We start from the raw sequence: 40,601 nt of genomic DNA, 5'->3' as shown, positions 1-40,601 counted from the left end.
TTTGCCTGGCGGCTTTAGCGCGGTGGTCCCACCTGACCCCATGCCGAACTCAGAAGTGAAACGCCGTAGCGCCGATGGTAGTGTGGGGTCTCCCCATGTGAGAGTAGGGAACTGCCAGGCATCAAATAAGTGAAGAGGCCATCCGAAAGGATGGCCTTTTTGCGTTTCTGCGCTGCACAAACCGTAGGCCGGGTAAGGCGAAGCCGCCACCCGGCAAGTCAGACCGCACACCACTTCACAATAAACTCAGCAATCCCATCCTCATCATTTAAATCCAGCACCGGAACCTCAATATCGAGAGCAACATCGCTGGCCACCGCAATCACATGCTCATCCAGCGTTAACTCGCTGATATCGTGCCCGGCATCACTTCTGAACAGTAGGATCTTAGGCACGGCCTCATGCTTAAATCCCTCAACCAGCACCAGATCCAGCGTGGAATGATCCATCCGGCTCACCAGATACGCGAGATCCAGCGGTGCCTCATCCGGCGTTTCTGTCATCAATGCCCAACGCTGGTTGCTTGCTACCATTGTCTGCGCGGCACCCACTTTGCGCAGCTCATAGCTATCTTTGCCCGGCTTATCGACATCCATATTATGGTGAGTATGCTTAATCAAGCCTGGACGAATACCGCGGGCGCACAGTGCGGGTATCAGTTTTTTCAGCAACGTGGTTTTTCCTGTCCCACTCCAGGCTGAAATGGCTAAAACAGAATTCATCTCTTCTCCTGCATGGCCTGTAAATCTTCTATTGTGTTCACATTCACGAACGATGTTTTCATGTCGCTAAAATCAACAGTATGTCCGCCGACCTTACGCATAAACACCATCACTCTTCGCTCTCCGGAAGCCAGATAGTCGCTCATAGCAGGAATCAAGGATCGGTTAATGAGCGCGATAGTTGGGTGGTCGCGCTCGCCGTCATGCACCCAGACCACGGGTGAATCACCTCGCTGTTGCACCATCCGTTCCACCAGGCAGGTGGGTATAAAAGGCGTATCACACGAACAAAAGAGAAACCACTCTCCCTGCGACTGCTGCATCACCGAAAGCATGCCTGCCAGCGGCCCCGGAAAATCTGCGAGATTATCCTGATAAACGGGAAACCCGCTGCGCTGGTAAATATCGATATGGCGATTTGCGCTCAGCGCCATTGCCGATACCTGATCGACAAGCGTATCAGCGACATGCTGCCATAAGGGCTTGCCTTTCAGGAGCTGTAGTCCTTTATCTTCCCCGCCCATCCGCGTAGCTCTGCCGCCTGCCAGAACGACCCCAGTGATTTCCAGGCTAAGATTCACGAATATCGCCTCTTTTATTGTGGGATTGACCCTGCTAACGTGTCACTCTAAATGAAAGGAGCACCACCATGAAATGTAAACGTCTGAATGAAGTCATTGAACTCCTCCAGCCAGCCTGGCAAAAAGAGCCAGAGCTGAATCTGATGCAATTCTTACAGAAACTGGCAAAAGAGTCAGGTTTTGACGGCGATCTGGCAGACCTTTCTGACGACATCCTGATCTACCACCTCAAAATGCGCGACTCAGCCAAAGATGCTGTTATTCCTGGTATTCAGAAGGATTATGAGGAAGATTTTAAAACTGCATTGCTGCGCGCCCGAGGCGTAATTAAAGAGTAAAAGCTTGTAAGCGGAGCCACCGAAATCGCTACAAGATGATATCCTGAATCATTCGTATAATTTCCGGATGATCGGATGAACGACCAGGCTTTTACTTTCCAGACACTACACCCGGATACCATTATGGATGCCCTGTTTGAACAGGGTATTCGTGTGGATTCCGGGCTAACTCCGTTAAACAGCTACGAAAACCGCGTCTATCAATTTCAGGACGAGGATCGTCAGCGCTTCGTCGTAAAGTTCTATCGCCCTGAACGTTGGTCTGCACAGCAAATTCAGGAGGAGCACCAGTTTGCTCACGATCTGCTGGTTGATGACGTCCCCGTTGCCGCACCGATAAAGTTCAATAACCAAACGCTGCTCACGCATGAAGGGTTTTACTACGCCGTATTCCCCAGTCTGGGTGGCCGCCAGTTTGAAGCGGATAATATCGATCAGATGGAGTGGGTTGCTCGCTATCTGGGACGCATTCATCAGACGGGACGTAAAACAGCGTTCACTGCCCGACCAACGATCGGGATTCATGAATATCTCACCGAACCACGTCAGATATTCGAAACGTCTGCGCTGATCCCCGCTGCGTTAAAGGATGATTTCCTCAACGCCACCGATAAGCTTATTGCTGCGGTGAAAACCTGCTGGCGTGATGATATTTCCGTTCTGCGCCTGCATGGCGATTGTCATGCCGGAAATATTCTCTGGCGCGATGGGCCGTTGTTTGTCGATCTCGACGATGCGCGCTTGGGACCAGCGGTTCAGGATCTGTGGATGCTGCTCAATGGCGACAAAACCGAGCAGCGCATGCAGCTTGAAACGATTATTGAAGCCTATGAAGAATTTAGCCCGTTTAATTCAGACGAAATTGCCCTGATTGAGCCTTTACGTGCGATGCGTTTTGTTTATTATCTCGCATGGTTAATCAGGCGTTGGGACGATCCCGCATTTCCTCGTAATTTCCCGTGGCTTACCGGAGAAGATTACTGGCGCAGCCAGATATCTACATTCACTCAGCAGGTTAAGGTTCTTCAGGAACCCCCTCTGCAATTAACGCCGATGTATTAATTGGACACACCCAGGAGAGAGTTAATCATGAAAAAAATTTGGCTGGCGCTGGCAGGTATGATTCTGGCATTTAGCGCTTCTGCTGCGCAGTTTACCGACGGTAAACAGTTTATCACGCTGGAAAAGCCGGTTGCTGGCGAGCCACAGGTTCTGGAGTTCTTCTCATTCTATTGCCCGCACTGCTATCAATTCGAAGAGGTGCTGCATGTTTCTGACAACGTGAAGAAAAAGCTGCCGGAAGGCACCAAAATGACCAAGTACCACGTTGAATTCCTGGGCCCGTTGGGTAAAGACCTGACTCAGGCGTGGGCGGTTGCGATGGCGCTGGGCGTGGAAGATAAAATCACTGCTCCAATGTTCGAGGCCGTACAGAAAACCCAGACCGTTCAGACCACTGCGGATATCCGCAAAGTGTTCGTTGATGCCGGTGTGAAAGGTGAAGAGTACGACGCCGCGTGGAACAGCTTTGTAGTGAAATCTCTGGTTGCTCAGCAGGAAAAAGCGGCTGCTGATCTGCAGCTTCAGGGCGTTCCGGCGATGTTTGTTAACGGCAAATATCAGCTGAACATGCAGGGCATGGACACCAGCAGCATGGATATTTTCGTACAGCAGTATGCTGATACCGTGAAATATCTGGTTGAGAAGAAGTAATTTCGTTGATATGAAAACGCCGGTCACTGACCGGCGTTTTTGTATGAAGATTTAATGCTGTCTATCTGTTCGTCTTTCTCTTTCCAGAGCGTATTAAGCCACTGCTGGAAACCACGTTTGAAATTCTTATCGTTAACGTAGTCACCGTGCAGCCCGGCATCGATCGGCACTAAATTCACCCGAACAACAATGCGAGTCAGCTTGCCGCTGAGCATATCGAAGAATGGCGTCCTGTCATTTTCCGGATAGCAGAGCGTAACGTTCAGAAGTTTATCGAACTGTGCACCCAGCACGTTAAGCGCCATCGCAATACCCGCCGCCTTTGGCGGAAGCAGGTTCTGATAAGGGGAGCGTGTTTGTTGACGTTTATCTTCCGTAAACCGTGAGCCTTCCACAAAGTTCACGATGGTCGTTGGATGTGCGCGAAACTTTTCACAGGAGCGGCGCGTGGTCTCCACATCCTTACCGCGACGCTCCGGATGACGAATCAGATAGCTGCGCGAATAGCGTTTCATAAACGGCATATCGAGCGCCCAGCAGGCCAGCCCGATAAAGGGCACCCAGGCGAGCTGCTGCTTCAGGAAGTACTTGTTCATCGGGATATGTTTGCGAAAAAGCACGCATAACACCACGATGTCCGCCCAGCTGTGATGATTGCAGATCAGCAGGTACCAGTTCTTTTTGTTGAGGCTCTCCAGCCCTTCGACATCCCACTTCAGATGCGGATTCAGGCACAGCAGGATCGCTAGCCCTTCACACCAGCAATACATCATGAAATTACAAAACGCAGAGACGGATCGCCACACCGCAGGCACAGGCAGCAGCAGTTTAACGATCCCGGCGATAATGATTGGCACAGAACACGCAATCGTCACCAGAATTGTTAAAATGATGCTTAGCGGTAATGTTATTGCAGCGAGCAATCTCGACATGATGAGCTTTTTCAGGTGGTTAGCTTTAATGGACCCGCCGATGATACGGCGCTGGGGGCTGATTTTATCAGAAAAGTGACAAAATTATGGCGCTTTCATATCGTCAATAGACGGCTTTTCCCCTGAAGCAGAAGATTTCTCTATTATTGTGCGCTAATCAGGACTTATATCCACATAGACTAAATTGCCATCAGCAGGCTATTTTCATGCAGTGTTAGTTGTTAACATTATGATATTTAATAATTTATTATCAACGCGTGCCTGCTTTTAGTATCTGTTTTTCATTTGAAGTGAAAATATTCACAAACTTATCCACAGTTTGAATTTTGCGAGCGATCCTCACGATCGCAAAATCTTTTCCTGTATCGAACCTGAATAACTGATGTTTTCATCCTTCTGTGGCATCCTTTACGCATAAATTGATTAAAGGCACGGACATTATGGTTCAGATCCCAGAAAACCCACTTATTCTCGTCGACGGCTCTTCTTACCTGTATCGGGCGTACCATGCGTTTCCTCCTCTGACCAATAGCGCAGGGGAACCTACCGGCGCGATGTACGGCGTGCTGAATATGCTGCGCAGCCTGATTCTTCAATATCAGCCCACCCATGCGGCTGTCGTTTTTGATGCGAAAGGCAAAACCTTCCGCGATGAACTGTTTGAACATTACAAATCCCATCGTCCGCCAATGCCTGACGATCTGCGTGCGCAGATTGAGCCGCTGCACGCCATGGTGAAAGCAATGGGCCTGCCGCTGCTGGCCGTCTCTGGCGTGGAGGCCGACGACGTCATCGGTACGCTGGCGCGCGAAGCTGAAAAAATGGGCCGTCCGGTGCTGATCAGCACCGGTGATAAAGATATGGCGCAGCTGGTGACGCCAGGTATTACCCTGATCAACACCATGACCAACACCATTCTGGGGCCAGAAGAAGTAGTCACTAAGTATGGCGTGCCGCCAGAGCTGATTATCGACTTCCTCGCGTTGATGGGCGACTCCTCGGATAACATTCCTGGCGTTCCTGGCGTCGGTGAAAAAACCGCGCAGGCGCTGCTTCAGGGGCTGGGTGGTCTTGACACGCTCTACGCGGAACCAGAAAAAATCGCCGGACTTTCCTTCCGTGGCGCAAAAACCATGGCCGGGAAGCTGGAAGAGAACAAAGAGGTGGCTTATCTCTCCTATAAGCTGGCAACAATCAAAACCGATGTGGAACTGGAGCTGGGCTGTGAGCAGCTGGAAGTGCAACAGCCTTCCGCTGACGACCTGCTGAGCCTGTTTAAGAAATACGAATTCAAGCGCTGGACCACTGACGTGGAAGCCGGTAAATGGCTGCAGGCTAAAGGGGCCAAACCTGCTGCTAAGCCGAAAGAGACGATTGTCGTTGATGCCGAAGATCAGGCGGAAGAAGAAGCCGCAGCGCTCTCCTTCGACAACTACGAAACCATTCTGGAAGAGTCACAGCTGATCGCCTGGATCGAGAAACTGAAAAAAGCGCCGGTCTTTGCCTTTGACACCGAAACAGACAGCCTCGACAACATCTCAGCCAATATGGTGGGATTGTCCTTTGCGACAGAGCCGGGTATTGCCGCCTACGTTCCCGTGGGGCACGACTACCTGGATGCGCCGGAGCAGATCTCCCGCGAGCGCGCGCTCGAGCTACTGAAGCCGATTCTGGAAGACGAAAAGGCGCTGAAGGTTGGTCAAAACCTCAAGTACGACCGCGGCATTCTGCAGAACTACGGCATTGAGCTGCGCGGGATTGCCTTTGACACTATGCTCGAATCCTACATTCTGGACAGCGTGGCGGGCCGCCATGATATGGATTCCTTATCTGACCGCTGGCTCAAGCACAAAACCATTACCTTTGAAGAGATTGCCGGTAAAGGGAAAAATCAGCTCACCTTTAACCAGATTGCTCTTGAAGAAGCAGGGCGCTACGCGGCGGAAGATGCCGACGTCACGCTGCAACTGCATCTGAAGATGTGGCCGAAACTGCAGAAGCACGAAGGTCCGCTGAACGTATTCCAGCATATTGAAATGCCGCTGGTGCCCGTTCTGTCCCGTATCGAACGCAATGGCGTTAAGATCGATCCAACGGTGCTGCATAACCACTCTGGCGAGCTCGCGCAGCGTTTGACCGAGCTCGAGCAGAAAGCGCATGAGCTTGCAGGCGAGCCGTTTAACCTCTCTTCACCGAAGCAGCTGCAAACCATTCTGTTTGAAAAGCAGGGCATCAAGCCGCTGAAGAAAACCCCTGGCGGCGCGCCGTCAACCTCTGAAGAGGTGCTGGAAGAGCTGGCGCTGGACTACCCGCTGCCAAAAGTGATTCTGCAGTACCGCGGTCTCGCGAAGCTGAAGTCTACCTACACGGACAAACTTCCACTGATGATCAACCCGAAAACGGGCCGTGTGCACACGTCGTATCATCAGGCGGTAGCGGCAACCGGGCGTCTCTCGTCAACCGATCCTAACCTGCAGAACATTCCGGTGCGTAATGAGGAAGGGCGCCGCATTCGTCAGGCCTTTATAGCCCCTGATGACTACCTGATTGTCTCGGCTGACTACTCGCAAATTGAACTGCGCATTATGGCGCACCTGTCCTGCGATAAAGGTCTGCTGACGGCATTTGCGGAAGGAAAAGACATCCACCGGGCGACCGCGGCGGAGGTCTTTGGTTTACCGCTGGACAACGTGACCAACGAACAGCGCCGCAGTGCAAAAGCGATCAACTTCGGTCTAATCTACGGCATGAGCGCGTTTGGCCTTTCACGCCAGCTAAACATTCCGCGCAAAGAGTCGCAGAAGTATATGGATCTTTACTTCGAGCGTTATCCGGGCGTTCTGGAATATATGGAACGCACCCGCGCGCAGGCGAAAGAGAAAGGTTACGTTGAAACCCTGGATGGCCGTCGTCTCTATCTCCCGGACATCAAATCCAGCAACGCGGCGCGCCGCGCTGGCGCAGAGCGTGCGGCGATCAACGCCCCGATGCAGGGTACTGCGGCGGACATTATTAAGCGCGCAATGATCGCTGTTGATGCCTGGCTGGAGAAAGAGAAGCCGCGCGTGAAAATGATCATGCAGGTACACGATGAACTGGTATTTGAAGTGCACAAGGACGACCTCGACGCCGTGTCGAAGAAGATCCACGAACTGATGGAAAGCAGCATGACGCTAGACGTGCCGTTGCTGGTGGAAGTGGGAAGTGGTGAAAACTGGGATCAGGCTCACTAAAGGTTCTGTGAATAACGCGCTTTTTATGTAAGTTAGCAACATAACAACGCGCGTTTTGTGACGATCATTAGAATTCCCTATGTAAAGAATGAAAAAAAACTACAAAAAGTGCTTTTTCTACAGCAAAAAAAGGGGTAGAGTTATCGACGTAGGGTACAGAGGTAAGATGTTCTATCTTTCAGACCTTTTACTTCACGTAATCGGATTTGGCTGAATATTTTAGCCGCCCCAGTCAGTAATGACTGGGGCGTTTTTTATTGCGGCAAAGAAAAGTTCGGACAAAAAAAAGCGCGGACATCGCCGCGCTCGGTATTACTCTTCTTCCGCTTCCGTCGCGGGTTCCAGCTCGTTAAACCAGCTGTCGAGCTTCTGACGCAGCTTGTCCACGCCCTGTCTTTTCAGCGAAGAGAAAGGCTCAACCTGTACATCGCCATTGAAGGCCAGTACCGCTTCGCGAACCATATTCACCTGCGCTTTACGCGCGCCGCTTGCCAGCTTGTCGGCTTTCGTCAGCAGCACCAGCACGGCGATATCGCTTGCTACGGCCCAGTCGATCATCTGCTGATCGAGATCTTTTAGCGGGTGACGAATATCCATCAGCACCACCAGACCTTTCAGGCACATGCGTTTTTCCAGGTATTCGCCCAGCGCACGCTGCCACTTGATCTTCATCTCTTCTGGCACCTGCGCGTAGCCGTATCCCGGCAAGTCTACGAGGCGTTTACCTTCAGCCACTTCAAAGAGGTTAATCAGCTGGGTACGGCCAGGTGTTTTTGAGGTACGTGCCAGGTTCTTCTGATTGGTCAGCGTATTCAGGGCGCTGGATTTCCCCGCATTTGAGCGGCCAGCAAATGCCACTTCAATACCGGTATCAGAAGGCAGGTGGCGAATATCGGGCGCACTGGTGACAAAATGCGTCTGTTGGTAGTTCCAGGTAGTCACGTGGTCGTCTCCAAAAATCGTAATCTGGAGGGATTATACCCGAATGCGGGCAAAAGGCTTTTCTCATTGCACGAGGCTTGCGGGCGAATGCCCAAACGGCTGTAAGAGATCGGCTAATGTTGCTATGGGAGATTTCAGAGAATTCGCAGACGTCAAAAAATGCAAACTGTTTTAAATCATAAGCTTATTTCCAGGTAATTATCTGAAAATCTGTATTTGTACCGTTTCGTTGCTTGTTAGTTTAACGGAACAAGGTAAAGTATGCGGCAAGGCGAGGAAGCCAACAGGAAATCGACTTAAGGATTAGGGTCAGGAGCGCCAGGAGGCGAAGACGCAGGATAGTCAGGACGACCAGCGCCTGGAGGCGTTTTAACAGGAAATGGAACCATACACGGACGGTATCAGCCAAAGGATAAACAGGGTGTGTTGTTGGTAAACATGGAATGTCTGACCCGTTAAGGGTTGTGAGTCAGGAAAAAAGGCGACAGATTGCTCTGTCGCCTTTTTTCTTTGCTTGCTTTCTGCTAGATTTCGCCGCAATTCTATACTGAAGAAAACGACTTAAAGATAAAACATCATGAAAAAACCGACCTCCGCTGCGGGCGCGAAACGCCCTGCAAAAGCACGCCGCAAAACGCGCGAAGAACTGAATCAGGAAGCGCGCGATCGCAAACGCGATAAAAAACATCGTGGCCATGCTGCGGGTAGCCGTGCCAACGGCGGTGGTGCAGCGGGCGCCTCTGCAAAAGGCAAACAGCAGAAAGACCCTCGTATCGGCAGTAAAACTCCCATTCCACTGGGCGTGACAGACACCCCGGTCACTAAGCAGCACAAACCAAAGAGCGAGAAACCTATGCTTTCACCGCAGGCTGAGCTGGATATGCTGGAGAACGATGAGCGCCTGGACGCGCTGCTGGAACGTCTTGAAGAGGGTGAAACCCTGACCGCCGAAGAGCAGTCATGGGTAGATGCCAAACTGGACCGCATTGATGAGCTGATGCAGAAGCTGGGTCTGTCTTACGATGACGAAGACGACGAAGAGGAAGAAGAAAAGCAGGAAGATATGATGCGTCTTCTGAAAGGTGGAAACTAACATTTGCATCCGGCAGGCACGATAGTCCTGCTTATAACCCTTCCGGTTATATGTTATCTGGTGTGGTTATTCGTTAAACTACGGCGGTTGTCGCGGCGACAGAAGTGGCTGCGCACCCGAATGATGGCCCGCGATGGGGCCAGAACGGGCCGCCGTATACGAACGCGACACCAACGGAAGGAGTGAGCATGTCAGCACCAACTATCGACTGGGATTTGGCCCTAATCCAGAAGTATAACTATTCCGGGCCGCGTTATACCTCATACCCCACCGCGCTGGAGTTCTCCGATGCCTTCGGCGAGGAGGATTTTCAGCAGGCCGTCGCGCGCTATCCAGAGCGTCCGCTGTCGCTCTACGTCCATATTCCGTTCTGTCATAAGCTCTGCTACTTCTGCGGCTGCAATAAAATCGTGACCCGTCAGCAGCATAAAGCCGACCAATACCTCGATGCGCTCGAACAGGAAATTGTGCACCGCGCGCCGCTATTTAAAGGTCGTCACGTCAGCCAGCTTCACTGGGGGGGCGGCACGCCAACGTATCTCAATAAGGCGCAAATAAGCCGCCTGATGACGCTGCTGCGCGGAAATTTCAATTTTAACGACGACGCTGAAATCTCGATCGAAGTCGATCCGCGTGAAATTGAGCTGGATGTACTGGATCACTTACGCGCCGAAGGCTTTAATCGTCTGAGCATGGGCGTGCAGGATTTCAATAAAGAGGTGCAGCGTCTGGTCAACCGCGAGCAGGACGAAGAGTTTATCTTCGCCTTACTCAACCACGCGCGTGACATCGGCTTTACCTCGACCAACATCGACCTGATTTACGGCCTGCCAAAGCAGACGCCGGAGAGCTTCGCCTTCACGCTGAAGCGCGTGGCTGAACTTAGCCCGGACCGCCTGAGCGTCTTTAACTACGCGCACCTGCCGACGCTATTCGCAGCCCAGCGCAAAATCAAAGATGCCGATCTGCCTTCTGCCCAGCAGAAGCTGGATATCCTGCAGGAAACCATCACCTCTCTGACCGAGAGCGGCTATCAATTTATCGGCATGGATCACTTTGCCCGTCCGGATGACGAGTTGGCGATTGCCCAGCGTGACGGCGTTCTGCACCGCAACTTCCAGGGTTACACCACTCAGGGCGATACCGATCTGCTCGGCATGGGTGTCTCCGCCATCAGCATGATCGGTGACTGCTACGCGCAGAACCAGAAAGAGCTGAAGCTCTACTACCAGCAGGTTGATGCAACCGGCAACGCGCTATGGCGCGGCATCGCGCTGACCCGTGACGACTGCATTCGTCGTGATGTGATTAAGGCGCTTATCTGCAACTTCCGTCTCGACTTTAGCGACGTGGAAGCACAGTGGGATCTGACATTCAGCGAATATTTTGCGGAAGACCTGAAGCTGATTGCGCCGCTGGCGAAAGACGGGCTGGTGGATGTGTCGGAGAACGCGATTGAGGTCACGCCGAAAGGGCGTCTGTTGATCCGTAATATCTGCATGTGCTTTGACGCGTATCTGCGCCAGAAGGCGCGTATGCAGCAGTTTTCACGGGTGATTTAAGGCGCAAAGCCGGGTAAGGCGAAGCCGCTACCCGGCTTTTACATTTCACCCTGCTAGCTAAACAGCCCAACCAGCGCCGCACATAATACCGCCGCAACGGCAGTTTGTGGCGTGTGGCTTTCAGCTGCTCCGCTCGACAGTAAAGTCACTAATGATTCCAGCATGATGGTTCCCCCAATTTCCGGGCACGATCATACAAAACTCATCGGAACAGTAAAGCGCAAAATAACGGCAATTTGCGCTCAATTAATAACCTTTACACAGCGGGGTACGATCACTCCATTCCCAGCTCTTTCAGCTTGCGCGTCAGGGTATTACGCCCCCATCCCAGCAGGCGCGCGGCTTCCTGCTTATGGCCCTGCGTATGACGAAGCGCGGTGGTCAACAGCGTACGCTCCATCTCTGGCTGAGCCTCAGACAGCAGGTTTTGATGACCGGAACGCAGCGCGCGGTCGGCCCACTGCGCCAGCAGCGTTGCCCAGCTGTCCGGCAGCGCGTGCCCGGTGCTGCTTTCGGGCGCGGTGGCCTCAAACAGTTCGGCAGGGAGATCCTGAATCAACACTTCCTGTCCGGCGGCCATCACGGTCAGCCAGCGGCAGGTGTTTTCCAGCTGGCGCACGTTGCCCGGCCACGCCAGACGGGTGAGGGCGGCATCGGTTTCCGGGTGAAGCTGCTTGGCTTCCACGCCCAGCTCGCGGGCCGCCACCTGCAGGAAATGACGCGCCAGGCGCGGGATATCTTCCCGACGCTCGCGCAACGGCGGCAGGTGGACGCGGATCACGTTCAGGCGATGGAATAAATCCTCACGGAATTTGCCCTCCTGCACGCGCAGCTCCAGGTTCTGGTGCGTCGCGGCGATAATACGCACGTCCACCTTCACCGGCGCATAGCCGCCCACGCGGTAAAACTGCCCGTCGGCCAGCACGCGCAGCAGGCGAGTTTGAACGTCCAGCGGCATATCGCCGATCTCGTCCAGGAATAGCGTGCCGCCGTCAGCCTGCTCAAAGCGCCCCTGGCGAATGGTATTCGCGCCGGTAAACGCCCCTTTTTCGTGGCCGAACAGCTCGGACTCAATCAAATCCTTCGGGATCGCCGCCATATTGAGGGCGATAAACGGCGCTTTTGCCCGCGGGCTGTGGCGATGTAACGCATGCGCCACCAGCTCTTTACCTGTACCCGATTCTCCGTTAATCAACACGCTGATGGACGAGCGGGACAGACGGCCAATAATGCGAAACACGTCCTGCATCGCCGGCGCTTCGCCGATGATGTCAGTGGTTGGCCCAAAATCGGGCGCGTGGCGCGGCTGTTGTTGCTCCTGGTAGTGGCTAATCGCGCGCTCAACCAGCGCCACCGCTTCGTCGATATCGAACGGTTTGGGCAGATAATCGAATGCCCCTTGCTGATAGGCGCTCACCGCGGCATCCAGGTCGGAATGAGCCGTCATTATGATGACCGGAAGCATAGGATGGCGCTGTTTGATCTGCTTTAACAGTGCCAGTCCGTCCATGCCCGGCATGCGAATATCCGACAGCAGAACGTCCGGCGTTTTGGTGGTGAGTGCGTCGAGCACCTCGCTGCCGCTCTCAAACGTCGTGCAGCTTAAACCTGCCCCTGTGAGCGCGCGTTCAAGCACCCAACGGATGGAGCTATCGTCATCGACTACCCAGACTATCCCTCGTTGCATAAACGTCACCTTTATTTTTTAATCGGCAGGAAAACCGAAAACTCGGTATGTCCCGGCCAACTGGTAAATTCAATTTTTCCGGAGTGCTGATCGATCAAGCTGCGGGCGATAGATAAGCCCAGTCCCGTACCGCCTTCGCGCCCGCTTACCATTGGGTAGAACAGGGTGTCCTGCAGATGAGAAGGAATGCCAGGCCCGTTATCCTCAACGTCGATGCGTGCCGCCAGACGATAGCGCACGCCGTGCAGCGTAAGCTGGAAGGCGGTGCGGGTGCGTAAAATAATCTCGCCGCCTTCCGGCCCCAGCGCCTGCAGGGCATTGCGCACAATATTCAGCAGAACCTGCTCAATCTGGTCCGGGTCATGCGCCAGTTCCGGCAGGCTTGGGTCGTAATCACGCACCAGCGTGACGTTCTCCGGCAGCTCCATGGAGACGAGCTTCACCACCCGTTCAGCGACTTTATGAATACTTTCTGAAACGTGCATACCCGGCTGCTGCGGCCCGAGCAGGCGATCGACCAGGTTACGCAGGCGGTCCGCCTGCTCAATGATGACGTTGGTGTACTCCGCCAGCGCGGGATCGGGCAGCGCCTTGGTCAGAAGCTGCGCCGCGCCGCGTAACCCACCCAGCGGGTTTTTGATTTCATGCGCCAGACCGCGCACCAGGTCACGGGCGGCAATTTGCTGCGCATGCTGAAGCTGCTCCTGGCTCAGGCGACGCTGATTATCCATCGGCGCCATTTCCAGCAGGATCAGTCCTTCCGGCAAACGTTGCGCGGTAAGGGAAAGAATATGTGAGCGCCCGTCGATCACCAGCGTGACTTCGTTATCGGTGAACCCCTGACCGGCCTGCAAACTTTCCTGCATCAGGCCAATATTCAGCGAGAAATAGCTCAACAACTCAGGAAGCGGGGTGCCAAACAGTTTGCGTGAACTCTGGGCGAGCAGCTGTTGCGCCGCCGGGTTGGCGTAATGGACGGCCAGCTCGTCGTCGACCAGCAGGATGCTGTTAATCAAAGAATTGAGGATCTGCCCAGCATCGGGCAGCGTGCCAGTTGCCATTCAGCAGTCTCCTGGAGTCGTTGCACTGTTTTAGTGCAGTATAGCGGTTTCGGCGTAAAAAGCGCGTGAGATCAGGTTGTTGGTGGAGAAAAAAGCCCATCCGGAGATGGGCTAAAAGTTTCCACGGCAACTACCCCCGGCGCTTTTGACGCCGGGTAAAACAACTAAATTAAACGCTGTAGTACAGTTCGAACTCAACCGGATGCGGAGTCATACGCACGCGGTCGTTCTCTTCAGTACGCAGGGCGATGTAAGCATCGATAGCGTCGTCAGTGAATACGCCACCCGCAGTCAGGAACTCGCGGTCTGCATCCAGCGCCTGCAGGGCTTCTTCCAGAGAGCCAGCAACCTGTGGGATCTCTTTCGCTTCTTCTGGCGGCAGGTCGTACAGGTTTTTGTCCATCGCTTCGCCTGGGTGGATCTTGTTCTTGATACCGTCCAGACCGGCCATCAGCAGCGCTGCGAAGCACAGGTATGGGTTAGCCGCTGGATCCGGGAAGCGAACTTCGATACGACGCGCTTTAGGAGACGCCACCACCGGGATACGGATAGAAGCAGAACGGTTACGCGCAGAGTAGGCCAGCATAACTGGCGCTTCGTAGCCCGGGACCAGACGCTTGTAGGAGTTAGTGGTTGGGTTCGCCAGGGCATTGATCGCTTTAGCGTGTTTGATTACGCCGCCGATGTAGTACAGCGCCTGCTCGGACAGACCGGCATATTTGTCGCCAGAGAACAGGTTGGTACCGTTCTTGGACAGAGACATGTGGCAGTGCATACCGGAACCGTTGTCGCCAAACATTGGTTTTGGCATGAAGGTCGCGGTTTTACCGAAACGGTGCGCAACGTTGTGCACAACGTATTTGTAGATCTGAATTTCGTCCGCTTTTTTGGTCATGGTGTTGAAGCGGGTTGCCACTTCGTTCTGACCCGCAGTCGCCACTTCGTGGTGGTGCGCTTCAACAACCAGGCCCATCTCTTCCATCACCAGACACATGGTGGAACGGATATCCTGTGCAGAGTCGACCGGAGGAACCGGGAAGTAACCGCCTTTCACACCAGGACGGTGACCTTTGTTACCACCTTCGTATTTGGTGGAAGAGTTCCATGCGCCTTCGATGTCGTCGATAGCCACGTGGGAGCCAGAAATAGAGGCACCGAAGCGGATGTCGTCGAACAGGAAGAACTCTGGCTCTGGCCCGAACAGAACGGTGTCCGCGATGCCGGTGGAACGCAGGTACTCTTCAGCGCGTTTAGCGATAGAACGTGGGTCGCGGTCGTAGCCCTGCAGCGTGCCTGGCTCGAGGATGTCGCAGCGGATGATCAGGGTTGGTTCTTCGAAGAACGGATCAATGACCGCAGTGGTTGCGTCTGGCATCAGAACCATGTCGGATTCGTTAATGCCTTTCCAGCCACCAATGGAGGAGCCGTCAAACATTTTGCCTTCTTCAAAGAATTCGGCGTTCACCTGATGAGCAGGGATTGTGACGTGCTGTTCTTTACCTTTGGTATCGGTGAAGCGCAGATCAACAAACTTCACTTCATGTTCGTTCAGCATCGTCAAAACGTGTTCAGCGGACATACTTAACTCTCCAGATTGGTCATTGTCGTCGTGGTAACGAGGTCTTCAATTTCTGTTGGTACTGGCTGTTGCCATGTATTTTTTATAAAGCGAAATCTGTGCCAACTTTTAAAACACCCCAAAAAGGCGTTATCATGCGCACCATAGTGCAAAAGGGCTGCACCATGATGGATTTGTTGCACCAGTATAGTGCTTCAATGTGAACATTAAGCACCATATTGGTGCAATTTACGTTAAAGTGCCCTTTTACCGCTCCGTGAAAGCGATCACAAAGCATCTCTGCAATACTTGTTTGCGGGGGATGTTTGTGATCCTGTTTTGTAGTGCGATTAATCCGTGTACAATAACGCGCTATTTCTAAATGCCTGAGGCAAAGTTGTGATCGAAAATTTGCGTAACATCGCCATCATCGCGCACGTTGACCATGGTAAAACTACCCTGGTTGATAAGCTGCTGCAGCAATCCGGTACGTTTGATGCGCGTGCCGAAACCCAAGAACGCGTGATGGACTCCAACGATTTGGAGAAAGAGCGTGGGATTACCATCCTCGCGAAAAACACCGCGATTAAATGGAATGACTACCGTATCAACATCGTTGATACCCCAGGGCACGCCGACTTCGGTGGTGAAGTTGAACGTGTAATGTCCATGGTAGACTCCGTTCTGCTGGTCGTTGACGCAATGGATGGCCCAATGCCACAGACGCGCTTCGTGACCAAAAAAGCTTTTGCCCATGGTCTGAAGCCAATCGTTGTTATCAACAAAGTTGACCGCCCTGGCGCGCGTCCTGACTGGGTTGTTGACCAGGTCTTCGACCTGTTCGTTAACCTCGACGCGACCGACGAGCAGCTGGACTTCCCTATCGTTTACGCCTCTGCGCTGAACGGTATCGCAGGTCTGGACCACGAAGACATGGCTGAAGACATGACCCCGCTGTATCAGGCGATTGTTGACCGTGTTCCTGCGCCAAACGTTGACCTGGAAGGCACCCTGCAGATGCAGATCTCCCAGCTCGACTACAACAACTACGTTGGCGTAATCGGCATTGGCCGTATCAAGCGCGGTAAAGTGAAGCCTAACCAGCAGGTCACTATCATCGATAGCGAAGGCAAAACCCGTAACGGTAAAGTCGGTAAAGTCCTGACTCACCTGGGTCTTGAGCGTATCGAGAGCGACATCGCTGAAGCGGGCGACATCATCGCGATCACCGGTCTGGGTGAACTGAACATCTCCGACACCATCTGCGATCCGCAGAACGTCGAAGCGCTGCCAGCCCTGTCCGTTGATGAACCAACCGTATCCATGTTCTTCAACGTCAACACCTCTCCGTTCTGTGGTAAAGAAGGTAAGTTCGTTACCTCTCGTCAGATCCTTGACCGTCTGAACAAAGAGCTGGTGCACAACGTTGCGCTGCGCGTTGAAGAAACCGAAGACGCTGATGCATTCCGCGTTTCCGGTCGTGGTGAGCTGCACCTGTCTGTTCTGATCGAAAACATGCGTCGTGAAGGTTTCGAGATGGCGGTTTCCCGTCCGAAAGTAATCTTCCGCGAAATCGATGGCCGTAAACAAGAGCCGTTCGAAAACGTAACGCTGGACGTAGAAGAGCAGCACCAGGGTTCTGTGATGCAGGCACTGGGCGAGCGTAAAGGCGACCTGAAAAACATGAATCCAGACGGCAAAGGCCGCGTACGTCTCGACTACGTGATCCCAAGCCGTGGCCTGATCGGCTTCCGTTCTGAGTTCATGACCATGACCTCCGGTACCGGCCTACTGTACTCCACCTTCAGCCACTACGACGACGTTCGTCCGGGCGAAGTGGGCCAGCGTAACAACGGCGTACTGATCTCCAACGGTCAGGGTAAAGCGGTTGCGTTTGCGCTGTTCGGTCTGCAGGATCGCGGTAAGCTGTTCCTGGGTCACGGTGCTGAAGTTTACGAAGGCCAGATCATCGGTATTCACAGCCGTTCTAACGACCTGACGGTAAACTGCCTGACCGGTAAGAAGCTGACCAACATGCGTGCGTCCGGTACTGACGAAGCAACGGTTCTGGTTCCACCGATCAAGATGACCCTGGAGCAGGCTCTGGAGTTCATCGATGATGACGAACTGGTAGAAGTGACTCCACAGTCAATTCGTATCCGTAAACGTCACCTGACCGAGAACGATCGTAAACGTGCTATGCGCGGTGCGAAAGAAGACTAATACGGTCAATCCGTAGTAAAAAAAGCCGCTGAGAAATCAGCGGCTTTTTTATTAGAACGAATAACGTAACCCCAGGCGGATCCTGTACTGCTCGCGGTTGTAATCATTCCATCTGTCCAGCCACTGGAGTTCGAGGTACGGCAGCCAGTTTCTGTCGATCTTATAACTGAACTTGTTGGTAATTTCCCAGTGATGGTCTTTGCCATTTTTGCTGTGGTAATCATTTATCCGCTGGAAAAAGTGCGGCTCAAAGGTGTAGAAAAACGCATCCGTCACCTTGAAATTCCAGTAGTTGGCGAATTCGTGCGTGTCGTTCTTATCCATCTGCCCGTTATAGTCCGGCGTATCGTAATTGTTATGGTTATAGCGATAGCGGAACGTCAGATTAAACCCGTCCGTGAATTTATAGTTGGTATCTAAATAAACCGCGCCACCGGACCCGGCGCTGCTGTCGTTAATTAACCCGCCCGGCTGGAAGGTGAGTTTGTCGGTCGGCTTAAAAAGGGGATACCACCCCTCTATTTCGTTATAGCTGTGCTTTAGCTCATCCCATTTGCCCACGTTGTAGGCGTTGGTGAACATCAGCCCCGCGCCCATATCGAAGTTATAGCCCGCACGCAGGATCACCTCGTGCAGCTCAGAAGCCGTATTGTAGGCTTCGCGGGTTTCGACATAGGCCCCGGCAAATACCGGGCAGGACACAGACGACACGATCAGTACGGTAATGACTCTTTTCATAATTTGTCCATGTATCAGGTACAGAAAGGCCTCCCTCCTGCTAAACAGGAAGGACATATTGGCCGGATTTATTGTTATAAAGTGACTGCTGACGCTTTATTGTTGGGTGTTATCTCAGGGGTATTCGCTGATTGTTTTTTTCGTTTTCCAATCTCCTCGATAATAAAGGCGAAGCGCGCTTCGTTGAGTTTATAAAACAGCCCCATGTTCACGGCGGCGACGATTGCCAGGCCGCACGGCCAGAGGAAAATAAGCTGACGCAAACCCAGCAGCGTGCCCGCGCTCTGCACCGCATGAGGAACGTAGCCGATCTGGGTCAGCATGATGCCGGGCAGGAAGCCGGCGAGAGCGGCGGAGATTTTGCGCGAGAAGGTATAGCCGGTATAAACCGATCCCTCGGCGCGAATGCCGGTTTTCCACTCGCCGTAATCGACGGTGTCCGGCACCAGCGCCCAGTTCAGGCTGTTCACAAACGCGGTGCCGAAAAAGGCCATGCAGGAAAACAGCACGAACAGCAGGGAGCTGGTTCCCCAGAAGAAGTTCAGCACGTCGCCCACCGCCCACAGCGCCAGTCCGCCCAGATAGACCGGCTTCTTGCCAAAGCGCTTCACCGCGCCGGGCACCAGAAACACGCCAATCAGAATGCAGCCCATGCTGAAAAAGCCCATCCACGACAGCAGATGCAGGTCGTTTAGCACGTACTGGGTGTAATAGACCTGAATCGCCAGCTTGATGTTGAACGCGGCGAGAGTACACAGGTTGGCAATGCACAGCACCAGCAGCGGCGGATTGCGGAAAATCGCGCAGAACGATTTCAGAATGCCGGGCTTATGGTGATCGGGCGTTATCTCGACGTAGCGTTCTTTCACCCCGCTGTAGCACCACCACATGCAGAACAGGCCGCCGGTGACGAACACCAGCGCAGCCACCAGATAGCCGAGGGAGGGCTGGTGGACGAACAGCGCCTGAATGGGCATAAAGCCGACGGTGCAGAGTAACAGCCCCACCGTTGCGCCGCCCTGACGCCACGCGGCAAGCTGCGCGCGCTCGTTCGGGTTTTTGGTGATGGCAGGGACCATCGCACCGTAGGCGCAGTTCATCAGGCTGTAGCAGAGCCCAAACATCATGAAGAGCACGGTGGCGAGGGCCGTTTTGACCGTCAGGCTAAAGTCGTTGGCCATAAACTGCGCCGTGGCAACCAGCGCCACCGGGACGGAGGCATACAAAATGAATGGCCGGAACTTCCCCCTCGGTCCGATGTTTCGCCGGGAATCCAACAGCACCCCGGTAAGCATGTCGGTAAACGCGGTGAAAAACTTCGCGACGAGGAAAATAATGCCGCCGTAGAACGCGGGCATCCCCAGTTCATCGGTGTAAAACTTCAGCAAATACAGCGTGCCAATACAGAGCATCAGGTTCGAGCCAAAATCGCCCATCCCGTAGGCGCACTTCTCTCGCAGGCTCAATTTCAGGGTTAACGGATCAGTATTGTATGTCATGGTCGATCCTCAGAGCGCCCCGCAGGGCGCTCTATCACGTCATTTAGGCCGTACGTTTGCGCAGTTCGATCTCTTCCACGATGCGCACATACATCTTCTCGTTGAGGTTGTAGAAGCAGCCCATCGCCACGATGGTGATGACCGCCAGCAGGCTCGGGTAGATAAATATCAGCTGCCGCAGCCCTTCAACCGTCCCGGCGGACTGCACCACGTTGGGCACATAGCCGATCTGGGTGAGCATGATCCCCGGGAAGAAGCCGGCCAGCGCCTGGGATACCTTCCTGAAGAAGGTAAAGCCGGTGTAGACCGTTCCCTCGGAGCGCACGCCGGTGCGCCACTCGCCGTATTCCACGGTATCGGACACCAGCGCCCAGTTTAGACTGTTCACGAACGCGGAGCCGAAGAACGCCAGGCAGGAAAACGCCACAAAGCTCACCGAGCCGCCGCCGAAGAAGTAGTTGAGCAGATCGCCCGCCACCCAAATTGCCAACCCGCTGATGTAGACCTTTTTCTTGCCGAAGCGCCGCACCGCGCCGGGCATCATAAAGACGCCGATAAAAATACAGCCCATGCTGAAGAAACCCATGTACGACAGCAGGATCGGGTCGTTCAGCACGTACTGCGTGTAGTAGACCTGAATAGCGAGTTTGACGTTAAAGGCGCCCAGCGTGCACAGGTTCGCGATGCACAGGATAAACAGCGGGCGGTTCCCGGCAATGGCGCGAAACGACTGCAGCAGCCCCGGCTTTTGCGCCGGGTTAGCGGGCTGCGTCTCGACGTAACGCTCGGTGACGCCCTTATAGCACCACCACATAAAGAACAGCCCGAACAGCGAGAAGAGGGTGGCGGCAAAGATGTAGCCAAGCTGGTCGTTACCCTCAATCAGGTTCATCACCGGGACAAAGCCCACCGTACAGAGCAGCAGGCCGAGCGTGGCGCCGCCCTGACGCCAGGCCGCCAGCGAGGCGCGCTCGTCCGGGTTTTTGGTGATGGCGGGCACCATCGCGCCGTAAGAGCAGTTCATCATGCTGAAGAACAGGCCGTACAGCATGAACAGCACCGTCGCCATCACCGTTTTGCCGGTCATCTCAAATGGCGTACCGACGAAGTTGGCAATCGCCAGTAAGGTCACCGGGAAGGCGGCATACAGCACGAACGGGCGGAATTTCCCTTTCGGGCCGATCTTGCGCCTGGAGTCGAGCATGATCCCGGTGCCCATATCGGTGAAGGCGGTAAAAAACTTCGCAATCAGGAAGATAATCCCGCCGTATGTGCCCGGCAGCCCCAGCACGTCGGTGTAAAACTTCAGCAAATAGAGCGTGCCGATATCCAGCAGGATGTTAGAGCCGAGATCGCCCATCCCGTAGGCGAGTTTTTCTTTAAACGGCAGGCGTAGGGTTGCCGGATCGGAAGTATGTTGACTCATTATTGTTCTCCGTCTGCCCGCAGGTTTCCCTGCGGGCGAGCCTTATCAGATATCACGTAAGGTGCTAAACAGATCTGCCCATTCGCTGTGCTGGCGATAGAAGACCGGCGGCTTGCCGATCGGGGCATCTACGGTCACGTCACCGCCCTGGCAGGTTTCTCCGGTCCACGCATTGACCCAGCTGTCCTGCGGCAGATAGAGCGACCAGTCCCGGCGGCCCTCTTCATGAACCGGTGCCACCAGCAGATCGCGGCCAAACAGGTACTGGTATTTCAGCGTGTAGGCGCGCGCGTCGTCCTCATAGTGCAGGAACAGCGGACGCATCACCGGCAGGCCGCTTTTCGCGTTCTGCGCAACCGCAGCTTTGATGTACGGCTTAAGGGTGGTGAACACGGTGGTCATGCGCGCGAAGTGCGCGATGGTTTCCGCATCGCCGTCGAACTGCCAGTTGTCGCCAGGGCGGTTGCCCTCGTGGGTACGCATCATCGGCGTAAAGGCGCTGAAGTCGCACCAGCGCAGCAGCAGTTCCTTGCTGCGCTTCATCTCGAACAGGGTGGTATAGCCGCCGATGTCGCTGTGGTGCAGGCCGTGCCCGGTCATCGCCAGCGACAGCGCTGCGGGCACGACGGACGCCAGACCGTCGTCCAGGCTCCAGTCAACGTTCTGATCCCCCGCCCACATCATCACTGAGTGCTTCTGGCTGCCGGTGTAGCCCGCGCGCATGAAGAACAGGATCTCCCCGAGCTTGCCGGTCTCCTCCAGCGCGTCGTAGTTACATTTCGCCCACAGGGCAGGCCAGGCGTTATGCATGATCTCCGCGCTCACGCCGTTGTGCAGGAAAGTGTCGGTTGGCAGATACTCCCCGAAATCGGCCATCCAGCCGCCGCAGCCCAGTTCGATCAGGTTCTTTTTGATGACCTCTTTGTACCAGCCGTAGGCTTCCGGGTTGGTCAGGTCGATAACGCCCGCGTAGAACTCGCCGAACTCAACGTGGTAGTCCTCGCCGTTGGCGTTTTTGGTCAGATAGCCGCGTTTCGCCGCCTCTTCGCAGAGATCTTTATCGCTGGCGACGTACGGGTTGATATAGGAGAGGAATTGTACGCCCTCCTGCTTCCACTGCCCGATCCGCTCGTCAAGCTGCGGATAGAGCTCGCTGTTCCACTTCCAGTTCCACATCACGCGTTTGCCGAAGGAGGTCATGCGGATGCCGGACCAGTCCTGCGCCCAGATGCCGTTCACCTTCACGCCGCCCTCGCGCATGGCGTCGAGCTTCTGCTGGCACACCTCGGTGCCGCCCTGGATGCCCAGCGTCACGCCGTCGTAAACCCAGTCCGGCAGCTCAGGCTGGCGCCCCAGCAGGCCGGTGAGTTTTTCCAGCAGATCGACGTAGGTTTGTGCACATTCGAAGCGCAGCGTGGCGTTATCTTCCCAGAACGCCAGCTCGTGGAAATCCGGGGCGCTGAAGTCAAAGTTCATGTAGCAGCTGTTATCCACGTGGCAGTAGTACTTCTGGGTGCTCACGAAGGTAGGCTGCGGGAAGAAGGTCCAGTAGTAATCGCCGCCCGCGTTCTCTTTGCAGTCGGCCTGCCAGGTGACGTAGGTCTGCTTGTTGCGGCCCACGCCCTGCTCGCTGGTCCACAGCGGGAACGGCTTGCCGCGCAGGTCGAAGTACGAGAATTGCTCGCCGCAGCCGTAGATATGATCTTCCGGCTGCGCCGCCAGCCGCAGCCAGATGCGGTTGTGGCCGGGAGCATCATTTTTCAGCTTCAGCTCCAGACGGCCTTCCGCATCCACGCCCACCAGCAGCGTCGCGCTTACCGCATCGCCGCGGGTAAAGCGGATCGCCCAGCCCGCGCTTTGCTGCGTGACGGTCGCGTCCGTCAGGGCAATCTTTTCGTTGAGCTTGTCTTTAATGCTGAAATTGCCGCGAAACATCTCGATATCGGCCTCGCCTGCTCCGATCCACAGGCAAGGCGCTTCTTCAGAGTGGGACAAAATCAGGCGATCCTGCCAGCGCAGGGTAAAGCCACGTTCGTTATTTTTCAGGTCAATAAAGCCACGTTCGTTATTTTTCAGGTCAATATTGTGTAGGGTACGCATAAAAACTCCGTCTTTATTATTTGGCCTGGCTGTCCAGCAATCCGGCGGCGACGGCAGGCGCTAAGCCCGGCGCCAGCGGCAGGCGGGGGATCACCAGGCAGTGCAGCAGATGGTAAATATCCTGCTTACCGTCCCAGACTTTGGTGGTCACTTCGTTATTTGTGTCCAGCTCCTGCCACCATGAACCGTTTTCGTAATCCATCAGGTATTTGATGCAGTAATCCCACCACTTCTGATACCAGGCCTCGTACTGCGCCTCACCGGTCACGGTATAGAGGGCATAGGCCGTGCCCATCGCCTCGACGATCGGCCAGCGCACGCGTTCGCGGACGATTGGCTTGCCGTCCCAGCCCACGGAGTAGACAAATCCATCGGCCCCGTCGGGTGCCCAGGCGTCGCGGATGGTGGCGTGGAACAGGCCTTTCGCATCTTCCAGCAGCCATTCCGGCGGGGTTTCAAAGCGCGCTTCCAGCGCGGCGCGCAGGTGCAGCATCAGGCGGCCCCACTCAATCCAGTGTCCCGGCGTGCCGCCGTAGGCGCGGAAGCGGTGGGCAGGGTTATCGATGTTGTAATCGCGGATCGGGTTCCAGTCGGTGTCGAAATGCTCGTTAACGCGATACTCACCTTTGCGCGCTACGTCGTGAATAATCACCGAGGCGATGCGCAGGGCGCGGTCGAGCCATTTGCGGTCGTGGGTCACGTCATAGACAATCAGGAAGGCTTCCACGGCGTGCATGTTGGCGTTACCGCCGCGGTAATCTTCCGTTTTGCTGAAGGCTTCATCCCAGGACTCGAGGCACATCTGCTCCTCTTCGCTCCAGAAATAGCGTTCGATCACCGCAATCGCTTCGTCGAGAAGAGGGCGAGCCTGCGGGTGGCCGGTGGTCACGGCGCTCGCCGCACCCAGCAGCACGAAGAAGTGCTGATAACCCTGCTTGGAGGCGTCGACCACGCCCTCATCGTTGACGCAGGCATACCAGCCGCCGTGCTGGCTGTCGCGCAGCGGGCCGTTGAGGGCGTTAATACCGTGCTCAACCAGGGCATACGCGCCGGGACGCCCCATGTTTGCGGCAACGGCGTATACGTGCAGCATGCGGGCGGTGATCCACAGATGGGTGCCCATATCGCTGCGCACCTGGCCGTTATTACCCAGCCAGCCGAACCCGGTCGGCACGGCGGCGTTTTTACCGAAATCGAGAATGCGGTCGGTCTCTTGTTCGAGCCAGCGGTTATGGCTCAGGGTGTTAAACCATTTCATGTTCGGGTCCTTTCTTAGCGGCGAGCCATCATTTCGTCGACGATCTCACCCAAACGCTGCAGTTTCGGCACAGAGACGTCACGCAGCATCATTTCAGTATCCGGCAGGCCAATCACCGAGGACCAGACGGCGCGACCGGCTAAAAAGCCCGATGCCCCAGCCTGCATCGCCACGCTCACGGCGCGCGGGAACAGCTTATCGTCCACGCCGGACGAGAGGATCACCCACGGCATGGCGATGTTCTCGTTCAGCTTCTGCGAGGCCGCCAGCAGTTCCTGCTGGGTGCCCTTGCCGAACAGCGGCATCTCCACCTTGTAAAGGTCGGCACCGCTGTCGCCCAGCTCTTTAGCCGCATCGATAATCGCCTGTTCGCGGTTAAATTCGGCTCCGCGACGCGGCGGACGCACCACAGGCTCGATAATGCTCAGCAGCCCGTTGTCGTGGCACAGCGTATTGAACGCTTTCACCATCTCCAGGCGCTGCTGCGGATCTTCATCGCTACGCCACAGCACCAGCAGCTTGAGCGCCTTGCCGCCGTCGCGTTTGACCGCCTGGGCGTCGATGCTTTTGTCGATCACCACGCTGTCGACCGGAATACCGTTCCCCGGAATAAACTCGTCGGCCGCCACAATCATCGCGCAGCTGTTGGCTACGGCCTGCTGCTCCACAATCTGGCGATAGCAGAACTGCTGGTCGACGAGAATGGCAGAGGCGTACGGCGACAGAATCTTCGCCGCGTTGACCTTAAAATCCGTCAGGTGCTGGTCGGTTACCGGCACCGGCGCGCCTGCGGCGGCAAACATCAGGCGCATCGCTTCGCGCTGATCCACGGCCAGCATTGCAAAACCGCCGGAAGGTCGGGTGATATCTTTCAGGGTGTACATCGTCATTCCTCAGTCCTTTCGTATCAGTGTGATTTTTTCAGCCCGGCAGATGCGCGAACCTGTTCAAGAATGGCCGTCCAGTCTTCGCGCCCGCGCCCGGCGGCGCGAGCCTGGTTATAAACTTCGCGGGACGCCGCGCCCAGCGGCATCGGAACGTGGAGCTGGTTAGCCACGTCCAGGGCGATCCCCAGATCTTTATGCGCAAGGTCGATCATGAAGGCCGGGGAAAGATCGCCTTTCAACACCTTGTTCGGCCATGAGGTGGTGAAGTGGCCTTTACCCGCAGGCGTGCCGCTCATCACCTTGAGCGCCACGTCAAAGGAGAGGCCAAGCGCTTCACACAGCACGGCCGCCTCGGCGGAAAGCGCGTTCAGGGCGATGCTCATGTAGTTATTGATGAGCTTAACGCGGATGCCCATGCTCGGCCCGCCGGCGTTAATCAGCTCATTGCCCATCGCCATTAAGACGGGGGTGGCGCGTTCCACCTGCTGCGCGGTGCCGCCTGCCAGCAGGAGCAGCGTGCCGGCGATGGCATGGTCTGAGGTGCGTCCGACAGGCACGTCCATCAGGCTGAAGCCGCGTTCAGCCATGTCGCGGATCAGCGCGTCGGTTTGCAGCGGGTGAATAGTAGACATATCAATGACCAGCGCGTCGCGGGATAACCCTTCGCATACGCCGTGCTCACCGAACAGTACGCTGCGCACCAGGTCGCCGTTTGGCAGCATGGTGATGATAAACTCGGCGTCCGTGGCGGCCTGCGCGGGCGTTACCGCCGCCCGTGCGCCGCTCTCCACCATCGCCTGCACCGCCTGCGGGTTCACGTCAAAGACGTGAAGCTGGTGGCCTTGCTTCAGCAGATTTTTCGCCATTGGCGCGCCCATCTGCCCTAAACCGATAAATGCGATTGCTGCCATGCCTCTCTCCTGTCACATCGTGTCAATTTCTGCGCGTTTTCGTTGTCTGTTTTTGATCGTATTTGTAATTTATAGTCAAAAAATTGACACGGGTCACTTTTTAAACATTTGATGAAATTAAAATGAAGGCATCAGAAATCGCAGAAGGAATCACCATGACTCGCATCGCTTGTGTCGGCATTACCGTGCTGGATCGCATCTGGTATCTCGATGATTTACCGAAGGAAGGTGGGAAATATGTCGCAAAAGACTATACCGAAGTGGGCGGCGGTCCGGCGGCGACTGCGGCGGTGGCTGCGGCAAAACTGGGGGCGAAAGTGGATTTTATTGGCCGTGTGGGTGACGACGATACCGGAAAACGCCTGCTCGCGGAGCTGGAATCCCTGGGGGTGAATACCCGCTTTACGCGCGTGTTTAGGGGAGCCCGTTCGTCACAGTCGGCGGTGCTGGTGGATGGCTGCGGGGAGCGCGTTATAGCGAATTATCCCAGCCCCGATCTCCCTGCCACGGCAGACTGGCTGTGTGACATTGACTTCTCGCAATGGGATATCGTGTTAGCAGACGTGCGCTGGCATGACGGGGCAAAACAGGCGTTTACCCTGGCCCGTCAGCAGGGCGTTCCTACTTTGCTTGATGCCGACGTTACCCCGCAGGACATCGCGGAGCTGATAGCCTTAAGTGACCACGCGGCCTTCTCCGCGCCGGGCCTGCGGCGACTAACTCAGTTGGATAAAGCAGAAGATGCCCTTAAAAAAGCACAAACGCTCACAAATGGACATGTGTATGTCACTCAGGGGCGAGACGGCTGCTACTGGCTGGAAAACGGCGCCTTGTGTCATCAATCCGGCTTTGAGGTGAACGTGGTGGATACCACCGGCGCGGGCGACGTTTTCCACGGCGCGCTGGCGTTCAGCCTGGGGCAGCAATCCACCGCCGCAGACGCCGTGCGTTTTGCCAGCGCCGTCGCAGCCCTGAAATGCACAAAGCCCGGCGGGCGCGCGGGTATACCCGACTGTGATCAAACCCGCTCTTTTTTGTCACTTTTTGTATAAAATGCGGAGCGTGATGGTTTTCAGAGGACAGCCCATGAGCCTTACCGAACTGACCGGCAACCCGCGTCACGATCAGCTGCTGACGCTGATTGCCGATCGCGGCTATATGAACATTGATGAACTGGCGCAGCTGCTGGACGTGTCGACGCAAACGGTGCGCCGGGATATCCGTAAGCTCAGCGAGCAGGGGCTGATCACGCGTCATCACGGCGGCGCGGGCAGGGCATCCAGCGTGGTGAACACGGCGTTCGAACAGCGCGAAGTGTCGCTTACCGAAGAGAAGCGGGCGATTGCCGAAGCCATTGCGGACTATATTCCCGACGGCTCAACTATTTTTATTACGATCGGCACGACCGTAGAGCACGTTGCCCGGGCACTGCTTAACCATAATCATCTGCGCATCATCACTAACAGCCTGCGGGTGGCGCATATTCTGTATAAGAACCCGCGCTTTGAAGTGATGGTGCCGGGCGGCACGCTGCGCCCGCACAACGGCGGCATTATCGGGCCTGCGGCGACGGCGTTTGTGTCTGGTTTTCGGGCGGACTATCTTGTGACCAGCGTCGGGGCGATTGAGCACGACGGCGCGATGATGGAGTTTGACGTGAATGAAGCCAGCGTGGTGAAAACCATGATGGCCCACTCTCGCCACATTTTGCTGGCGGCCGATCATACGAAATACCACGCCTCCGCGGCGGTTGAAATCGGCAACGTGGCGCAGGCAACGGCGCTGTTCACCGACGAACTGCCCGGCTCGGCGCTGCAAAACCACCTTAAATCCAGCAAGGTTGAGGTTGTTGAAGTCAATTCCGGAGAAGAGCAGCAGGCTGGCTGACCTTCTGATGGCCCGATATGCCTATTCGGGCCTTTCCTTTCTCTAAGCTGAATCTGGCGCATAGCTAAAGTTACTCTTTCCCGCTACAGTTACTTTTCCACGGCGAAAGGAGATAAACATGCTTTATATCTTTGACTTAGGAAATGTAATCGTCGATATCGATTTTAACCGGGTGCTGGGCGCATGGAGCGATTTTAGCCGTGTTCCGCTGGCGACGTTAAAGCAGAATTTCGCGATGGGCGACACTTTCCATCTGCACGAGCGCGGTGAGATCAGCGATGAAACGTTCGCAGAGCGTTTCTGCCAGGAAATGGGTCTCTCGTTAAGCTATGAGCAGTTTTCCCACGGCTGGCAGGCCATATTTGTCGCGATCCGCCCCGAAGTGATCGACATCATGCATAAACTGCGCGAGCAGGGGCATCGCGTGGTGGTGCTGTCGAATACCAACCGCCTGCATACCACCTTCTGGCCGGATGAATACCCGGAGATCCACGCGGCAGCAGATAAAATTTATCTCTCCCAGGAGATGGGCATGCGCAAGCCTGAAGCGCGTATTTATCAGGCGGTTCTGCAGGAAGAAGGATTCTCCGCGGCCGATGCGGTCTTTTTCGACGACAACGCCGATAATATAGAGGGAGCTAACCAGTTAGGTATCACGTCAATTCTGGTGACCGGAAAAGAGACGATACCGAACTATTTTGCGAAGCAGTTATGCTAAAAACCGTTCATCAAAAAGCCACGCACCATACTCGGCCGCTCCGGGCATGGCTGAAGCTGCTCTGGCACCGCATTGATGAGGACAACATGACGACGCTGGCGGGGAATCTCGCCTATGTGTCGTTGCTCTCATTGGTGCCGCTGGTGGCGGTCATCTTTGCCCTGTTTTCCGCGTTTCCGATGTTTGCAGATGTCAGCTTGCAGCTTCGTCATTTTGTTTTTGCAAACTTCATTCCGGCCACCGGCGACGTTATTCAGAACTATATTGAGCAGTTTGTCGCCAACTCCAGCAAGATGACGGCGGTGGGCGCCTGCGGCCTCATCGTCACGGCGCTGCTTTTGATGTATTCCATCGACAGTGCTCTCAACACCATCTGGCGAAGCAAAAAAATCCGTCCTAAGGTTTACTCCTTTGCCGTGTACTGGATGATTTTGACCCTCGGTCCGCTGCTGGCGGGGGCGAGCCTGGCGATAAGTTCCTATCTTCTTTCTCTGCGCTGGGCGAGTGACTTAAACAGCGTGATTGATAACGTTCTGCGCATTTTCCCGCTCATTTTATCGTGGCTCTCATTCTGGCTGCTTTACAGCGTGGTGCCGACGACGCGCGTACCTAACCGTGATGCCATCGTGGGTGCGCTGGTCGCAGCCGTCCTCTTCGAGCTGGGCAAGAAAGGATTCGCGCTTTACATCACCATGTTCCCGTCTTATCAGCTGATTTACGGCGTGCTGGCGGTGATCCCCATTTTATTTGTCTGGGTTTACTGGACCTGGTGTATCGTCTTGCTTGGTGCCGAAATAACTGTCACTCTCGGCGTATACCGCGAACTTAAAAAAGCAGCAGAAGCTGAAAAACAATTAGAAGCAGACCAACCATGATTGCATTGATACAGCGCGTAACCCGTGCCAGCGTCACCGTGGAGGGAGAGGTGACGGGTGAAATTGGCCCAGGACTTTTGGTGTTGTTAGGTGTCGAAAAGGATGATGACGAACAAAAAGCGAACCGCTTATGCGAGCGCGTGCTGGGCTACCGCATATTCAGCGATGCGGAAGGCAAGATGAATCTGAACGTCCAGCAGGCGGGCGGCAGCGTGCTGGTGGTTTCCCAGTTTACGCTGGCAGCGGATACCGAGCGCGGCATGCGCCCAAGTTTCTCTAAAGGCGCCGCGCCGGATCGTGCAGAAGCACTTTACGAATACTTTGTTGAGCGTTGTCGCCAACAGGAAATGAATACGCAAACCGGACGATTCGCTGCAGATATGCAGGTCTCGCTGGTGAACGATGGCCCCGTCACATTCTGGCTTCAGGTATGAGCCAACTGGCGGCGTGGCCGCGGGTAACAAGAGAGAGTACAGCTATGTATCACCTTCGAGTACCGCAAACGGAAGAAGAGTTAGAAGCGTATTACCAGTTCCGCTGGGAAATGCTGCGCAAGCCACTGCATCAGCCAAAAGGATCTGAACGCGACGCCTGGGATGCGATGGCCCATCATCAGATGGTGATGGACGAAGAGGGCAACCTCGTCGCCGTCGGGCGACTGTATATCAACGCTGATAACGAAGCGTCGATTCGTTTTATGGCGGTTCACCCTTCCGTGCAGGATAAAGGGCTGGGGACGCTAATGGCGATGACGCTGGAGTCCGTCGCCCGTCAGGAAGGCGTTAAGCGCGTCACCTGTAGCGCCCGGGAAGATGCCGTGGAGTTTTTTGCCAAACTCGGTTTTGTTAACCAGGGTGAAATCACCGCTCCGCAAACCACGCCGATTCGCCACTTTTTGATGATCAAACCCATCGCCACGCTGGACGATATTCTTCATCGCGCGGACTGGTGCGGGCAGCTGCAGCAGGCCTGGTATGAACACATCCCTCTGAGTGAAAAGATGGGCGTGCGTATTCAGCAGTACACCGGGCAAAAATTCATTACCACCATGCCGGAAACCGGCAATCAGAACCCTCACCACACCCTGTTTGCCGGCAGCCTGTTTTCCCTGGCGACGCTCACCGGCTGGGGGCTGATCTGGCTAATGCTGCGCGAGCGGCATCTTGGCGGCACCATTATTCTGGCCGATGCCCACATTCGCTACAGCGCGCCGATCAGCGGCAAGCCGAGCGCGGTGGCTGACCTGGGCGCGCTGGGCGGCGATCTTGATCGTCTGGCACGTGGCCGCAAAGCGCGCGTGCAGATGCAGGTTGAGTTGTTCGGCGATGAAACGCCGGGCGCGGTGTTTGAAGGAACCTATATCGTTCTTCCTGCGAAGCCGTATGGCGCTTATGAAGAGGGTGGGAACGAGGAGGAGTAGTCTCTTCCGTTTTTATCGCCGGGCGGCACTGATCCGCCAGGCGATATCCCGCATCACGTCCCTCGCCGACTGACTCACGCCGCCAAGCTGAAAGAAACCGTGTATCACACCCAGCCACCGTTGGGCCGTGCACGTCACCCCCTGCTCTGAAAGATGCCGATACAGCATCTCGCCCTCATCACAGAGCGGATCATACTCAGCGGTAACAATATGCACTGGCGGAAGTCCGCAAAAATCATCCCGCCACAGTGGGCTGGCTTCTGGATGTTGGCGATCGGTGCTGGCCAGATACTTTTCATACCCGCTGAGCAGGGTGTCGCGAGTGATGACATAATCCGCGCCGTTGAGAATATAGCTTTCAAAACGAGCCGTCGCGTCGAGCATTGGGTAGATCAGGATCAGCTGTGCTGGTTGCCAGACACCTTTCGCTTTGAGCCGCAGCGACGTCACCAGCGCCAGATGTGCCCCTGCACTGTCTCCGCAAAGGGTTATCCGGTTTCTGTTAACCCCAAGCCTGTCGGCATACTGCCAAACTATCTCTGCCCCTCTTTCAGCGTCGTCATGTGCGGCGGGGAAAAGATGTTCTGGCGCAAGCCGGTACTGCACCGCAACGATACGGCAGTTGCCTTTAAACGCCAGCTGGCGAAGCTGATTATCATGCGTTTCAAACCCACCGCTGACAAAACAACCGCCGTGATAGTAGATGGCTGCAGGTAAGGTTTCGGGTGCATTGAGAGGTGAAAACACCCGAAAGGTCATCTCCTCAAGAACGAGCGTTTCAACAAGGACGCGATTTTCAGTCTCACCGGCAAGTTCTGTGCTCGCAATGTACCCGGCTCTGCGGTCATCAATACTTTGCTTTCGCGGGGAGGGCCGTCCTGCCGCAATAAAATCCTGAACAAGCTTTTTAATACCCTTTTCCAGCGCCATGGCTACGTCCTTACACTGTGTTTATATACAGCTTTATAGCCTGGTTTACGGCAGATGAAAACAGAGAAATTTGCGGGTGTGAACATTCTGGAAAGCGGCTCGCAAAACCTGCAACTACCTTGGCTATGCCCTTTAACTCTGTTTTTAATGTGGATATATTGCCTGAAAATTAACCGCAGATGATATACTAAGGTGATATATGAGTCTTTTGGCGGACCTTGATATGGGCAGAATACTGATCGATTTGTCTGATGACGTGATTCAACGTTTGGATAACCTCAAGCAATTGCGAAATCAACCACGTGCTGAACTGCTTCGCGAAGCGATTGAGCTGTATCTCGACCAGCAGAGTTCTTCTGTTATCCGAAATGCGCTTGGTCTGTGGGGAGACAGAAAAGAGGACGGGCTTGAGTATGAACGCAAGCTGCGTGAGGAGTGGTAATCATGGAGCACATGGCAGTGTTTGATACCAATATTCTCATTGATCTCTTCAACAACCGTGTTGAAGCTGCGGATGCGATTGAGCATACCGCGTCGCATCGTGCCATCAGCTTAATTACCTGGATGGAAGTGATGGTGGGCGCTCGCAGGCATGGTCATGAAGCGAAAACGGCAGCCGTGATGGGCGCTTTTGAAATTATTGATGTGTCTCGGGATATCGCGGAAAGAAGCGTTTTACTACGTGAGAAGCATGGGATGAAACTGCCTGATGCTATCATCCTGGCTACAGCGCAGAGCAGAAAATGTCCGTTGATTTCTCGCAACACGAAAGATTTTGCGGGTATTGACGAGGTCCTTACGCCTTACCAGGTGTAGGCCGGGCAAGCTCGCGCCGCCCGGCACTCTCACAGGAGATTACTCCCCTTCACCCGGGAACAGGAACGGGTTGATCGAGCTGCGGGCAAAGCCCTCCTGCTCCATCTTCGCATCCAGAATCAGCGAGGCGAGATCGTCCGCCACCGCTTCGACTTTCGGGTCCTTTTCCTGATACAGAATCTTCAGGTAGGTGCCGCAGTCGCCGCAGCTTTCGGCTTTCACCGCCGCGTCTTCATTTTCCAGCGACCAGTAGTTGAGATCGCGAGTCTGCTCGCAGTTGCTGCACTTCACGCGCACCACGTGCCACTCGGTTTCACACAGATTGCAGTGCAGGTAGCGCAGCCCCTGCGTGGTCCCAATCTGCACCATGCTGGAGACCGGCATTGAGCCGCAGACCGGGCAGAACTGGCGCGCTTCGCCGTATTCGGCGCGGGCTTTGCCCGGGATCAGGCTCGCCATTTGCGCCCAGTAGAGCGACAGCGCGGCCCAGATAAACGGCGCTTTATCGCTGCTGACCAGCGAGAAGTCGGAGGCAAACAGCGCGCTCGCCATCTCTTCCAGCTCTTGTTCGGACGCTTTTTCCAGATTTTCAATGACCGCCAGCGCCGTGCCGCTCATTTCCGGCTTCAGCTCGGCAATCAGCGAATGCAGCAGCTTATGCCAGTGTTTGTCGCGCGGCAGGACGTGAATATCCAGCGGCGGCTTGCCCTGCTCGTTAGCTTCTTTGATGCGCGCGGTCAGGTCCATTTGCAGCGGGTGGTCGTACAGCACCACCTCCTGCGCATGGGCGACCAGCGCGGCAAAACGCAGAAAATCGCCCAGCGGGTTGTTCTCTGCCAGCTCGCGCAGACGCTCTGCGCGGCGGTTGTAGAGGTTCTTGAGTCTGGGGAATAACAACGGCGGAATATACTCCGCCGTACGTTTCTCGCTCGACCCCAGCTCATCTTGCGGGATTATGCGAATACTCATTCAGATGACTTTTCCTGTTTCTGGCGGACTTCACGGTACCAGCGCGGGTGATGTTTCTTCGCCCACGTTTTGGTTACCCATCCTTCCACCATCGCGGTAATGGTGCCTTTCACCCAGAGGGCGGCGTAAATATGCACCATGATAACCACAATTAACGCCACTGCGGCAAATGAATGCAGCATTAGCGCAAATCGGATCACCGGGATTGAGAAAGCAGGCGCAAAGTACGGACGCCAGATGATCACGCCGCTCACCAGCAACAGGACCAGGAAGATAATCGCCGCCCAGAATACGCATTTCTGGCCGAAGTTATAACGCCCGGTATCACCTACTTCCTCGTTGACGACGATCTTACGAATATTCTTCGCCCAAAAGATATCATCCCGATTGATTAGGTTATGGTGCCAGTAGCGGAAAAACATGATGATAAACGAGGCAAACATCACCACACCCACGAACGGGTGAAGGATGCGCGCCAGCTGCGGCGTGCCCAGGATCTGCATCAGCCAGTTGAAGGAGGGGAAGAAGAACCCCAGCCCGCTTATCGCCGCCAGCATGAAGCAGAAGGCGGTGACCCAGTGGTTGATGCGTTCCGGCGCGGTGTAGCGCACGATGGTGTCACGTTTTCTCATTTGCGCACCTCGTCTTTCTCTTCATGCAGGTTGTCGTCTTCCTCTTCCGCACGGTTCGGACCAACGCCGACGTAGTGGAAGATACTCGCTGCGAAGGTGGCAGCAAAGCCCACCGCGGCCAGCGGTTTCCAGATGCCTTTCCAGAACTTCACGGTGGCGCTGATTTCCGGGTTCTCCGGCAGGCCGTGATACAGATTCGGCTTGTCGGCGTGGTGCAGCACGTACATCACGTGCGTACCGCCAACCCCGGCCGGATCGTACAGGCCCGCGTTGTCGTAACCACGGGTTTTCAACTCGCCCACGCGCTCTGCCGCCAGCGTTTTCATATCCTCTTTGGAGCCAAAGTGGATAGCGCCGGTTGGGCAGGTCTTCACGCACGCTGGCTCCTGGCCGACGTTTACGCGGTCTACGCACAGCGTACATTTATAGACGCGGTTGTCTTCCGGGTTCATGCGCGGCACGTCGAACGGACAGCCCGCGATGCAGTAGCCGCAGCCAATGCACTGCTCGGACTGGAAGTCGACGATGCCGTTGGCATACTGAATGATAGCCCCTTCTGACGGACACGCCTTCAGGCAGCCCGGATCCGCGCAGTGCATACAGCCGTCTTTGCGGATAAGCCATTCCAGCTTGTCGTTCTGCTCCACTTCCGAGAAACGCATTACCGTCCAGGACTTGGCGGTCAGGTCTGCCGGGTTGTCGTACACCCCGACGTTGTGACCCACTTCGTCACGGATGTCGTTCCACTCAGAGCAGGCCACCTGACAGGCTTTACAGCCGATACAGGTGGTCACGTCGATCAGCTTCGCCACTTCCTGCTGGTGGTCCCGCGCCTGAGGCGCGGGCGTGAAACCGTTAGTCGCGGAACGACGGATAATGTCTTGAGATTGATAAGCCATAAGTCGTCTCCGTTACACCTTTTCCACGTTCACGAGGAAGGCCTTAAACTCCGGCGTCTGCGTGTTCGCATCGCCGACGAACGGCGTCAGGGTGTTCGCAATGAACCCTTTCTTCGCCACGCCCTCATAACCCCAGTGAATTGGGATGCCGATGGTATCCACCTGCTGACCGTGAACGTTCAGCGTGCGAATACGCTTGGTCACCACCGCCTTGGCCTTGATGTAGCCGCGGTTAGAGGAGACCTTCACGGTATCGCCATGGGCAATGCCGAGCTTGTTCGCCAGCTTCTCGCCGATCTCCACAAACTGTTCCGGCTGAGCGATGGCGTTAAGCAGTGCGTGCTTGGTCCAGTAGTGGAAGTGTTCGGTCAGACGGTAAGTGGTGCCCACGTACGGGAACTTGTCTTTTTTACCCAGCGCTTCAAAGTCGCCCTTGAAGATACGCGCTGCCGGGTTAGAGACCACGTTCGGGTGCAGCGGGTTGGTGCCCAGCGGTGTCTCAAACGGCTCGTAGTGTTCCGGGAACGGCCCTTCCGCCATCTTGTCGATAGCAAACAGACGGCCCATCCCTTCAGGCTGCATGATAAACGGCCCGACGTCGCTGCCTGGTGCGGCAGTGCTGTAGTCCGGAATATCCACGCCGCCCCATTTCGCGCCGTCCCACTTCAGAAGCTGACGCTTCGGATCCCACGGGTTGCCCTGCGGGTCAGCGGAGGCACGGTTATAGAGGATGCGGCGGTTGAGCGGCCATGCCCATGCCCAGCCCAGCGTATTGCCGAGGCCCGACGGGTCGGCGTTGTCGCGGTTGGCCATCTGGTTGCCTTTCGGCGTCCAGCTACCGGCAAAGATCCAGCAGCCGCTGGAGGTGGTACCGTCATCGCGCAGGTGGGCGAAGGTGCTGAGCTGGTCGCCTTTCTTCGCCAGAACCGCGCCGGTGACCGGGTCGATAACGTCCGCCAGCGCCTTACCGTTGCTCTCCATGGCCACTTCTTCCGGCGCAGGATTTTCCGGCGTCGAGTAGTTCCAGGTCATGTTCAGCACCGGCTCAGGGTTCGCGCCGCCTTCTGCCGCATACATCTTACGCAGGCGTAAGAAGATACCGGCCAGGATCTCGCCGTCGTTCATGGCGATGCCCGGGGCATCCGCGCCTTTCCAGTGCCACTGCAGCCAGCGGCCGGAGTTGACGATAGAACCGTTCTCTTCCGCGAAGCAGGTAGACGGCAGGCGGAACACTTCGGTCTGAATCTTCGACGGATCGACGTCGTTCGACTCGCCGTGGTTCTGCCAGAAGGTCGAGGTCTCGGTGTTGAGCGGGTCAATCGTCACCAGGAACTTCAGCTTCGAGAGGGATTCAACAACCTTGTTCTTGTTCGGGAACGACGCCACCGGGTTAAAGCCCTGGCAGATATAGCCGTTGACCTGGCCCTGGTGCATCATTTCGAAGTACTGGAGAACGTCGTAACCTTTGTCCCACTTCGGCAGCCAGTCAAAGCCCCAGCTGTTTTCCGCCGTCGCTTTGTCGCCGTAGAAGGCTTTCATCAGCGAGACGAAGAACTTCGGATAGTTGCCCCAGTAGTTCACCTGGCCTTCGAGCAGCGGTTTTGGCGTGCTGGCCGTCAGGTAGGTCTGCAGGTCAGTCTGTTTCTCGCTCGGCAGGTTCATGTAACCCGTCAGGCTCTGCGACAGCAGGCCGAGGTCGGTCAGACCCTGGATATTAGAGTGACCGCGCAGGGCGTTCACGCCGCCGCCTGCCATCCCCATGTTGCCGAGCAGCAGCTGCACCATTGCCATGGTACGGATGTTCTGCGCGCCGATGGAGTGCTGCGTCCAGCCGAGGGCGTACAGGAACGAGGCGGTTTTGTCTTTCGCGCTGGTTTCGGCGATCAGCTCGCAGACCTTCAGGAAGTCTGCTTTCGGCGTGCCGCAAATGTTCTCGACAACGTCCGGCGTGTAGCGGGAAACGTGCTCTTTCAGCAGGTTCCATACGCAGCGCGGGTGTTGAAGAGTGGTGTCGCGCTTCGCAAAGCCTTTCTCATCCAGCTCGTAGTTCCAGCTGGTTTTGTCGTACTTGCGTTTTTCCGCGTCATAACCGCTGAACAGGCCATCTTCGAAGTGGTAATCCTCACGCACGATCAGGCTGGCGTTGGTATAGGCTTCGGTGTACTCGCGGTTATATTTTTCGTTGGTCATCAGGTACAGCAGTACGCCTGACAGGAAAGTGATGTCAGTACCTGAACGAATAGGGGTGTAGAAATCCGCCACTGACGCAGTACGCGTAAAGCGGGGATCGATCACAATCAGTTTCGCACCGTTGTGGATTTTGGCTTCCATCGCCCAGCGGAACCCGACAGGGTGCGCTTCAGCGGCGTTACCGCCCATCACCACAATGAGGTTGGCGTTCTTGATGTCGACCCAGTGGTTGGTCATCGCACCGCGACCAAATGTTGGAGCAAGACTTGCTACCGTTGGTCCGTGTCAGACACGCGCCTGGTTGTCGACCGCGAGCATACCGAGTGCGCGCGTGAATTTCTGGGTTAAATAGCCGGTTTCGTTGCTGGAGGCAGAAGCACACAGCATCCCGGTGGAGAGCCAGCGGTTGACCGTAACGCCGTCGGCGTTCTTCTCAATAAAGTTGGCATCGCGGTCTTCTTTAATATGTTTTGCGATGCGGTCAAACGCCTCTTCCCAGCTGATTTGCTGCCATTTATCGGAGCCAGGTGCGCGATATTCCGGGAATTTCAGACGGCTTTCGGAGTGGATAAAGTCCACCAGACCGGCCCCTTTCGGGCACAGCGCGCCGCGGTTGACCGGATGGTCCGGGTCGCCTTCGATATGGAAAATAGACGCTTTGGCGTTTTTCGCACCGTCGCCGAGGCTATACATCAACAGCCCACAGCCGACGGAGCAGTACGTACAGGTGTTACGGGTTTCGCGGGTGCGCAGCAGTTTATACTGCCGCGTTTCCGCCAGCGCTACGCCGGGCGCAAAGCCCAGTGCCGCCGCCGTGGTGCCTGCCATACCGCCAGCGCAGATCTTAAAGAACTGCCTTCTGCTGACCTGCATGGGTCACTCCTTGTTCGACATTGCTTATATATGTAGTTTTAACTTCGCGGTTGAGAATTGACCGCAAAGGAGAAAAATTTGCGTTAATCCCTCATTTCTCCGAGGGATATCATCAGAATACCACAATGTCGGTATACCTGTTCCAACGGCGTTAATACAAAGTGAACGTATTATCACTGTGTTGATTATAAAGTGTGACACTGATCACACTATAAGCTCTGCATGTTAAAGGGGTGTAGCGGGGGCCGGGTTGCACCTCTTCTTAATGAGTAGGACAATGAGTGTCGAAAAGTTGATCCATACTATGCGTAAGGCCTGCGGTTTATGCTGCAATAGCAGGCCTACTTCCGTGGTTGTTCAGGAATACCGCTGTGTCTAAACAAAACCGTGCTACCCGCTCATCGCCACTGCCTGCGGGCATTGTGGAAATGTCGGTACGCAGACCGCCCCGCATTACCCATGCCACACCCGATTTTCTGGCTGAAGAAGTGCCCGTTGCCCTCGTTTACAACGGTATTTCGCACGTGGTGATGATGGCCTCACCCAAAGATCTCGAACTGTTCGCCATCGGTTTTTCCCTTTCGGAAGGCATCATTTCGCACCCGCAGGAGATCTACGGCATGGACGTGGTTCAGGCGTGTAACGGTCTTGAAGTGCAAATCGAACTCTCCAGCCGCCGCTTTATGGGGCTGAAAGAGCGCCGCCGCGCGCTGGCCGGGCGTACCGGGTGCGGTGTCTGTGGTGTTGAGCAGCTTAATGATATTGGCAAGCCCGTTGCGCCACTGCCGTTTACCCAGACCTTCAATCTGGCGCATCTCGACCGTGCGCTGGAAAATCTCAACGATGTTCAGCCCATCGGCCAACTGAGCGGCTGCACGCACGCGGCGGCGTGGGTATTGCCGTCAGGAGATATTGCTGGAGGGCATGAGGACGTGGGCCGCCACGTCGCGCTCGACAAGTTATTAGGCCGTCGTGCAGGGGAAAGCGATCTCTGGCAGCAGGGCGCGGCGCTTGTTTCCAGCCGCGCCAGCTATGAGATGGTGCAGAAGTCCGCGATGTGCGGCGTGGAGATTCTGTTTGCGGTGTCGGCGGCAACCACGCTGGCGGTGGAGGTGGCGGAGCGCTGCAATCTGACGCTGGTGGGGTTCTGCAAGCCGGGCAGGGCGACGATTTATACCCATCCGCAGCGGTTAATGGTTGATCAGTAATTTTGAACGATAATAGCAAATCCTTCCGCTTTTAGTTGTTCAGTATGAGGGCTAGTATTTATCTCATCAAGGCACGGTGCCTTACCTAAACAACTTAATGAAAGGGTTTATATCATGAAAAGCATCAAAACTTTTGTCGCTGTAATCGCTCTGGCTGCTTCTTTCGGTTCTTTCGCTGCACAAACAGTGACCGCCTCTGCCTCCACCATTGATAGCGCAGAAGCGAAAATCGCGGCTCAGGCTCAGGAAGCGGGCGCGTCATCCTACAAAATTACCCAGGCGTTCACCGGTAACCGCGTACACATGACCGCTGAACTGAACAAATAATTTCGCTATACCGTCGAAAGAGCGCCCCTGGGGCGCTTTTTTAGTTTATACCCGCCAGACGCAGCAGCGCCGTCACCACCGCTGCCGCGACGATCACCACAATTAACGGCATTTTTCGCCATGCCAGGAACACCGCGAACCCCACGCCCAGCACGCGCGCCATGCCCGCAAAATGTTCCCCTTCATAAAACGTGGTCGCCAGCGCGACGGAGAACAGCAAAACGGTAGCCGCATCGGAAAGCAGCGCCTGCGAACGTTCAGAAAGCGCCAGCCGGTTGCCCAGCTTTGCCCCGCCGAGACGCATCAGGTAGGTTCCGGCAGAAAGAATGGCGATGCCGAGAATAAAAAACGTCATGTTTCCCATTATTTTTTCCTCGCAGCGAGACCGAGTAA

Annotated in this window: 41 protein-coding genes and 1 rRNA gene (1 of these 42 cut by a window edge); 20 read left to right on the top strand and 22 right to left on the bottom strand. The window is 55.5% G+C overall.

Going from position 1 to position 40,601, the window contains the following annotated elements; genetic code table 11:
• The first annotated feature begins 4 nt into the window (after nt 1-4).
• Nucleotides 5-120 (top strand): 5S ribosomal RNA (gene rrf, locus APT89_RS20300).
• A gap of 98 nt (nt 121-218) precedes the next feature.
• Here the strand turns inward: rrf and mobB are convergent.
• Both mobB and mobA read right to left on the bottom strand, forming a co-directional pair.
• Nucleotides 219-722 carry a molybdopterin-guanine dinucleotide biosynthesis protein MobB gene (gene mobB / locus APT89_RS20295; RefSeq protein WP_041911756.1) on the bottom strand — a complete coding sequence of 168 codons (504 nt, stop codon included), beginning with the start codon at nt 720-722 and terminating at the stop codon, nt 219-221.
• On the bottom strand, nt 719-1,303 hold the full coding sequence (mobA, locus tag APT89_RS20290) for a molybdenum cofactor guanylyltransferase MobA (RefSeq protein ID WP_045630629.1): 585 nt from the start codon (nt 1,301-1,303) through the stop codon (nt 719-721). The genes mobB and mobA overlap by 4 nt, the downstream gene beginning before the upstream one ends.
• Nucleotides 1,304-1,371: 68 nt before the next feature.
• Between mobA and APT89_RS20285 the strand changes: the two genes are divergently transcribed.
• From APT89_RS20285 to dsbA, 3 genes are all read left to right on the top strand, one after another.
• A complete protein-coding gene (locus tag APT89_RS20285) occupies nt 1,372-1,641 on the top strand; it encodes a YihD family protein (protein ID WP_008501866.1) in 270 nt (89 codons plus the stop codon).
• A gap of 75 nt (nt 1,642-1,716) precedes the next feature.
• Nucleotides 1,717-2,703: a serine/threonine protein kinase gene (locus APT89_RS20280; RefSeq protein WP_060573411.1), complete on the top strand. Its 987-nt coding sequence runs from the start codon at nt 1,717-1,719 to the stop codon at nt 2,701-2,703.
• 27 nt (nt 2,704-2,730) lie between these two features.
• Nucleotides 2,731-3,354: a thiol:disulfide interchange protein DsbA gene (gene dsbA / locus APT89_RS20275; RefSeq protein ID WP_028014899.1), complete on the top strand. Its 624-nt coding sequence runs from the start codon at nt 2,731-2,733 to the stop codon at nt 3,352-3,354.
• A 23-nt stretch (nt 3,355-3,377) separates the two neighbouring features.
• On the opposite strand, the gene APT89_RS20270 is transcribed toward dsbA, so the two are convergent.
• Nucleotides 3,378-4,229 (bottom strand): acyltransferase, encoded by an 852-nt coding sequence (locus APT89_RS20270; protein ID WP_223824783.1) that lies wholly within the window; start codon nt 4,227-4,229, stop codon nt 3,378-3,380.
• Between APT89_RS20270 and APT89_RS24675 the strand changes: the two genes are divergently transcribed.
• The 3 genes from APT89_RS24675 to APT89_RS24840 all read left to right on the top strand — a co-directional run bounded on the left by APT89_RS24675 (nt 4,126) and on the right by APT89_RS24840 (nt 7,733).
• Entirely contained in the window at nt 4,126-4,365 is a 240-nt protein-coding gene (locus tag APT89_RS24675) for a hypothetical protein (RefSeq protein WP_227013203.1), read from the top strand. The genes APT89_RS20270 and APT89_RS24675 overlap by 104 nt on opposite strands.
• A gap of 361 nt (nt 4,366-4,726) precedes the next feature.
• Nucleotides 4,727-7,519, top strand: coding sequence for a DNA polymerase I (gene polA, locus APT89_RS20265; RefSeq protein ID WP_041911760.1), 2,793 nt, complete (start codon nt 4,727-4,729; stop codon nt 7,517-7,519).
• A 166-nt stretch (nt 7,520-7,685) separates the two neighbouring features.
• A complete protein-coding gene (locus APT89_RS24840; RefSeq protein WP_071892919.1) occupies nt 7,686-7,733 on the top strand; it encodes a spot 42 RNA, inhibition of DNA synthesis in 48 nt (15 codons plus the stop codon).
• Nucleotides 7,734-7,831: 98 nt separating this feature from the next.
• Here APT89_RS24840 and yihA read toward each other — a convergent pair whose 3' ends face one another.
• Nucleotides 7,832-8,461, bottom strand: a complete 630-nt coding sequence (gene yihA / locus APT89_RS20260; RefSeq protein WP_041911761.1) for a ribosome biogenesis GTP-binding protein YihA/YsxC — start codon at nt 8,459-8,461, stop codon at nt 7,832-7,834.
• Between the two features lie 577 nt (nt 8,462-9,038).
• On the opposite strand from yihA, the gene yihI reads away from it, so the two are divergent.
• Entirely contained in the window at nt 9,039-9,554 is a 516-nt protein-coding gene (yihI, locus tag APT89_RS20255) for a Der GTPase-activating protein YihI (protein WP_028014895.1), read from the top strand.
• 188 nt (nt 9,555-9,742) lie between these two features.
• Complete coding sequence (gene hemN, locus APT89_RS20250; protein ID WP_047362452.1) at nt 9,743-11,116, top strand: oxygen-independent coproporphyrinogen III oxidase; 1,374 nt, start codon at nt 9,743-9,745, stop codon at nt 11,114-11,116.
• Between the two features lie 53 nt (nt 11,117-11,169).
• On the opposite strand, the gene APT89_RS24245 is transcribed toward hemN, so the two are convergent.
• The 4 genes from APT89_RS24245 to glnA form a co-directional block, all read right to left on the bottom strand.
• Nucleotides 11,170-11,280, bottom strand: a complete 111-nt coding sequence (locus APT89_RS24245; RefSeq protein ID WP_017382667.1) for a YshB family small membrane protein — start codon at nt 11,278-11,280, stop codon at nt 11,170-11,172.
• A gap of 110 nt (nt 11,281-11,390) precedes the next feature.
• On the bottom strand, nt 11,391-12,803 hold the full coding sequence (gene glnG / locus APT89_RS20240; protein WP_028014893.1) for a nitrogen regulation protein NR(I): 1,413 nt from the start codon (nt 12,801-12,803) through the stop codon (nt 11,391-11,393).
• 11 nt (nt 12,804-12,814) lie between these two features.
• On the bottom strand, nt 12,815-13,864 hold the full coding sequence (glnL, locus tag APT89_RS20235) for a nitrogen regulation protein NR(II) (protein WP_014172250.1): 1,050 nt from the start codon (nt 13,862-13,864) through the stop codon (nt 12,815-12,817).
• A 169-nt stretch (nt 13,865-14,033) separates the two neighbouring features.
• Nucleotides 14,034-15,443 carry a glutamate--ammonia ligase gene (glnA, locus tag APT89_RS20230; RefSeq protein ID WP_008501856.1) on the bottom strand — a complete coding sequence of 470 codons (1,410 nt, stop codon included), beginning with the start codon at nt 15,441-15,443 and terminating at the stop codon, nt 14,034-14,036.
• A 378-nt stretch (nt 15,444-15,821) separates the two neighbouring features.
• Between glnA and typA the strand changes: the two genes are divergently transcribed.
• Nucleotides 15,822-17,645: a ribosome-dependent GTPase TypA gene (gene typA / locus APT89_RS20225; protein WP_028014891.1), complete on the top strand. Its 1,824-nt coding sequence runs from the start codon at nt 15,822-15,824 to the stop codon at nt 17,643-17,645.
• A gap of 51 nt (nt 17,646-17,696) precedes the next feature.
• Here typA and ompL read toward each other — a convergent pair whose 3' ends face one another.
• The 7 genes from ompL to yihU all read right to left on the bottom strand — a co-directional run bounded on the left by ompL (nt 17,697) and on the right by yihU (nt 26,464).
• Complete coding sequence (gene ompL / locus APT89_RS20220; protein WP_060573409.1) at nt 17,697-18,383, bottom strand: porin OmpL; 687 nt, start codon at nt 18,381-18,383, stop codon at nt 17,697-17,699.
• Between the two features lie 74 nt (nt 18,384-18,457).
• Nucleotides 18,458-19,882, bottom strand: coding sequence for an MFS transporter (locus APT89_RS20215; RefSeq protein WP_060573407.1), 1,425 nt, complete (start codon nt 19,880-19,882; stop codon nt 18,458-18,460).
• Nucleotides 19,883-19,925: 43 nt separating this feature from the next.
• The gene (locus APT89_RS20210; RefSeq protein ID WP_022649848.1) at nt 19,926-21,308 is read right to left on the bottom strand and encodes an MFS transporter; all 1,383 of its coding nucleotides are present in this window, start codon (nt 21,306-21,308) and stop codon (nt 19,926-19,928) included.
• Nucleotides 21,309-21,353: 45 nt separating this feature from the next.
• On the bottom strand, nt 21,354-23,408 hold the full coding sequence (locus APT89_RS20205; protein WP_060573405.1) for an alpha-glucosidase: 2,055 nt from the start codon (nt 23,406-23,408) through the stop codon (nt 21,354-21,356).
• Between the two features lie 16 nt (nt 23,409-23,424).
• Entirely contained in the window at nt 23,425-24,666 is a 1,242-nt protein-coding gene (gene yihS / locus APT89_RS20200) for a sulfoquinovose isomerase (protein ID WP_060573403.1), read from the bottom strand.
• 14 nt (nt 24,667-24,680) lie between these two features.
• Nucleotides 24,681-25,556 (bottom strand): sulfofructosephosphate aldolase, encoded by an 876-nt coding sequence (gene yihT, locus APT89_RS20195; protein ID WP_060573401.1) that lies wholly within the window; start codon nt 25,554-25,556, stop codon nt 24,681-24,683.
• 17 nt (nt 25,557-25,573) lie between these two features.
• On the bottom strand, nt 25,574-26,464 hold the full coding sequence (gene yihU, locus APT89_RS20190; RefSeq protein WP_060573399.1) for a sulfolactaldehyde 3-reductase: 891 nt from the start codon (nt 26,462-26,464) through the stop codon (nt 25,574-25,576).
• A gap of 155 nt (nt 26,465-26,619) precedes the next feature.
• Here yihU and APT89_RS20185 point away from each other — a divergent pair, with 155 nt between their 5' ends.
• The 6 genes from APT89_RS20185 to fabY all read left to right on the top strand — a co-directional run bounded on the left by APT89_RS20185 (nt 26,620) and on the right by fabY (nt 31,364).
• Nucleotides 26,620-27,516, top strand: coding sequence for a sugar kinase (locus tag APT89_RS20185; RefSeq protein ID WP_060573397.1), 897 nt, complete (start codon nt 26,620-26,622; stop codon nt 27,514-27,516).
• A 34-nt stretch (nt 27,517-27,550) separates the two neighbouring features.
• Nucleotides 27,551-28,351, top strand: coding sequence for a DeoR/GlpR family DNA-binding transcription regulator (locus APT89_RS20180; protein WP_000059683.1), 801 nt, complete (start codon nt 27,551-27,553; stop codon nt 28,349-28,351).
• 118 nt (nt 28,352-28,469) lie between these two features.
• Complete coding sequence (gene yihX / locus APT89_RS20175) at nt 28,470-29,069, top strand: glucose-1-phosphatase (RefSeq protein ID WP_041911771.1); 600 nt, start codon at nt 28,470-28,472, stop codon at nt 29,067-29,069.
• The gene (locus APT89_RS20170; RefSeq protein ID WP_041911772.1) at nt 29,063-29,944 is read left to right on the top strand and encodes a virulence factor BrkB family protein; all 882 of its coding nucleotides are present in this window, start codon (nt 29,063-29,065) and stop codon (nt 29,942-29,944) included. Before yihX ends, APT89_RS20170 begins: the two co-directional genes overlap by 7 nt.
• Entirely contained in the window at nt 29,941-30,378 is a 438-nt protein-coding gene (gene dtd, locus APT89_RS20165) for a D-aminoacyl-tRNA deacylase (protein WP_008501836.1), read from the top strand. Before APT89_RS20170 ends, dtd begins: the two co-directional genes overlap by 4 nt.
• A gap of 44 nt (nt 30,379-30,422) precedes the next feature.
• Nucleotides 30,423-31,364, top strand: a complete 942-nt coding sequence (gene fabY / locus APT89_RS20160; protein WP_028014875.1) for a fatty acid biosynthesis protein FabY — start codon at nt 30,423-30,425, stop codon at nt 31,362-31,364.
• Between the two features lie 12 nt (nt 31,365-31,376).
• On the opposite strand, the gene APT89_RS20155 is transcribed toward fabY, so the two are convergent.
• Complete coding sequence (locus tag APT89_RS20155) at nt 31,377-32,294, bottom strand: alpha/beta hydrolase (RefSeq protein ID WP_060573394.1); 918 nt, start codon at nt 32,292-32,294, stop codon at nt 31,377-31,379.
• 199 nt (nt 32,295-32,493) lie between these two features.
• Between APT89_RS20155 and APT89_RS20150 the strand changes: the two genes are divergently transcribed.
• On the top strand, nt 32,494-32,736 hold the full coding sequence (locus APT89_RS20150; RefSeq protein WP_060573391.1) for a ribbon-helix-helix domain-containing protein: 243 nt from the start codon (nt 32,494-32,496) through the stop codon (nt 32,734-32,736).
• A 2-nt stretch (nt 32,737-32,738) separates the two neighbouring features.
• Nucleotides 32,739-33,110, top strand: a complete 372-nt coding sequence (locus tag APT89_RS20145; protein ID WP_077266491.1) for a type II toxin-antitoxin system VapC family toxin — start codon at nt 32,739-32,741, stop codon at nt 33,108-33,110.
• A 39-nt stretch (nt 33,111-33,149) separates the two neighbouring features.
• Here the strand turns inward: APT89_RS20145 and fdhE are convergent, their stop codons facing one another.
• From fdhE to fdnG, 4 genes are read right to left on the bottom strand one after another with little or no spacing between them, the layout of a single operon-like run.
• Nucleotides 33,150-34,079, bottom strand: a complete 930-nt coding sequence (gene fdhE / locus APT89_RS20140) for a formate dehydrogenase accessory protein FdhE (RefSeq protein WP_023323896.1) — start codon at nt 34,077-34,079, stop codon at nt 33,150-33,152.
• The gene (gene fdoI / locus APT89_RS20135) at nt 34,076-34,711 is read right to left on the bottom strand and encodes a formate dehydrogenase cytochrome b556 subunit (protein ID WP_015569914.1); all 636 of its coding nucleotides are present in this window, start codon (nt 34,709-34,711) and stop codon (nt 34,076-34,078) included. The genes fdhE and fdoI overlap by 4 nt, the downstream gene beginning before the upstream one ends.
• Entirely contained in the window at nt 34,708-35,610 is a 903-nt protein-coding gene (gene fdxH, locus APT89_RS20130) for a formate dehydrogenase subunit beta (RefSeq protein WP_003861960.1), read from the bottom strand. Before fdxH ends, fdoI begins: the two co-directional genes overlap by 4 nt.
• A gap of 12 nt (nt 35,611-35,622) precedes the next feature.
• On the bottom strand, nt 35,623-38,673 hold the full coding sequence (gene fdnG, locus APT89_RS20125) for a formate dehydrogenase-N subunit alpha (RefSeq protein ID WP_120266897.1): 3,051 nt from the start codon (nt 38,671-38,673) through the stop codon (nt 35,623-35,625).
• Between the two features lie 371 nt (nt 38,674-39,044).
• On the opposite strand from fdnG, the gene fdhD reads away from it, so the two are divergent.
• Together fdhD and APT89_RS20110 are read left to right on the top strand one after the other, a co-directional pair.
• The gene (gene fdhD / locus APT89_RS20115; protein WP_041911777.1) at nt 39,045-39,881 is read left to right on the top strand and encodes a formate dehydrogenase accessory sulfurtransferase FdhD; all 837 of its coding nucleotides are present in this window, start codon (nt 39,045-39,047) and stop codon (nt 39,879-39,881) included.
• Nucleotides 39,882-39,995: 114 nt separating this feature from the next.
• On the top strand, nt 39,996-40,208 hold the full coding sequence (locus tag APT89_RS20110) for a DUF1471 domain-containing protein (RefSeq protein ID WP_041911778.1): 213 nt from the start codon (nt 39,996-39,998) through the stop codon (nt 40,206-40,208).
• A 40-nt stretch (nt 40,209-40,248) separates the two neighbouring features.
• Here APT89_RS20110 and APT89_RS20105 read toward each other — a convergent pair whose 3' ends face one another.
• Both APT89_RS20105 and APT89_RS20100 read right to left on the bottom strand, forming a co-directional pair.
• Complete coding sequence (locus APT89_RS20105; protein WP_028014868.1) at nt 40,249-40,572, bottom strand: AzlD domain-containing protein; 324 nt, start codon at nt 40,570-40,572, stop codon at nt 40,249-40,251.
• Nucleotides 40,572-40,601, bottom strand: partial view of an AzlC family ABC transporter permease gene (locus APT89_RS20100; protein ID WP_028014867.1) — the final stretch only. 630 nt of this gene lie beyond the right edge of the window; the window shows 30 of its 660 coding nt (coding positions 631-660); its start codon lies off the right edge, out of view — the gene reads right to left on this strand; its stop codon occupies nt 40,572-40,574. The genes APT89_RS20105 and APT89_RS20100 overlap by 1 nt, the downstream gene beginning before the upstream one ends.

The sequence above is a fragment of the Enterobacter sp. 50588862 genome (genome assembly GCF_001462935.1).
GTDB lineage: Bacteria > Pseudomonadota > Gammaproteobacteria > Enterobacterales > Enterobacteriaceae > Enterobacter > Enterobacter bugandensis.
This window is presented reverse-complemented; position numbering and strand designations above follow the sequence as displayed.

Bases quoted from the DNA above. Each gene is read 5' to 3' on its own strand.
- APT89_RS20285 (WP_008501866.1), top strand. From the start codon at position 1,372: ATGAAATGTAAACGTCTGAATGAAGTCATTGAACTCCTCCAGCCAGCC.
- APT89_RS20155 (WP_060573394.1), bottom strand. From the start codon at position 32,294: ATGGCGCTGGAAAAGGGTATTAAAAAGCTTGTTCAGGATTTTATTGCG.
- mobB (WP_041911756.1), bottom strand. From the start codon at position 722: ATGAATTCTGTTTTAGCCATTTCAGCCTGGAGTGGGACAGGAAAAACC.
- glnL (WP_014172250.1), bottom strand. From the start codon at position 13,864: ATGGCAACTGGCACGCTGCCCGATGCTGGGCAGATCCTCAATTCTTTG.
- APT89_RS20185 (WP_060573397.1), top strand. From the start codon at position 26,620: ATGACTCGCATCGCTTGTGTCGGCATTACCGTGCTGGATCGCATCTGG.
- dsbA (WP_028014899.1), top strand. From the start codon at position 2,731: ATGAAAAAAATTTGGCTGGCGCTGGCAGGTATGATTCTGGCATTTAGC.
- fdhE (WP_023323896.1), bottom strand. From the start codon at position 34,079: ATGAGTATTCGCATAATCCCGCAAGATGAGCTGGGGTCGAGCGAGAAA.
- yihX (WP_041911771.1), top strand. From the start codon at position 28,470: ATGCTTTATATCTTTGACTTAGGAAATGTAATCGTCGATATCGATTTT.
- APT89_RS20110 (WP_041911778.1), top strand. From the start codon at position 39,996: ATGAAAAGCATCAAAACTTTTGTCGCTGTAATCGCTCTGGCTGCTTCT.
- yihT (WP_060573401.1), bottom strand. From the start codon at position 25,556: ATGACGATGTACACCCTGAAAGATATCACCCGACCTTCCGGCGGTTTT.
- APT89_RS20215 (WP_060573407.1), bottom strand. From the start codon at position 19,882: ATGACATACAATACTGATCCGTTAACCCTGAAATTGAGCCTGCGAGAG.
- APT89_RS20180 (WP_000059683.1), top strand. From the start codon at position 27,551: ATGAGCCTTACCGAACTGACCGGCAACCCGCGTCACGATCAGCTGCTG.
- APT89_RS20145 (WP_077266491.1), top strand. From the start codon at position 32,739: ATGGAGCACATGGCAGTGTTTGATACCAATATTCTCATTGATCTCTTC.
- APT89_RS20205 (WP_060573405.1), bottom strand. From the start codon at position 23,408: ATGCGTACCCTACACAATATTGACCTGAAAAATAACGAACGTGGCTTT.
- fdoI (WP_015569914.1), bottom strand. From the start codon at position 34,711: ATGAGAAAACGTGACACCATCGTGCGCTACACCGCGCCGGAACGCATC.
- yihU (WP_060573399.1), bottom strand. From the start codon at position 26,464: ATGGCAGCAATCGCATTTATCGGTTTAGGGCAGATGGGCGCGCCAATG.
- yihS (WP_060573403.1), bottom strand. From the start codon at position 24,666: ATGAAATGGTTTAACACCCTGAGCCATAACCGCTGGCTCGAACAAGAG.
- fabY (WP_028014875.1), top strand. From the start codon at position 30,423: ATGTATCACCTTCGAGTACCGCAAACGGAAGAAGAGTTAGAAGCGTAT.
- APT89_RS20105 (WP_028014868.1), bottom strand. From the start codon at position 40,572: ATGGGAAACATGACGTTTTTTATTCTCGGCATCGCCATTCTTTCTGCC.
- glnG (WP_028014893.1), bottom strand. From the start codon at position 12,803: ATGCAACGAGGGATAGTCTGGGTAGTCGATGACGATAGCTCCATCCGT.
- APT89_RS24245 (WP_017382667.1), bottom strand. From the start codon at position 11,280: ATGCTGGAATCATTAGTGACTTTACTGTCGAGCGGAGCAGCTGAAAGC.
- APT89_RS24675 (WP_227013203.1), top strand. From the start codon at position 4,126: ATGAAATTACAAAACGCAGAGACGGATCGCCACACCGCAGGCACAGGC.
- fdxH (WP_003861960.1), bottom strand. From the start codon at position 35,610: ATGGCTTATCAATCTCAAGACATTATCCGTCGTTCCGCGACTAACGGT.
- APT89_RS20150 (WP_060573391.1), top strand. From the start codon at position 32,494: ATGAGTCTTTTGGCGGACCTTGATATGGGCAGAATACTGATCGATTTG.
- dtd (WP_008501836.1), top strand. From the start codon at position 29,941: ATGATTGCATTGATACAGCGCGTAACCCGTGCCAGCGTCACCGTGGAG.
- glnA (WP_008501856.1), bottom strand. From the start codon at position 15,443: ATGTCCGCTGAACACGTTTTGACGATGCTGAACGAACATGAAGTGAAG.
- APT89_RS20280 (WP_060573411.1), top strand. From the start codon at position 1,717: ATGAACGACCAGGCTTTTACTTTCCAGACACTACACCCGGATACCATT.
- hemN (WP_047362452.1), top strand. From the start codon at position 9,743: ATGTCAGCACCAACTATCGACTGGGATTTGGCCCTAATCCAGAAGTAT.
- APT89_RS20210 (WP_022649848.1), bottom strand. From the start codon at position 21,308: ATGAGTCAACATACTTCCGATCCGGCAACCCTACGCCTGCCGTTTAAA.
- polA (WP_041911760.1), top strand. From the start codon at position 4,727: ATGGTTCAGATCCCAGAAAACCCACTTATTCTCGTCGACGGCTCTTCT.
- ompL (WP_060573409.1), bottom strand. From the start codon at position 18,383: ATGAAAAGAGTCATTACCGTACTGATCGTGTCGTCTGTGTCCTGCCCG.
- yihI (WP_028014895.1), top strand. From the start codon at position 9,039: ATGAAAAAACCGACCTCCGCTGCGGGCGCGAAACGCCCTGCAAAAGCA.
- APT89_RS20170 (WP_041911772.1), top strand. From the start codon at position 29,063: ATGCTAAAAACCGTTCATCAAAAAGCCACGCACCATACTCGGCCGCTC.